The organism is Bartonella sp. CL436QHHD, assembly GCF_042195105.1.
In the GTDB taxonomy this organism is placed as follows: Bacteria; Pseudomonadota; Alphaproteobacteria; order Rhizobiales; family Rhizobiaceae; genus Bartonella.
In genome coordinates, this window is sequence record NZ_JBHINR010000019.1 from 15154 (window position 1) to 72824 (window position 57671).

The following is a 57671-nucleotide window of genomic DNA, read 5'->3' on the forward strand; positions in this document are numbered from 1 at the left end:
GGTAAAGGCTATCATTTTCACCAGAGAGGGTAAAAAAGTTAAAGTTTATGAACCTTTCAGATATTCATTGCCATCGCTTTTGCGTGCTCTGTTTTGTGAGGTTGAATATTTTCTTGTCTTTTAGGACTCTGATTGACGTTTTCTGTCATTTTTTGCACTTTAATTGATTCTTTATCGAGAGTGTTGGAACATTTTTTTTCATTATTTTTCTTTATAGATTGATGCTGGATAGATTGATACTGGTTTGGTGCTAAGCGCTCATCGAATTTATGGTTATAAAAATACATGGGTTGTATATGCTGTTCTATCTCTTTTATCTGCTTGATTATTTCCATAATCTCTTTTGCTTTAACGGTTGATGTACCAAGACTCTTCGCAAGTTTTTCAGGATTATTTTCCTTTATAGCTTCATGCTCGCTTGAGGATAAGCGCTCATTGATTTTTTTGATATAAGTCCTTATCTCCCCCCTTAATTCAGGAGAGTTTGATAAAGTTTCTTGCTGTTGTGCTTTTGACAAGGAAAAGAGATTTTTCATCCAAGCCTCAGGAATTTTTACCGACTGTTCACACCGCCTTTGTTTTACATGATGGGTATGGAGAATGTCTCTTTCTGTTTGTTTAAAAATATTGATATAACGATCAATGGCTCTACAGAGGGGCAAAATATTTGCTTCAGCATGGGCACGCGCGTTGTTTTTTATGCCAAATACATTGCTACCAGAAAGCTTAGAAATAGATTGGGGAGAGGTGGTAATTTGATAGGTGAGCTGTTCTCCTTCAGTATGATTTTCATGGATCATCTCAATTCTTTCCTGCAAAATATGACGATTGCCATAAATGATTTGACACAAAGTTTCGATTTCTTTTCTTCTTGCTTGAATGGATGCGTTGTTTTTTATCCTTGTGGCAATTTCATTGTTGGTAAGGGGGGCTATTGTTTCTGCGGGGATAAGCACTTCTTGCTGGTTTTGAACTTTTGGTGCTGTAAAGGAGAGGGCGTCACCGATTTTTAATGTCTGTATTTGATCTGGGGTGAGATCTTTTTTATTTCCCAAGATGAAAATCCCGTTGGCATCAAGCATGAAGCCATTGGGTCCACTGCCTCTGTAGAAGCCTTTATAGGTATGACCTTCTTTTGCTGTTATAATAAGATGATTATGAAGACTCTCAAATCCGATATGTTTCATATTGTCCATGAATTCTTTTAAAATAAGTATTTTTTCTGGATTTGAGATATCTTCAAGCAGATGCTTCATCTCTTCCTTATCGTTATGTTTTAGCGATGCAATGCTGGCAAGATTCATGCGTTTTTCTGTTACAAGAGAAAAGTCGAGTGTGTGGCCAGCAACTTGCCCAAGTTTTTCAAAAAACATTCGTTGTGTGCGTCCATTACCTTCTCTGAAGGGATGCGTATAGTTGAGCTGTATCAACATTTCAGTGACATGTTCAATAAATGTTTCGCGGGTTAAGCCTTTTAAACTATTCGTTTCAGCAAGTATTTTATCTAAATTTTCTAGTCCCTCTTGTATCTGTTTTGCTGAGGCAAAAGAAATCCCAGCTTTTTTCATCATTGGCATATAAGCAACGGTACCATCTTCAAATGTAAATGGTTTTTCGCGTGTTTGTCCGGCCCATTCAAAAGTATTTTTAAATAGGGTGTGATGAATATATTGGAGATATGTGGAAGTTAGTTTTTGCGGTGGCGCTTCTTGGCGTAGATGAATGATTGCTTTTGTTGTATCATGGGCACATTGCACTTTTAATTTTTTATAGTCGTTTATTCCATATTTATTTTTTAAGGTGATACTATTAGGGCAAAAGAAATTACGGTACATTGTCTTATTTTCTTCGGTTTGAGGCGATGAGGATAATTTCTCCTGTAAGGTGAGAGGGACGGTGTCCGTTTTTTTTGTACCAGTGTCCCAGTATGCCATTGCTTTTTTTGGGGGCTGTTTCATTCTTTCTTGATGATCAGAGCGTTTTTCCTTTGTCATTTGGACAGATATTGGATTATTTGTCGCTGTATTGCTGGTCTGTAAAATGTTTTTTTGGAAATCTTTTTGCATTTGCCTCATAGAGGAAGCAGATTGAGCAATTGGTTTGGTCATTTGTTCTTGTTCTTGCAAATTTTCGGGCATAACTTCAATGCTGTCATGTAAAGCATGAGGGGCACTCCATGGTGAAAAATGGGCTTTTTCTTTTTTCTTTGTTTGAATGGATGCGTTGTCTTTGCTCTTTTCAGTTATTTCATCGTTTGTGAGAACGGCTCTTTTTTTTCTGGAAGCAATGTTTTTTTCTGGGTTTTGAGTTTTGGGCGCTGTAAAGGAGAGGGCGTCACCGATTTTTAATGTCTGTATTTGCTCTGGGGTGAGATCTTTTTTATTTCCTAAGATGAAAGTCCCGTTGGCATCAAGCATGAAGCCATTGGGTCCACTGCCTCTGTAGGTACCATGATAGGTTTCTCCTTCTTTTGCGACGACAGTGAGATAATAATTTTTTTCATCCAATCCAAGCTCTCTCATAGAGTTGGTAAATTCTTGTAAAATGAGCAATTTTTCTGGATTTGAGATATCCTCAAGCAGATGCTTCATAGGCTCTGGATCGCCATGTTCCATGGCAGCGGCGCGGACAAAGTCTTTACGTTTTTTGCTCACAAGAGAAAAGTCTAGCTCATGTCCTGCTGCTTGAGCGAGTTTTTCAACAAACAGTCTCTTTGTGCGCCTATTGCCCTCTCTGAAAGGATGCAAGTGGTGCAAATCTATCATTATTCCAGCGGCTTGTTCAACGAATTCTTCGCGCGTTAAGCCTTGTAAATTATTCTTTTCAGAAAGCGTTTTATCTAACTTTTCTAGTCCCTTCTGTATTTTTCTGCCAATCGCAAAAGGTTTTGTAAATTCTTTTCTTTTCAAAATGGGCATAGAAGCAACAGTACCATCTTCAAATGTAAAAGGCTCTTCGCGTGTTTGTCCGGCCCATTCAAATGCACGGGAAAAGAGGCGTTGATGAAGGTATTTTAGATAAGAGGCATTAAACTGCTCTGGTAGAGGTTCTTGATGCAGTTTTATCATTTCTTTTTTTACATCATTAGAACAGCATTCTTTTAATATTTCTTTATCTTTGATGCGGTATTTATTTTTAAGCACTTTGCTATTGGGGTAGAAAAAATTTTGCGCTTCTTCATTGATTTGCTTTGAAATGGCTGCATTAATTACAGAGTGTTGTTCTTGCAATTCTTCCTGTGTAGAGGAGGCACAATGTTCTGTGTTTTCTTTCATGCATATTTCCTTTCAAATGGTAACATTATTTTTTGAAATCTTCTTTGTTTACATTTTTTGCCTTATGTTATTTTCATAGCGTTTTCTTCAAAGAAGAATGCCTATTTGAATGATTGAAAAAATTGACCTTATTCGCATGGAACAAAGTTAAAGTTTATAATTTTGAAGTATTATCGTGAAATTTTATCAATGAATTCTGTAAAATAATGGGGTGTCTTATTCAAAGTTTTCTGTATTTCACACACCGTCTTTGATGCAATCTTGGCAAGATAATTGCACCAAAGTTTTGGATAAAAAGCCAACAATTGTGAGATTTATCACGACAAAGCCATTGCTTTTGATGTTTCGGCTCTGCGCGGTCGAACTTGCGGCTGGTCTTCTTGTCTAGAAGTTTCTGTAACCTCTTTATGCCGCTTTGCTGTTGAGCGTTCAGGCAGCTTCAGGGGCTGCGATAAGCTTTGCTGCTTTTGTAATTTTTTATCGAGATCGGTAGGTGGTTGATAACGTTTTTGTTGTTCTGCCTGATGGTTTTGCACAATGGTTTCTCTTAACTGTTTTATTGTATCAGCATAGTCCTTAATGGCGGTACAAAGGGTAGGGATATTTTCTTCAGCGGCTTTGCGTGCTCCGTTTTTTATGCCAAGGGTTTTTCTACCAGCAAGTGGAGCAAAAGATGTAGAATCCTTTTTAATTTGAAATACAAGCTCTTCTCCCATCTCTGGAATTTTGTGCATATCTTCCATTCTATATTGTAAAATAAATGGATCATCATAAACAATTTGGCACCAATATTGGATCTCTCTTTGACCATATTGAACCGATGGATCTTGTTGAACTCTGCGGGCAATTTCCTGATTTGAGAGAGGCTTTATTTTCTTTTCTGAATTGAGCGAATTTTGTAAATGTTGATTTATTGGCTCTTTCTCTTGTGCTTGTCGCTGATGTTGTTGTTCCGTGTGAAAACCTTGTGAAATATTTTCACTTTTTGTATATTTTGAAGTATACATATAACCGTTAATAGCAGCACATAGGGTAGGAAGAGTTTCTTCAGCTTGTTTGCGCGCGTTATTTTTTATGCCGAGAACTTTTCTACCAGCAAGCTTAGAAATAGACTTAGGCTGTTCTGTAATATCCCATAAGAGCTGTTCTCCCATATTGGGGTTTTCTTTGATTGCTTCTATTCTTTCTTCTAAAATAAGCCTGTTGCCATAAACCTTTTCGCACAAAAATCGTATTTCTTCTTGATATGCTACGAGTAACAGCTCTCTTTCCATTGTATTAATAGATGATTTTTGTCCGTGAGACGGTTTTGGTTGTTCAATTGCTGTGTGTGGAGAGGCAGGTTTTGGGACGATAGTATCGCTTTGTTTTCTGTTTCCCATACGGTGCGGTTTTCTTGAAGGAGGGACGGCATATGTTCCACTGTCTTGTGATGATGAACTGCTTTGCTGTCTGACTTTCATATGTGATGGTGTTTTGGGTCTAACACTTGGGTCGTATGTTTCAGGATTTTGGATTTTTGTACCGTTTTGCACTCTGTCTCTCATGCGTGGCGATGTTTGCGAAGTAGGCGTTGCATAGAGGTGTTCTCTCTCTTGAACCGTTGTTTTGTTTTGTTCTCTATCTTTTGCACGTGGTGGTCTTTGTGGAGCTGCTTTTGTGTGCGGAGAGGAGTTTTCTTGGATTTGTGAGCTGGGGATTTTTGTGCCGGTTTGTGCTTTTTCCCTCATGCGTGGGGGTGTTTGCGAAGTAGGCGTTGCATAGAGGAGTTCTCTCTCTTGAGCTGTTGTTTTGTTTTGTTCTCTATCTTTTGCACGTGGTGGTCTTTGTGGAGGCGTTTTTGTGTGCGGAGAGGAGCGTTCTTGGATTTGTGAGCTGGGTTGTAGATTTTCTTTTGTGCGTGGGGGTTTGGGCGGAGCTACTTTTGTTTGTAGAGGAGGTATCTCTTGGGTTTTGGTGCTGGGGATTTTAGCGCTGGAGGGCATTGTGCTGGTTTGAGTGTTTGCTCTCATGCGGGGGGGGGGCGGTGGCGCAACCTTTGGGTGGGGGGATAAATTTTCTGGGCGTTTTTCTACAGTTGGTTTTGGCAAATTTTGAGAAACTTGGGAAGGAGGGGTTCTGGTGGGGGATTGTTCAGCCGGTTGTTGAAATTTTTCCATCATTTCGGTGATAAAAGGGGAGGGATTTCTTTTTTTCATGCATGTTCCTTTCAAACTCTTCCAATATTGTTTTTAAATACTATTTAAAAACGTACGTTGGTTTTTATTCTGTTTTATGCTTTTTTACTCGGTCTTTACGAGAGCAGATATGAAACTGAATGGTTTCACAAGATGGGGCTTTCTTGGCGCAAACACCCCTGTTCTGTGTTGCGCCAAGATGTTAGATTTAATGTGAAAACTTATGTCCTGTTTAGCTGGCAAAAGCCATCGCTTTTGGGGCGGTAGTTTTGCGAGGACGAATATCTGTTTCTCTTTGTTGCGTAGAGGTTGTTGCTTCTTCATGCGTTACTATTGAAGGCTCGGGGCGTTGAGCAGACTGTAAGACGCTTTGTTGTTGATGCAAGTTTTGCGATCTCTCAGAAGATGCTTCATTGTGTTCTTGTTTTGTCTGCTGAGTTTTTGAAAAGCTCTCTCTTACTTGTGCTACAGCTGTTGCATAATTGTCAGTGGCGTCAATGAGGTGAGAAAGACCAGCTTCAGCATGCCTGCGTGCTTGATTTTTAAAGCCACAAAAGTTACGACCAGCGTACTTGTGAAAAGATTGAGGATTTCCGACAAGTTGCTGTGCGAGTGCTTCTATTGTTTCAGGGTTTTGGAAAAGTGTTTCCACTTGTGATTGCAAAATGTTTTTGTTGCCAAAAACAACACCGCACCAATATTGGATTTGGGCATGGTGTCTTTTGACTTTTGAATGTTGGTGAATTTGGGTAGAAATTTCTACTTCTGAAAGCGTTGCTTTTTCACGTTGATCTGGTTTTTGTAGAAGTTTAGCGACGGCTTCCTTCCCCATAAAGCGTTCATAGTTTTTGAGTTCTTGCTCTGGAGATTGTAAGAGGTTCTCTCTTGCCTGTTTTACAGCTTCTGTATAACAATCAATGGTGATACTGAGAGTGGAATAACTCTCTTCCGCTTGTCTACGCACTCGATTTTTAAAGCCCAACATGCTGGTGCCTGGAAGTTTAGCAATACTTTCAGGATAGGCTGCCATGCGCCATGAGAGCTCTTCTCCAGCAGCTGGATTTCTTTGAATTTCTTGCATTTTTTCTTGCAAAATGTTTGGGTTGCCATAAGCACTTGCGGATAAACGTTGGATTTCTTCTTGATAGGTTCGAACCAATGAATGGTGTGGAAGCAATTGAATGATTTCTTCCTCTGAGAGAACTCTTGTTGTCCTTTGGGAAACTTGTGAAGGAATTGTTGCGTGTGTCGTTTCAGTTTTTTGCGGTCTTTTGGTCGAGCTGCCTCTTGTTAACGAAGCTGTTGGATTTGTTGATGTATATACAGTTTCTTCGTTTAAAAGAGATTGTCTTTCCTCATCTTCTTCCGGTATGGATGACAGTCTTTTGCTTTTTGAAGGCGTTTCTTTAGGAAGGGGGGCTGCGCCTGAGACCTCTGCCGCTGCTTGTTCATAGAGCTTTATAAGTTCTTGTATTGAAGAGGATGGAAAAGGATGAGGGTGGTTTTTTTTCATGCATGTTTCCTTTCAAAAATTGTTTTAGAAAACCTCTTTGGTGCATTTTTGCCTTTTATGCTTGGATCGCTTTGAGACAAAAGAAATATCGAGCTGAATGAGTTTCCAAAGATCTGCGCTATTTGCAATCAGCTTAATGGACATTTGTGTCTTTTATACAGTTTTTTTGTGAAATATTATCAATAAGTTATCAATAGTTGTCGTGAATTACAGGCGCCATTTTTAGGACTATCTTTTGTAACATTCTAAAACAATTCTTGGCGCAATCGCGATGAAACGATTTGCGCCAAGAAACTCACTGAAAAAAAATTACATGAAAAACAAAAACTATCTGTTTTTACGTCTATGCCTCCTTACATGGCATAAGAAAATCCTTTTTCTCCATGTCTTTGTCGTTGAGGGCTGTGCTCTAGACTATTGTGTTCTTGTCCTCTTGTGTGATGATGATGACGATGATGGTGTCTCTCAACTTGCTGAGAATTTTCTTGACGGCGTCTTTGTTCCGCTAGAGGGGTGTGCAATAGCTGTTCCGTTGCATTTTCTACAGCTTTCGTATAACCATCAATGGCATCAACGAGCAGTTTAAAACCGTCTTCAGCTGCTTTGCGTGCTTGATTTTTTAAGCCAAGTGTGGAGCGTCCAGCAAGCCTGTGCATAGATTCAGGATTTTCAGCAAGTTGATTTGAAAGCTCTTTTCCTTTAGTGGGATCTTTAAGTATGTCTTGCAAGTGCTGTTGGAAAAGCGTGTCACTGTTATAAACAGTTGTACCCCAATGCACGACCTCTTGTGCATATGCTTGAACTTGTGGACTTTTTAAAAGCATGACACTTATTTGATCAGCTGTGAGGGAAGATGAAGGTCTTCCTCTTTGTTGTGGAGCAACCTTTGTATAGTCGGTTTCAGATTCTGGTTGCCTTTGATTATGGTGTCTCCCTTTGGAAGGAGAAATACTGCTAACAGTTGCGTATGTAACTTCTTCTTCGCGTTTTGGGGGAGCAACCTCTGTGTAATCGGTTTCAGAACTTTCTCTTCCCCGATCATGATGTCTCCCTCTTGAAGGAGAAACACTGCTAACAGTTGCGTATGTAACTTCCTCTTCTGGGGTTGGACCGCGCTGGTTTCCTCTGGTTGGTTTCTTAACTTGTGCATAGAGGGCTTCTGGATTTGCAGAAGGATGTGGATGATGTTTTTTCATACATATTTCCTTTCAATATTTTTAGAAAACCTCTTTGGTGCATTCCCCACTTTTAGTTTTGATAACTTTTATATAAAGGAAGATATCCAACCGAATGACCGCCAAAGATTCTGCGCTATTCAATATTGATATGTAATGAACATTTATGTCTTTTATACAGTTTTTTTATGAAATTTTATCAATAAGTTACAATAAATTACAGGATCCACTTTTAGAACTATTTTTTGTAACATTCTAAAACAACTCTTGGCGCAATCGCTATGAAATGATTTGCGCCAAGAGATTCTATGAAAAAAAGATTAAATGAAAAACAAAAACTATCTGTTTTTACGTTTATGTCCACTTACATGGCAAAAGCCATTCCTTTTTCTCCATGTCTTTGTCTTTGTGGGCTGTGCTCTGGACTATTTTGTTCTTGTCCTCTTGCATGACGATGATGATGGTGGTGGTGGTGTCTGTGTTCTGCTTCTCTTTCTGGACTTTCTTGTCTTTGACCTCTTTCTCTTTCATGCTCCCGTGTAAACTGTTTATGGAGCTTTTGTGCCGTATGTATATGCCTCTCAAGAGCTGAGCAAAGGGGAGAAAAACCATCTTCAGCTTCTCTGCGGCTTGGAGACTTTACACCAAGTATTTTGCTCCCCGCAAGCTTGCCAGGACCTTCAGGATGTTCGGCAAGCTCCCATAAGATTTGCTCTGCACTTTGAGGGTTGTCAAGAATTTTAGCAAGGTGGTTATTCAAAGCATGTTCGTTACCATAAACAACTCTGCACCACTCTTGCGTTTCTCTTATACCATATTGAAAGTCTACGTTTTTTAAAAGCTTTGTTGTAATCACATCTTTTTGGGTTCTGGGAGGGGGTGTTGCTCCTCTGCCAACACCTTGGTAGATAGGATTTTCTAGTTGTTCAGACTCTTGCCCGCCTTCAGCCCCCATGCCAACCGTTGTATAGACAGATTCGAGTGGTCTTTGGGGAGAGGGCTCACCACGTTCATCAAAGTTAAGCTCTGCATAGAGATGTTCTTCTGATTTTGAGGAACGTTGCAAATCCTGAGTGCTTCTCCTCGATGTATCGTAGAGGGGATTTATTAGCTGTTCGGATTCTGTCTCACCCGTTGCCAGATTAACGACGGCATAGGGATCTGTGAGCTTTTGGGCACGCCGCCCATCACTTGGTCTTCCACCAAGTCTGTCATAGGGATTTCCTAGTGGCTGTTGGGGAGCATAGATCGTTTCTGCTGGTTGTTGAAGTGTGTATTGTTGTTGGTTGCGCTGTTCTTTGGGTGGTTTATTAACCTTTGCGTAGAGGTCTTCTACATTAGGAGATCCTAGGTTTTGTTGGTCAAGTGGCTTTTTGGGAGCAAAGACCGTTTCTGGTGGTTGTTGAAGTGTGTATTGTTGGTGGTTTCGCTGTTCTTTGGGTGGTTTATTAACCTTTGCGTAGAGGTCTTCTACATTAGGAGATCCTAGGTTTTGTTGGTCAAGTGGCTTTTTGGGAGCAAAGACCGTTTCTGGTGGTTGTTGAAGTGTGTATTGTTGGTGGTTTCGCTGTTCTTTGGGTGGTTTATTAACCTTTGCGTAGAGGTCTTCTACATTAGGAGATCCTAGGTTTTGTTGGTCAAGTGGCTTTTTGGGAGCAAAGACCGTTTCTGGTGGTTGTTGAAGTGTGTATTGTTGGTGGTTTCGCTGTTCTTTGGGTGGTTTATTAACCTTTGCGTAGAGGTCTTCTACATTAGGAGATCCTAGGTTTTGTTGGTCAAGTGGCTTTTTGGGAGCAAAGACCGTTTCTGGTGGTTGTTGAAGTGTATAGTGTTGTGGGTTGCGCTGTTCTTTGGGTGGTTTATTAACCTTGGCATAGAGGGGGTCTTGGCTCTGGGGTTGTGGGTTCTGGGGGGCTGGTTGTGGGTGACTTTTTTTCATGGCTGTTTCCTTTCAATATTTTTAGAAAACCTCTTTGGCGCATTCCTCACTTTTTTGATAACAACTTTAGGATAAGGTAAGATATCAAATTAAATGACCTCCAAAGATTTCGCGCTATTCATATTGATATATAGTGGACATTTATGTCTTTTATACAGTTTTTTTATGAAATATTATCAATAAGTTACATCAAATTAAAGGATTCATTTTTAGGACTATTTTTTGTACCATTTTAAAACAATTGGTGAGCGTAATGGAGATAAAATGATTGGCGCTAAGAGTTAGTTGGAAGGCAAAAGTTCACGCGTTTTTAGCCGGTAAGAGCAAGCGATGAAGAGCGACTAACTTTCAAGCTGCGGGCTTGACATTGTGCTTCTTGGGTGTTCTTTACAGTATTCGCAATTTCTTTTGCTTTGCTTTCCGATGTCCCAAGGAGGCACGCTAGTCTGGTATGATCTTTTTCTTGTATGGCTTTACGCTCTTCTGAGGATAGACGATTGTGTAGTTGGCGCGAAAAGTGATGGAGTTCTTGTCGTAGTGTTGGAGAATGCAATAAAGCTTCCTTTTGTTGTTCTCTTGGTAAGGCAAAAAGGTTTTGTAAATTTTTTCCAGGTGTTTCGACAGTGTGACTCAGGCGATTTTGTTCTCTTTGATGTTGCTCTAAAATTTCTTCTTTTGTTTGTTGTGTTATTGTGGCATAATTTTTAAGGGCTTGGCTGAGTTGTGGAGCAGTTTGTTCCGCCAGTCTGCGATTTGGGCTTTTCATGTCAAGTATTTTTCTCCCTGCAAGTTTAGAAATTGATTGAGGGTTTTGTAAAATTTCATCAGCAAATTGATTTCCTAAGCTTGGATCAGCCGTTAAGATATCTATTTTTGTATTTAAGGCGTGGATTTTACCATAAACAGTCTTTGATAAATTTTTGATTTCTTTTCGGCATGCTTCAACATAAGCGTCATTTGAAATCTTTGTGAATAACTCTTCATGGGTGAGAGATTCTAATGTTTCTTTTGGGATCAATATTTCTTTTACATTTTGAACGTTGGTTTTTTGAAAGCAGAGGCGAGTACCGTTTTGTAATGTTTTGACGAGTTCTGGGGGGAGATCATCTTTGTGGCCGACTACGAAAGCACCCTCTACTTCCATGACAAAACCTTCTGCTGAAAAACCTCTAAACACGCCTTCGTAGGTTACATCTTCTTTTGTTGCAACAACAACACGATTGTTAATTTCATCCAGTCCCGCGTTTCTCATTTGGGAGATGAATTCTTTTAAAACAAGGGATTTTTGCGGATGTGTGATATCTTCAAAAAGATCTTTCATCGGTTGGGGATTGCCATATTGCACGGCTTCAATACAAGCTGCTGTCATGCGTCCTTTTGTGATGAAAGAAAAGTCAATGGTATGTCCTGCGGCTTGTCCAAGTTTTTCCATAAACATTCGATTGACGCGCCCATTCCCTTTTCTGAAAGGATGTGCGTGCTCGAGCGCCATAAAAACTTCTGCGGCATTTTCAGCAAATTCTTGGCGCGATAAACCTTTTAAATTGTTCTTCTCATTAAGTGTTTTTGCGAGTTGTTTTAGTTCTTTTTGAATCTGCGGTCCGATAGCAAAAGGAACTTCATAACCTTTGGGACGCATCGCCGGCATATGGGCAGTGGTGCCGTCTTCAAATGTAAAGGATGTATCGCGGGTTTTTCCAGCCCATTCAAAAGTTTTGTGGAAGAGGCTCCAGTGGATTAGTTTTAGATAGGAAGCATCAAATTTTTGTGGAAGTGGTTCGTGGCGAAAATTGACGGCTTCTCTGGCGGCATCATGAGCACAGCGTTCATACAGTTTTTTGGGGTCTTTTATGCCATATTTATTTTTGAGTGTTGGGGTACCTTTATATAGATAATTTTGCTCTAACATATAATCTCTCCTAAGTAGGTAGGGTGGTGGTTGATGAGCGTCTTAAACGCTGCATGTGAAAAATTCCCCTTCGCGTATTCTTTTGAGATTTTGGTAGTTATGAGAGGAAGCACTTTTCCCTCCAGTGTATGGATAGTTGTAGCAATCGTTTTGTGATGCTTTTGAAAGGTTTTTGGTGTAAGAGGTGCAAAATGTTCTGTTATGATTGTTTTCATGCCTATTTTCTTTTTTCATTTATTTTTGAAAAGTTTTTCTGATGGTTCCTTTGTTTATTACCTTGTGCTGTAAAATACTGGTATTGAGGGCCTTGATATGAATCCCATGAGTAGTTAGAAAATGAATTTTCTACAAATTGACTTTGGGTAAAATCTTCGTTCTTTGAGGTGTAAGGAAGAGGTCAAAAAGAAAAATGTTGCTTAAAATTGTTGTTTTTTTCCTTTAACAAAGTTGTTTGCAAGAGCGCTTTGATGAGGGGCGTGGATATGGCGGGTGCGATCGCTCTTGGTTAGCGGATGGTGCTGGTACTTTTCATACACAGTACTCAGATTGGTGAATCTATGGGTAAAAGCAGTTATCAAGAATTTTTCTCCATTATGTTTTTCTTACTGCTCCATATGAATATCTTGCCATACGAACATCTTGTTTGTGTATTTTTGCAACAAAATGTTTTTTATTTTGTATTGTTGCTCTTATTGTATTGCGCTGTTCTAAGATCCATAAGAGAGAAAACTCTTTCTTTGGTTGGGAGAAAAGCCTTTTTCAGCGCTTTATCATTAAAATAGAACACTTTATGATATCGTAAAGGGGGAAAAGCTTGTATAAGAATGATTTATTCATTTTGGTGTATATCTTAAATGTTTTTTGCGAAAAAATCGATGTTCTTGAGTATGGGTGTTTTGAGAGTTCTTGTCTCAAAGATCAATCTTTTGTTTTTCTTAAGTCTTGATATTGGTGATTAGCGTTGTGAAATGTTTTTGGTTGTTTGTAGGGGATAAATTATACACAAAAAGCTTTGTAGGAATGTATTTGCAGACTTTCCCAAGTGGAGATGTTGGTTTAGTTATAGGTGATTTGAGGGGGTGGTATTTTTATAAAGATGATGGGCGTTGGTAAAACGATACACAAAATACAAAAAGGAAAAAACACGGATTTTTTTATCATGTTTTCCTTATATGTGTGAGGAAGCGTTCAAAAACTTTTTGTTAACGGGTTTTTAAAAAATAGAAATCTATGTTGTTTTTGTGGTTGTTCTTTTCATAGTCAAGATCTCATAATAGGAGGTTAGTTTTTCTTTTGTGGGGCAAAGCGGTTTTTTGCAGCTGCGGCTAACATTTCTTTTCTTCTGAAATAAATGGCGCGACCACATCGCAAAGGGGGGTGTCCTTGCATAAGAATAATTTGTTCATCTTGACGCATTTCTTGAATAACTTCATGGGGTAAAATCAGGGCTCTTTGTTGGTAATTGACGTTGTATGAACTCTTTCCTAAGGATAAGCCTCTTGATTTGCTTGTTCCGGTGACTTCAACGGTCATTTGGCCACAGCGTTCTGAAATGTCTTTGGCTGTTTGGAGGTCTTTAATGGCAGCATAGCTGACAAAAGAGCAGCTTTCAAACCATGAGCGTGCTCCGGCTTCTCCAAAGTGATTGACCAACTGACCAGAGGATTGATAAAAAAGCATTAAGGATGTACCGTATTTACGTCCACGATCGCGTGCTTCTTCTAAAATATTCATATAGCCTAGAAGATCAACTTCATCTAAGACAAATAAAACACGCTTTTTATAGTTACCGTCTGCTGTAACCATGGCATTGAGAAAGGCGCCAATAATTACACGTCCAATAGCTGGATAACTGTTTAAAATGCTTGCGGGGAGATTGAGAAAAACATCTGTATTGCCATTTGCAATATCTGAGGAAAAAAAATCATCTCCGCAGACAAGATCTGCGTAATTGGACAAAGAAAGCCATTGGGTATCTTTTGAGGCGGTTGTATAGACTCCTGAAAAGGTTTGTTCTGCCATTTCTGTAAAAATACCAACCATTTCACGAATAAAAGGAGAAGGTGTTGTTTCTTGAATCATGCGTAATTGATTAACAACAGCTGTTTCTGATTGAGAGAGAATGCCACGCAATGTTTTTAAATTGCGTTCGCTGTCTTCATATTCATCAGAAAATACAACGTGAGCAAGAAGAGCTGTTAATAAATTATGGGCTTGTGTCGAGAAATATTCTGCTGAAGAATTGTCTGATTTTTTATCTGTAAGGAGCAACTTGGAAAAGCTTACAATATTCGCTTCGCGTTGTGTGCGTGGTACGCTGTCGTCTAAAAGCCAATCGATGACATTAAAATTTTTTGTTAAAAATGAATTGGGATCGAGAACAATGACATTTCTATTCCCCATCTTTTGACGCGCAAATTTGACCATTGGGGCAACTTCTGTTGAAGGATCAAGACAAACAATAGACCCTGGATAGGTTAAACACGTAGGAACTACTGTACTTGTGGTTTTATAGCCACCAGAACCAGCAAAAAAGATCATATGAGTTGAACCAAAATCAAGATTAAAGGTTAGCAAAGGGGCTGTTCCACCCTTTCCCCATGTTGTTTTATTGCCAGGCGCAAAGGGAATTTTGCACACATTATCTTGATCAACACGGTATCTTTCACCCACAACAATTTGCCCATTGGCAGGAAAGATTTTTGCTGCCTCTCTTAAATTCATCCAAGAGGCCTCACCAAAAACACCTTTTTTTGCACGCTTGACCTTATTTTTAGGTGGAGAGGTTGTTATGAATTGAATGATGGAAAGAAAACCACCAATTATGATGCCAAAGACAACCATGGGGTCCATGAATTGAAGCGCATAGCTCCACGTTATTCCTTGTTGGCCAACATAGGGACTTAAACGTTTTATTTCACCACCAATATAGTAAAGAGCGGTTGTTCCAAAAAAAACAACGGAGACAAAAGTGATTGTTTTACGTAAGTGCAGTTTTTGCGACAGACTATACAACAATGAAACAGCAGCCGTTAGTGCTAAGACTAATAAAGGCTCAGAACGAAGAGTCCAATAAATTTGATCGCTCTTTAGTCCATTTGTTATTAACAGTAAAAAATGAGGGACAAGGAATATCGTTAAAGCACCTAAAGCGATTGGTGTTAAAATAAGTACCATTTGTGTTTTGGTATATTTCATTGTATTTTACTCTCAATTCTATCAGAATATGTTGCGAAATGCTCTTTTTCAGGTACGTGATATTAACTCTCATCTCTTTTTGCAAAGGTGCAGATAACGCCAAACAGTTTTCGTTTATGAGCCTTTCTCATCAAGGAGGAAGGTTTTATCCATTCTTAGCAGGCCATAGCGAATGCTTTGGAATGGCGCATTGTGCATATTTGTGCTTGCTGATGTACTTCTTTGGTTTGCTTAATAATTTGTGTAATTTGTTTGGCTTTATTTTCTGATACACCAATGCTTTGAGCCAGTGTTTCATAATCATTATTTTGAACTGCTTTATGTTCATTTGGTGAAAGACGGGTGTTGATCTTTTTTACAAAGTTGCTGAGCTCTTTTTGACATAAAGAATTTTTTGCTAAAGCTTCTTGCTGTAATTCTTTTGGCAAGGCGAGGAGATCTTGCAAGCTTTGACTTGGCATTTCTATTGTTTTTGCAAGGCGACTTTGTTCTGTTGCATGTTCTTGCGTGATTTCCTTTTCAGCATATTTTACAGCATACGCGAAATTTGCAACGGCAGTACAGAGCATACCAATATGATTTTTAGCGTTTGCACGTGCCTGATTTTGTAGTCCATATAAACTGAAACCTGCAAGACGAGAAACAGAGCTCGGTGCCCTTTCAATCTTGTTGGCGAGCTGTTGGCCTAAGCTTGGATTTTTGATGATTTCTACCATCTGTTTGTCTAATGTTTTTGTATTACCATAAACAATTTTTGACAGTTTCTGGACCTGTTTTAGGCTTACGTGGACACAGGCATCTTCTGCAACCATTTGGGCCGTTTCATTTTTTGTCAAAGGGGCTAATTTCTCTTCTGGAATGAGAATGCTTTCAAGCTCTTTTGTTTCGGGAACGGTAAAGGTAAATTTATCACCGGGTTTTAATGTTTTGAGTTGTTCTGGTGTGAGATGTTCTTTATTGCCGATAATGTAAGCTCCTTTTACATTGCAGGCAAAGCTGTTAAGACCAGCACCTCTATAGGTGCCCGTGTAGGTTTCACCTTCCTTTGTGACCATAACAGGGCGATCATTCACACTACGCCCAAGTTCTTTCGTGTTGCTCATGAATTCCTTTAAAAGAGGTATTTTATTGGGATTAGAGATATCGTCAAACAGATGTTGCATTGGTTCTAGATTGTCATTTTGTATTGCTGCAACACTAGCAACCAACATGCGTTCTTTTGTAACCAGTGAAAAATCAAGCTGATGCCCTGCGGCTTTGGCAAGATTTTCAAAAAAGATCCGTTGTGTACGTCCGTTGCCTTCTCTAAAGGGGTGTGTATAGTTGAGAGAGGCAAATATTTTGGCTGCTTCATAAGCAAATTCTTTGCATGATAAATCCTGCAAATTATTTTTTTCGGCAAGCGTTTGATCTAATTTTTGTAAACCTTCTTGTAATTCGCTACCGACTGCAAAATTTGTTATTTTTTTCATTACTGGAGCGACGGCAGTAGTACCATCTTCAAATGTAAAGGGAACATTGCGGGTTTGTCCAGCCCATTCAAAGGTATTTTCAAATAGACATTGATGAATAAGGCATAGATAGGAGCTATCAAACTTTTCTGGTAAGGGGGCTTCACGCAGATTAACCATCGCTTTTGCTGAATCATGCGCACATCTTGCCGTAAAAGCGTCAAGGTTTGTTATTCCATATTTATTTTTTAATGTTTTGCTTTTAGGATACATATAATATTCAGGGGAAGGCACTGTGGATGTCACATCTGTTTTTTTTAATTTTGCTTTTGGCATTGTAGCTTCCTTATAATGTCGTGTTGTCCATAAGAGTATTAAATTCTTCGAGTGAAATATTCCCCTTTGCGTATTCTTCTAAAATTTTCAACGTTTTGGAATGAAGCGCTATTCCCTCTATTGCATGGGTGCTGATGGCTGCTTCAACGGCTTCACGGCGTTTTTTCAATTCTTCTTCTGTCATCGATAAAAGATTTTCTCTGTTTTCTGTTTCTTTGGTTTTCACGCATTTTTCCTTTTATTTGCAATCGTTTCTTTAAAAGAGCCTTTGGCAGCCGGTGTGATCTTCCTTTAGTCCCCTCCAAAGATGTTTCGTTGTTTGAAGGGATCGTAATAAATTTCTGTGACTTTAAATTTTCCTTCAATCCGTTTGCATTGGATGATGATATCAATCATTGAAATCAACAGTCCTCGAATATCATCACGCTCTAAATCACCACCGCCTTCACTTTCTTTGACCAAAAGGGTCATCTGCTCAAAGGCTGCAAGGGCTGTTGAGGCATGAACCGTTGTAATGGAGCCTGGATGACCTGAATTGACATTGCGGATATAATAAAAGGCTGTACCATCTCGAAGTTCTTGCAAAAGAATACGATCAGGACGCATCCGTAAAGATGATTCAAGCAACTCTTTGGGGCCAACGGAGGCTAAGCCTTGTCCATCTTTTGAATAGAACATTGAGACATGGTTAGGGTGTGGTATCACCAATTCTTGTGTGTCTTCGATGGTGATAATACGCTCTTCTTGAGGGATTTTTGCGATTAATGCTTTTGATAATGTTGTTTTACCCGAACCGGTTTTTCCCGCAATTAAAATATTTTTTTGGCATTCTACAGCTTGATTTAAAAAGGAGACAAAGTCTTTATTACAGTAGGCATGAGCTAAGTTATGCTCGATGATTTTGAGTTCGTTAAAACGAGAATGATAGTCATGCAAGGGCGTGAAAGATACCCGTTCACATAGCGAGAAGAGGCCCTTATTTGCGAGCTCTTCGAGAGAAAAACTCTGCGATGACGGTTTACGAATTGTCATACTAATCGTGTCTTTTTCGACAGCGGGCGGAATGACAATTTGAATACGCTCATTGCCTGGTAGCGTTGCAGATAATATTGGGTTTTTGTCCGATATGTTTTGCTTGGAATAGGATGCGACAACTTTCGCAATCCCCATAAGCTCATTAAAAGAGAGAGCCGGAGCTTCTATTGTTTTCCATCCATCAAACCCTTCAGTCATTACTTGATAGGGACGATTGATAACAATTTCAAAGAGACTATCATCTTTCAAAAAAGTACTGATGGGTTCAAGTTTTGTGAGAACAATCGCAACGGTTTCATCGCTCATGGTATGTAAGTTTGAGTTCATTCTAAAGTTACCGCCGAATTTTTGTAAAAGTTTCTTGAAACAGCTCGATTGATAATCTGTTTTTTGTTTTCGATGACTTTCAATTTATAAACGCTGGAAAAATCTAAATCGCGGGCAACAAAGATATTCACCATTTCCCCTTGGTTTTTGGATAATGTTGGAGGAATATTGGCGTAATTTTCTACGAGAATGTTTGCGATGTTTTGTCCTGAAGAGACTGTTTCAGTTTCTTCTTTTTCCTGTTTTTTTGATAAACGTTTATTGGCATAGTGTGTTACATCTTTTATTAGTGATACAAGAAGCGCAGACCCAATCCTCTCAAGCCAATGGTTATCAATATCTCCATCCATACCAGAACGCCCTAAAGCATCCGTTGCCGGTGAAGCTAAGGATATAATGATACCATTGGGGGTTTTTGCTCTATTCCATAGTACAAAGAGACGTGTTTGGCCTTTTTTCAATCCGGCGCGATATTCACCAACAATTTGGGTGCCTTTATCAAGAAGGACAACACGACCATTGTCTGATAAGATATCTCTGGAAACAATACAACTGGCAAAACCTTGTTGATCACTGTTGATGGCTGTTTCTAAAATACAAGGGATAGACGTTCCCATCGCGATGATGTAGTTTCGATTGCCAAGGGTTGAAGCACGAATACCTTCAAGCACTGTGGGTTTAAGAAGATGATTAAAACGTTGTGTTATTTCATCAGGTTTGCTTTCAAGTTGGTGAGGCAAAACACCATTATTTGTTTGTGAATTTATTTTGCCTTGTTGTGTACTTGCATAAGCTAATACAGGAGCACGTTGTGCTGCTTCCAGCAGTGAGTTATCAGAATTTAATTGATTGATGTTTGGTGTTGGTAGCTCGACTTTTGGTAATAGAGCGTTATTTCGTTGAGGCTGTTCAAAGGGGGGAGGGGTAGGCTTTGCAGGGCGAAAAAGCTCTGTTTGTTTTATAACGTTTCCTTCTTTTGAAGATTCAATTGGTTGTTTTTTGTCTGTAACAAGTGTTGAATAGGCTAAATAAAGACAGACACTGAAAAGAATAATAAGAGCAATAGCTTTCCCCACATTGTTCTGTTGACTTTTCCCTTGAGCATTTTTTATTGTATCGCGATCATTAATGCTTTTTTCATCCACGGTGTTATTCATGGCTGCTTCCTAGGTTCATTTTACGTTGTACAGATGGTGATGTCGTACCTGTTTCAGGATTAATTCCTTCTGGTACGAACCTTTTATTAAAGATGCACAATACTTCATTCCCACGTCGTAACGTGAATTGTGCACCTGTTGCATGAACAATAACTTTGTTGCCTTTAATCGATTTGGGAATAAGCGCTTCTTGCCCATCAGGCGATACAATGTAAATGGCAGGGATTTCAATGTTGCCTAAAAAGATAAAGGTTGTTGTTTTCCCATTATCATAGACAGAAGCGGGTTCAATAAGGGAAGAGCCTTGGGCTTCATAAGCCCAATTGCGTGGTCCAAAATCTTCATGGATATTTAAAATATCATTGACAAAGTTTTCTTCACGTTGTTTTTCTTTTTCTGCTTCGGCTAATTTCTTACGTAATGCTTCATCTTCTGGGTAACGAAACTTTACCAAGAAATACGTCTCATTGCCGGCTGAAACATCACCTTCACGGACTTGTAGCTCGAATTGATAAGAGCGTTGTGTTCCATCTTGGCGGCTTGTGACAATTTGTAAATTGGTCACAGGTTGGACTTCACGTGGTTTGAGAAAAACAAAGTGTCCAGCCGGAGCAACTTGCCAAGCAACCGAATTTCCAATTCCTACATAGGTTACTTCTTCATCAACGGCAAATTCTAGTTGAACCGAAGAGCGAATGGAGCCAATGATTTGTACGACGTTGTAGGGGTCATAATTGACAAATCTGATGCGGTTATCTTTACGTGCACTGACAGGCGCTGTTTCTGCAAGTGAGAGAACTGTGTGAAAGCTGAAAGTGATCGTAAAAATTAAAGAGATTGTTTGTAAAAGTCTGATCATTTTATCACCTCTGGATCAGATCTATATTCCGATACTTGAAAACCAAGAGGGTTGATAAGACGATCAGACGTTGAAATGTGTGCGTTCACGTAGGAAAAATTTAAGATTGAAATCCAATGGGAAATATTTTCTTTTTCATTAAAGTCTCTGATCGTTTTATAGTAACGAACTTGGATAAGATCTTTGCTTATAAAAGAGATTGATTTGATTGTGACCGTAGCAATCATGTTATGATAAATATTTTGCGGACTTTCTGGATTATTGCCCGCGTACCATTTTGCAAAACGGTTTTGTTCTTTTGGAGAAGATAAAAGAGAAACTAAGCGAAAATTGTTTTCTGCTTCGGATGCTTGAAAACCTTCACGAGCACGAACATATTGGCTGGCAAAATAACGCGTTATCGCTTCATCATAGTCGTTAGGGGATTCTTTTAGGGCGCTTACAGTATCAATAATGCCTGTTGAGTTATCAACGCGGATAACAAAAGGCTCTACTGTTTTCAAAGGCGTCAAAGCTGCGACAGCTAAAGCCAGCGCAATCGTCATCAATCCCAAAAGCACTGTTAAAGCCATGGAAATTTTCATCCGCACGCGCATGCTATGCATGCGATCAATGTCAAATGAGCGCGCTTCTTTTATATATTCTTCAAGGGCATCACTTTTCACGCATAACCTCCACTTTTTTATCAGATCGTGCTTCATGAATAACCGGCTTTAATAAAGCTGAATTGAGTGCCAAATTGGCTGTTACCTTTTCACTTTCCAAAGTATTGAGAATGATGGGAGTGGTAACAGGCTTTACGCTCTTTTCTGAGTGGACAACGTTTTTATTGTCCCAATTCCACTTATCTTTATTTAAAGCACGTGTATGTTTGCCATTACAGCGTGGTGGTTTTTTAGGGCCACTCAAAGAGGCACAACCAGTAAGAGCGATTGTTAGGACCATAACAAAAGTTATTTTTCGTTTCATTTTTTGAACTCACAAATATCTTGGAATACAATGCATGAGAGCCTTTATTCTGAACATTTTTACAAATTTATATGATGCAAGATTTTGATTGGTTTTGTTGTAAGACCCAAGATGCTAGATCTTTCATGGAAAAAGATCATGGTGCGTGCGCCAAAGGGCGCACGCAAGGCAAAAACAAAAATGCTTATTCTTTTAAAGAGGTGCTTTATCTTAAAATCGACCACGACCACCTCCGGATCTTCCTGCTTTTGCCGCCGCACCTGCCGCACCTTTACCGGCAGCTCCTGAGATTTGTAAAGTGGCACTTTTTATTGCATTCCCACTCGCTCTTGCACTATTGGCAAGCATTGTGAAAACCTGTCCTCCTGAAGAGACAGCAGTGTTAAAGTATGGTCCGCCAGAGGCCAGCGCTGTTGCAATACCGGGAAGCGCACGGAAGATAATAACCCCTATGATCGAAATGACGATGACAGGGGGGAAAAGAACATAGATTGATTCATATGAAACTTTGAGAACCTGGAGGATAACTTGACATATAATGGTTCCAAGCATGATCACGAGAACTTGTAAAATGGTAAAATTGATCAAAGTTGTAATCCATGCATCGGAGTATTTTCGCGTTGCATTGAACAAATACAAACTAATGAATAGAGGACCAAGACCTATAATCATGACGAGTGCAACTTGTGCAAACATTTGCACAATAAAACCACCTATACAAAAAAGAATAACCGCGAGAAGCATGATAGAACCAAGAAGACCCACAATGATCTTTTCAAAAAACCAAGCATTGTATAAGACTTCTTGATAGCGCGAACTTGCCTTTAACAAAATATAATCAAAAACATTGGAGCTTGCAGGATTGCTGTTAAGCGCATTCCCAATAGCGTTGGATAAATCTTTGAAGAAAATATCCTTGACGTAAGTATTAAATGTATCCGCATTCGTTGCCATTGTTGTAACAACAACGATTTTAACAACATTATTGAGAAGACTATGCATGGAAAGCGCAACGCGACCTGTCATAACATTATAGCCATAAAGAAAGATAAAAATGATTGCAGCGAGATTTAAGGGCGCTGAAATAGCAGAAGATAGCCCACTCACCGTTGTGTCCATCACATTATCTAAGGGTTTTAAAATATACCCAGAAACGCTTTCAAAGGGAGAAAAACTAAAGTCTGACATTTGTATTCGTACTTTCAAGTTTTTCTTTTAATTGTTTTTCTTTTTCTTTTAATTGTGCCTCAAGATGTTTATGCTTTTGTTGTTCCTTTTCTTCACGTAATTCATCTTTTGTTTTCGTATCTCTTGCTTGAATCATATCGAGAGACTGAAGTTTTAAAGAACTTACTTGAAGATCTGCTTGAAGAAGAGAAAGCTTTACTTGAATCTCTTGTTGAAGGGCTTGCAATTCTTCTGGTTTTTTTTCTGGTTTTGATTTAATATTTTCAAGCTGTTGACTTATTTCTTTAATTTTTTTTGCAGTATCTGTTGCAGTCTTATAAATGGTTTCAGCTGTTTCTGATTTTGCAGTATTTAATTTTTGTGTGTTCTCGAGTGCTTGTTTATAATATTCCTCCGCATCGGGTGTCGTTTGTGATATTGCATGAGAAATAAAAGAAAAAGATAACAGTGTAACTAAGCCATATTTTTTCATTGATTTTTTCTCCTTTGATAAAATATGGGCAGCCATTTGTCAGGGTCAGCTCCATATTCGTTGATAATTTCATTCATGAGTTCAATGTTTTTTGTTGTGCCGCTTAAAACGGCGATCTCATCATTCATTCCACGTAAGTTAAGTTCTGCAACAACGGAACTTTGCCCCTGTTTGACGAGAAAACGACGGGATTCTCTGCTTAATTCTGACTGTATCAGTTCAAATTCACGCTCAGTAAGTTTGAAAGCTTCGACATAATCATTATAATTTGCTTTTTGATTTGGAAAAAATATTTGAGTGGGGCACTGCTCAATAATTGTGTGCGCGATTGTTGAGTTCAAAGCGTCTTTAGGGCTTTGTGTTGCAAAGAGCATCATGCCATTTTGTTTACGGATTGTTTTTAGCCGATCTTGAGCAAAAGCTTTGAATGAATCATCTTCCAAAGCTTTCCAGAATTCATCAACGACAATAATGATGCGCCGCCCATCAATCAAATCAAGAATGCGGTGAAAGAGATACATCATTAAGGGACGCCGAATTTCTTCATTGTCTAAGAAATCGGTCATGTCATATCCAATGAATTGCGCATTTAAATTGAGATCATCTTGATCATTATCAAAAACCCATCCTAAATCATTGCCTCTAATCCAGCGTTGCAGCCGTATGGCAATCCCTTCTTTGGATGTGTTGTCAAAAAACAGTTGAAGTGCACCAAGAGAGCGCTGGGTTGGGGGTAAGTTTTCTAAGGAATCAATAGCTTTGGCGATATCTTGTCGCTCTTCTTCTGTTACGATTTGCCCTTCAGCGCTTACCAGCTTTAAGATCCAATTACGAAGAAAGATTTTATTTTTTTCGGTGTATTCCATGCCCTTTAAGGGAGCAATACCCGTGGGCTGCCCATTTTTTAAAGGTTTGTATTTCCCTCCTCCAGCCCGTACAAAAATCTCTGCTCCTTGATCTTTATCAAAAAAAACCATTGTTGGATTGTGTTTTTGTAATTGTGCAAGAAGAAAATTAACAATCACTGTTTTACCGGATCCCGATGGACCACAAACAAACGTGTTTCCAAGATCGCCATAATGAAAATTAAAATAGTAAGGTGAACCAGCCTGTGTTTTTAGCAATGCGACAGCAGCTCCCCAAACATTATCTTTCAGTTTGCCAACGGGAAAAGAATGGAAAGGCGATAAAGCGGCAAAGTTTCTGCTAGTAATGGCGCCTGAACGCGCCCGATAGCTAAAGTTTCCAGGAAGCTGTGCCCACCATGCTGCTTCCAATCCTAAATCTTCTCTGGCAATCACCGCTCCTCCATTGGTTAAATGGGAACGTGCTTTTGATAAGTTTTCAGACAATATTTTGGGATGATCAGCAAAAACAGCTAAAGAAATGTGGTGTTCTCCCAAAACAAAACGGTTTGATTCTAAATCATCTAGCGCTTCATCTAGTGCATCGATTTGTGAGCTAGCACGGTCAGCTGCATTGATCATTTGATTTTGTTTGCGGCTCATAATTGCACTGGCGGCTGCCTTACTTTTAAAGACAAAGGATTGTGTTAAAATGAATTCAAATGGCACCGTAAGCAGACCATCAGTCATACCTGGGCGTGTTTTAGAAGGATACTCTTTCCATCCAAACATGCCCACAAAGCGTTCATTGCTTTCATGGCGAATTTCGATAATTTCTTTCCCAAAAATAACACGATCTGAGTAAATTGTTGAAGCAATAGTTCCAAATGTGAGAGGAATACGCTCACGTCTTCCCCCTACCAACTGGTGGAGAAATTCACTTTGTTCGGAAAATAAAAGTCCTTCATGTTCATAGATTGATAACAGACGGACTTCATATTCTTCCAAACCTTGCATAAGATCTTGACTTAACTCTTCGAGTTTACGAATAGCTTCCTCATCGGGTTCAGATTGTGTTTTCTTCGCTTTGCTCAAGCGCTGAAAAAATGAAACCAGCTTTTCTGTTTTATCCGCTGCCGGATTCCAAAGCAGTGAAATAAACAAATCATTTCTATACAGTTCTTGCGAAACCATTTTCTTTTTATATTTCTCATCTAATGTTGTTGCAAAAGATGAAAGAAAATGACCTTCTGGGTATATCGTTTCACGGCGGCGGATGATGTGAGAATATAAAGCAAGCCGTTCGTCTGCGATATTTTTTAAAAGGGTGTTTAATTGGTTGTGTAAAGAATTTAATTGATCAATATCCGCAGTGTCAAAATTTATACCCTCAACAGCCAACACAACCATTAAACAACGTGAATTTAAAGCAACGACATGTTGGTTGATGTAGCGTATATAGGGAATATATTCTTCAGGCAAAGTTTCCCGTTTCATTATTGACATCTGTTTCACCGGCTTCGTTCCTTCAGCTTAGTTCCTTATAAGTGCGGATAAGGCGTAAAGGGGAGGTCGAACCTCCTCCCCATCTGTTGAGGTTTTTTTGTTTTCCTCGGGTATTGAGCCATGCAAATAATACGCGAAATTGGTTGTGATCATACTTTGTCACTTCTCGCAAAATAAAGTGTATCCCAATCCCAAGACCAAACATGGTAAAATCACTGGTCAAAATGAAAAGAATGGATGTCGCCATGACATTAAGCGCCATCGCTTCCATTGTAACACCAGCAAACATGGCTGGGCGCGTACAGGCAAGGAAAAGAGTATCTTCGTTCATTTATGTTGTGCCCGCTAATTTACCAACGAGAGCAGGGGCACCAAAAACAATAGCAATCCCCAGAACACAGTAAGCTGCTTTGCGTAAGTCAATAAAGCCGTACATCCAACCAATCCCCACAGCAGCAACACATATAATTGCAATAAGCTTTGCCGTTGCACCCGTCATCATTGCGACAATGTTGCCTAAAACACCATCAAGATTCCCGAAACCACCTCCACTAGCAGCAGGAGCAGCATAAGAAAGATCAGATACAAAAACTGCCGTAAAAAGCAGCATGGTCACGATAAAAATGATGTTTTGGAATCTATTATCTGTCATTTTACCTCTCTTTAACAAATAATATTTGTTCATATGTCGACATTCCATTGCCTCTAACAAACTGGAGAGTGTTGTCATTTGATGACAGTTTAATTCTCCTCGTTTGTTTGTTTTAAAAGCCTTGATCGTGGATCTGTTCACTCTCAAGCTCTTCTTCTTAAAGAGACAGAAGTCTTTTCAAATTGAGATTGTGCTACATGAAAATGGCAATTTTAAGTTGTACTCGTTTGTAAAAACAACAATATTAAAACAATGCAAGAAGGAATATTATTCTTTACAAAGTGTAGTTAATATGCAACACAGATATTTGAATTTTTTCTTTAAAAACAAGGGGATTGCTGATAAATAATGTGAAAGGATAGAAAAACAATGAATTTTTTGAGCGAGCGTGTTAAGAAATGCTATTTAAATTGATTGTTATTGTTTACATTATGGGTTCCATAGTGTGGGGATTAAGCCAATATAAAGATAAAATGGATTTCAGCATTCTTAAAACATTTGAGACGCAAGATATACAAGATATTGTCGATCTCTATCGAGAAGAAAAAAAGTTGGGTAAATCTATCACCAAACAGCAATTAGAAAAAAATGAATCAGCTCTCGATTTGCAGAAGAGTGTTTCATTAAACGATGTTGCAAATAATGCTGTTGTTTTTCATGGTAAGGCCTCTGTTACAAGTGGGGTTACATTTAAATTACTGACGCCTTCTGCACAATCTTGGCGATCACATATCATCCGTGATATTCATCTTTATGGTGTAGACACATGTGCACCCCGTCAAAAAGCAAGATTAAATGATCAAGAATGGCCCTGTGGTGTGGTTACAATGGCTTGGCTTGTCACCAAAACACTTGGGCAGGATTTATCCTGTAAACAGGCTTTGATGCACAATGGTGTTTATTATGCGCAATGTTTTGTTCAAGGGGTTGATTTAGCTGAGGCAGGTCTTACAGAAGGTATGTTGGTACTCTCAAAAGAGGGAAAAAATCCTATTCCAGCCCAGTATCATCATGCGGAAGAAAAAGCACGTGGCAACAAGATTGGTCTTTGGTCAAGTGATTTCACTGAACCTTTAAAATGGCGGAGAGATAATGGATCTTACAACCCCTTTGCAAGTCCGTGATTGGTTTTAACGAACATATTTACTTAAATCTTTATAGAGAAAGCTTTATCAATAAAATTGTACCAAACCATAGAGCAAATTTGAATAAACCGTGAGATTATTTTCGTTTATGAAGTAAATGGATGATACTTCCTTTTTCAGGGAGGTTTGCTCTCAAAATCGCTCTTCTATTTTTACTTATGTGTTTTATACAAGCAGGAAAACTTCATTGTTGGTGGCAAAGCATTTTTGAGTATTTGTGTTTGAAGGAGAAAGTGAGACGATAAAAAACGCTCAAGAAACGGATTTCTAGAGCGAAGTTGAAAAAGTGAAAAATGAACAGCCCCCAAAATGGGATAACGTTTGATATAACTGATAGAATATTTTACAATGCCTTAAAAGAATTCCTAGCAAAAGTTTTCTTCATCAGAATTTTATCTTCAGGATTGGATCACGTTTTTTACTTCTTTAAAAGTGATCAATCTGTTGCATTCCTTGAAAAGCTTTCATAATTATCTGCTTCTAAATTCAGATTTCTAAAAGATGGATGGATTTCAAGTAGACTCTACACGAAGAAATCTTCGTAAAAATGATTTGCCTTGTTGATTGTTTTCTATGTACCGTAAAACGTTTCTATTTAAGCATTCGATGGGGGAACAATAATCAACATACAAATAGGTAAAAAGAGCTCATACTTTTTTGTTATGGCTTTGTCACCCATTGATCGTGAGACTTAAGTATTATAATGCTCATAGGCTTTCTATAGGGCTAGGGGCGATGCTTATTGCAATGTAACTATTTGAAATTAGTTGGACAAAAGCATTAATGCGCCTTCTGATTTCGTCATTTGTGTTTAGTTTGGGCTCTGTCCTTCTCATTGTATTTTATGACAAACTCATATGATAGCTATTGTGAGCTCTTCTTTGCGTTATTTTACTCAGAGTGTTCACTTTGAAAGCAAGTCAGTGATAGTGAGGCTGTATTCTCATACAGTGTGAAAATTCAACCATCATTTGGGGGGATGATATTAACAGATAAGATATTTAAAGAGGGATAAAATGAAAAAAAATTATTTTATTATGCACGGCTCTATTATTCGTCGTGGGGTGTGAAAAAAACTATAGCGTAGAAGATTTAAAAAAAGATGCAAAATTAAAAGAAGAATGGGGAATGAAGTGTTTTTTTTCAGGACAAGCTGTTAAGGAATCTAAAAACTGTCAAAATGTCTTACAAGCAGATACTGAAATGTTTTTCTCGCCAAAGCCTGATGTTACAGACTGTGGTCATGCATCTCAACAGTAAAGTGTGATATAAAAATTCTAAAATAAAGAAGTTACGGCTCAACGAATGCTCGCTTCTTCAATTGTTATAGCGGAATTTTTTATCATTTTTCATCTTTCAGATGAGCTCCCTAAATCATATTCGCAATCCTGTTGTTTGTTTCAACTTTATCAGATTGAGGATTATGATCATGAGAGAACTAGATACATTGTCTTATAGAAATATCTCTCAAGGTATCCAAGCCTATTTTGCGACGCTGTTCGTAAAGGGGTATAAGGGTAAATCCATTGAGCCCCCCATCTTTACGCTTCATAACGGAGTAAGCCTTGCACCATGACACAGTTTGTCAGCTTGTGGGTGTTGCTTACAGCTCTTGGTACTTGAGACGGTTCATTAGAGGCATTTTTAATTCTTACTTAATAGTTTTTATCCATACGCCTCTTCCCACTTGTAACCTGCAAGAGATATAGTTTTGGTTGATTCAACATGGAACAGATTTGAAATGAAAGAATCTTACGATATTCTGGATTCTCATTTAACATGTACAATAATGAATACTCATTATAAATCAACATGTTGCCTTATGATAGAGTTGCTGTAGCATTGAGATTTTAGAGGAAAAATATGCCTTTAAAACTTTATAACAGATACTAAGTCTTTATAGCAGGTATATTAAATGCACATCATCTAAAATAAAGAGAGCGTCCATAGCGAAAAGGTAGCCCCCTTTAAATACGGATAAATGCTTATTCTGTTGTGCTGTAAAACGCTATCGTTTGCGGGTGTGGTGATATAAGACATAAGACTTTATACATGGGGTGTTTTGATGAGAGAATGTGGTGAATATTCAAGGGAGGGCTTGCTTGTATAATTTTGTGAAAGGAACCATATGAAATGGGAATCTGAGAAGGAGCTATTTTTGAGAAGGCGGATTATTCATCAACCGGTTTAAGAAGGGGGTTGCATCCTTTGAAGGTGTGGGGAGAAAGCCAAGAATAGGGCGTGTAGTACCCTATAGCTATGCTTTTAAAGCGTTTTAATTTTGATCACAAATTAAGTTTAAAATCGCTTTCTGCTTGACAGATGTGAGGACTCTAAAACTTTTTAAAAGCAAATATTCCTTTTTGCTCGAGGCGATTTCATCATAATGGTACGGGGTGTTGTCTTTTTTGATGATATCAGTGTAAAAAAAAGGCAAGTGGAACATTCAAAATATTGGAAATTTCCTTTAAACGCCCTGCGCTCACGCGATTTAAGCCTTTTTCATATTTCTGGATTTGTTGGAAAGTGACACCTAAATAATGCCCTAATGTTTTTTGAGACATTTTTAGCATTTTTCGCCTAAAGCGAATCTTTTTGCCTACAAAAAGATCAATATTAAGATTTGGAGCTTGCATTTTTCCCCCACCGGTTGCGAGCGCCCTCGCATGAGTATTCCGGGAGTTAAAAGTACTGAACTCAAATCAGCATTTTGCTTTTAGTGCTGAGAAGAACTTGGACATAGCAAAATCTCCCGGAATTCCGGGATACCCGCAAAGCGGGGTCAATTCATGTTTGAGTTTTCAGGCTTTTAATCCCTATTGGTCGTTGCGTATGCGACCAAGACACTTTCTGACTCATAAAGTAATTTTAGGAGATTGGCAATAAAAATAGTTTTTCTTGAGACGGACAAGATTTTTCCAAATGAGAGGTTGTTTGCCTTTCAAACTTTTAAGGTTTGCTTACTAAACGCATGACATCAGATATGCATTTTACGAAGGTAAACCTTGGTTTTTAAGCTCAAGGCACCGCTTACGGTGTTGCTCTTAACCAATAACCAAAATGGCTTGTTTTGATGCGTCTGAGATATCATGATGATAGGGGAAAGCTTTTATGAGTAAAGAGCCCTCATGCAAAATAAACTCAAAACATTATAGATCTGATTGTTGTATATTCACACATTTTTTTAAGAAGATATTTCTCAATGTTAGCGCCTATTTTACAATGGTGCTTCGTAAAGTGTGTAGTGTAAAAGCCTCTATGAATGGGATAAAAGCTATATTGAAAAAAAGATGCTCGGACGGCATATACTCTCGGCCAGTTCAAAATATTACGACAGTTTTTGCCTTTGAAAGGGAGCATAAGAGCTATTTTTTCTTTCTTCACGTGTTTTTATCTGTACGCTCTCCGTTTATAATGTGTAAGTCAATAGTTTTGATTGATTCAATATAAACGGATTTGAAATGAGAAAATATATTGGGCTTTCTCATGATGCATGTTTTTAAGAGGGGGATACGTTTATTTTCTCAGTGAAGAATTTGAGTATTTTAGATAAAAAACTCTACCAACGTCGTTGTTGTTAGAATTAAAATTTTTATGAGAAAAATGAGCATTGGGGAATGATAAGCTTTTGCTATCAAGCATTTTAGAATTTTGCACAACTTAATAATAACTTAGTTATTTTATCATTTCTTATGATCTCTATAGACGATAAAAAGTTGGGATATGGTTTGAGAAAGCAGATGACACAAGTATTATCTTTCGGTAAGTAATTTTGAAGTAAAAGACAGCTTTAAATGACAAATAGAGATAGGTGCACCATGAATGAAGTTACCCATATTGAGACTATTATAGCGCATTATGATGCTGTTTTTTGTGATGTGTGGGGTGTTGTGCATAACGGTGTACATGCATTTGAACCAGCGTTGAAGGCGTTGTATAAAATCCGACAAATGGGAAAAACTGTCATTTTATTGACCAATTCTCCTCGGCTACGGGAAGATGTTGCTGCTCAATTACAAAGTATGAATGTTCATAGCGACTATTATGATGCCATTATCACTTCAGGGGATGTAACGCGCGATCTTATTCTGACTGCTCCGCGTAAAGTTTTTTTCATTGGTCCACAGCATGATTTGGTGCTGTTTGAAGGGTTAGAGTGTGAATTTGTTGAAGAATGGGAGGCTTCTGTTGTCGTCTGTAGCGGTTTTCTTGAAGATTTTGACGAAGAACCCTCTGCTTATGAGGAGATGTTTCGTCGCATGCGGTCGCGGAATTTACCTTTTATTTGTGCGAACCCAGATGTGATTGTCCATTATGGAAATAAAGAATTTTGGTGCGCTGGTGCATTGGCTCGTCTTTATCAACAATTAGGGGGGGAGGTGCGCATTGCTGGAAAACCTCACGCGCCTATTTATGAATGTGCCTTTGAAAAACTTCAAAAAGTACGGGGAACAGTAGAAAAAAGTCAAGTTTTAGCTATTGGTGATGGTCTTTTAACGGATATTAAGGGGGCGGCTCATTTTGGTCTTGATGCCCTTTATATTATGGGGGGGATTCATCATTATGATTATACGCAAAATGGTGTGGTTGATAAGCAAGCTTTGCATTCTTTTCTTGAACGTCATGGTTATAAACCACAAGCAATCATGTGGGCACTTCAGTAATGACTAATTTTTTGCGTCTTCAGGGAATTCATATGTTTCCCTCGGCTTGGCGGGGAGCAGTGTTGGCACTTGGAAATTTTGATGGTGTTCATTGCGGACATCAGGTGGTGTTGCAAAAAGCGCTTGATTTCGCCCGTATAAAAAAGAAACCAGCAGTTGTTTTAACCTTTGAACCCCATCCAAGAAGTTTTTTTCAACATTCAGCTCCTGTCTATCGTTTGACAGAGGCAGCTGAAAAAGCTGAAATTTTTAAAACCCTTGGCTTTGACTGCGTGATTGAACAGCCGTTTGATGCACAGTTTGCCGCTCTTTCAGCGGACGAATTTATCAAGTCGTTTTTAAAGGAAGTTTTTGATGTTTCAGTTGTGGTGACAGGCGAAAATTTTCAATTTGGTCATCAGAAAAGCGGAAATGTACATCTTCTTTGCCAAAGGGGAGAGAAATATGGATTTGAGGTTGTGCAAGTTTCTTGCGTTTCTCGTTCTCAAGATTCACAACCTTTGATCATTTCTTCTAGTTTTATTCGGCAACTTCTCTCACAAGGGGAAGTGGACAAAGCAGCCCATTTATTAGGGTATCACTATCGGATACGCTCCAATATTATTCAAGGTGAAAAACTTGGACGTCTTTTGGGATTTCCTACCGCTAATCAAATGTTGCCTCCCCAAGTTCGTTTGGCTCATGGTGTTTATGCGGTACGTTTGCGTCGTGCGAACGGTGTTTTGTATGATGGTGTTGCAAGCTTTGGTTGTCGTCCAACGGTTGTTAAAGATGGTGCGCCCCTTTTGGAAACCTATTTGTTTGACTTTAACGACGACCTTTATGGGGAAAGCTGTACCGTTTCTTTTTTCCAGTTTTTGCGAGGACAAGAAAAATTTGATGGGCTTGAACCTTTGATTGCGCAAATGCATCGTGATGAAAAAAAAGCAAAAGAAATTTTAAAGACAGTACAACCATTATCAACGTTGGATAGGCTGCTTACTTTTAAAAATATGTCCTAAACTGATCTGAAAAAGAGAGAATAGCCGTAAAAATAGCACTTAAAGTGATTATAATCACAAACATATATTCCAAAACATCGTGGAATATATGTTTTTTCCGTTGTTGAGAGGGAGAATCGAATATCTGAAGATCTGATTTTGGCATCATTTTTTTCAAAGTTAACTTTATGGTTTTTGTTGTCATTCAAAACTTTACTGCTTGTTTCTTTCTGATACGTTAAAACTCATCATAAAAGATGCAGTAAAGAATAAGCAACCAGCCTATTTAGCAATAATAGACGTGAAGAAGGAGAAAGGCTGTTTTTAAAATTTCTTGCGATTTTAAGCTTATAGTTTGATAAAATTTAATTGATGACTTTTTTTATTTTAAAAGTTTATTGTTTCTTTTTTCTAATTTGGCTTATTATGTCATTTATGCCGTATCATCGTTTATGATGAGAGTTGGTTCGTGTAACCTTACGCATGTGATATTTTGTATTATGTAATGAATATTTTTACAAAAGTTTTGTTTGTCGAGTCTTGTGAAGAAGATTTAGTGCTCAGCAGCAGTTTTCGTGCTAACCAATCACGTAAACGAGAATGAAGCTGCTGGAAAATGCTTTACGTTTCGTTTCTCTTGTATATTGTGATGGGGAATGCATATTAAGGAGACTGCGATTGATTGTAGATAAAAGAAATCATTGCGAGAAAGCAGGTGTATTTGTTTCAAAATTTCTAATGCTTTTGATGGATAAAGGCACAATTTTGTTGTCGTAACACGTCAATCTTTCAGATTTTCAAGTTAAAAACTATCCATATATTTCCTTTGTCTTTCACAAATGTAACGCCTATAATGAAAAGGAAAGACAGTCTTGTAAGGATATGAAAACACAAAGCCAATAATGTTTTGTTGTTTTTTGATAGAAATATTGGATAAAAGTTAGAACATCTTTCCAATCTATGTTCGGTCTATTCATGACTTTATGGTGTTGTTTTTCTTATAAAACTTTTTCTTTAGTGTTCCTCAACGCGAGCAGTATGTTTGAGACAAAGATTAAAGCGCTTTAATGCTCTCTCTACTGTTACAGCTTTTGTATGCTAGATGAGGAGAGCCCTATTGCATTATCCATTTGCGTAATCTCTGAAACCGGTTTACAGCTTTATTGGGGAAAATATGAAGTTATAAAGGGGAAAATCAGTCCAGATGACAGTCTTTTTTAAATTCGGCTTTGCTACTTTCAAAAGGGTCCAGAGCAATATCTCTTAAATCATGAAAATAACAGCTTCAGGCTTTTGTTGTTCTTTGAATAGGATATCACGCCCCACAGGTAAAATAAAATGCTGGAATATCCTTGTTTTGCTAATTTATGCGCTTCTTTTGAAGAAATATCTCTCAACGCTTCCCATATTCATTTTCATGATGGCTCTCATGAATGGTATCGTGCAAGCTTCGTTGAGCGCTATCATCTTTATGCCTAATAAAAGAGCAATCCGACACCATCCGTTATATTGACAAGCCTTCAGTTTTGTACAGTCTTGGCTATTTGAGAGCGTTTATGAGAGTTTGTTCTTAACTCGTTTTATTTCACACGAATACTTCCTGCTTGTGACATGCAAGAAACACGCTTTTGATTGCTTCACTATAAATAGACTTGAGAGAATCTTACGGTATTAGGATTTATCATTCAACGTGCAAAATAATTAATTGTTATAAATCAATATGTTGTAGTTAATCATAGATTATGGCTTACGGCTTTTTTTATAAAATACTCTGCACGCCTTTTATTCGGAATATGGGGTTTTCTTAGTGGTTTTACTGTCGTTTTAGGTGTCTGTGGCGTACGAATGAGCTCGTATTGGTAAAGGAAGAGAAAAAAAGGTGGAGCAGTGATAAAAAGTGAGGTGAAAATAATTTTCTTTGATCATCATATGAATTTTCACGCATTTTTATGGCGTCGGGTGTGCATGCTTGTTGTATATTGAGGAGCAAAGCTTGCTTGTAGAGTTTTATGAAGTGGCAAGCCAAGGGAAAGGCGCAAGACAAAGATTATTGACAGATTGTTTTTTACAAATCGATGTGTATTTAAGAATTTTCGTCTTTTAAGGCGAGGAGGAAGTGTGCGAAACCTCTGTTTAAAGACGCGCTAAACGATAAAGATGCAGCGAGCGTGATCCGTGATGACAATAGGCAAGAAGAGGCAGAGAGGCTGTTTTTAAAATTGTTTGCATGGCTTCAACAGCTGACTTTTCTATAGTTGGAGGAGAAATGGGAATGTGATAGGCTTTTATGCCATATTCATTTGCGACCGTTTTAATGCTAGAAAAGTCAGGTTGATGGAGCTCTTCGTGATCGGGGCGGTTACAGATAATTGTTTTAAAACCAGCTTGTGCCAATGTTTTGATATTTTCTATGCTAAGTTGGGCGCTGATAAAAATATCAGGTTCAATTTGTTGTAAATTCATTTTTGTTTATTCCCAATTGCATGATCTTCACGATACCCTCTGGTCTGGTATATAGAAAGAACATAATGAAGGTAAGTTTTTCAGTGGCATCTTAACAAAAATATTCTTTTTGTCGAGAAAATCTATTTGGGAAAAATGAGCTATAAGATGCAAAATATCTCACTCCGCAACATGTTCGTTATGCGATTTATGAAAGACGGATGTTTGGTCTTTGTGGATAATCTATAGTGTTTACTAAACATAGACATTTCATTGTGTTGCTTGTTTACGCGCTTGCTAGAGGCACCCTTATTTCTCTTAAGCCCATTTTACTCTGTCGAGCGTCAAAGAGTATAAAATTCATGGATCACCACCCTTTTTACGCTTATGAAGAAGGAAGTCGGCACCTATTATATTTGCCAGCCCCCAATATTGTAATAGTTCTTGGTACTGGAGATTCTGCATAAGAAGCATTTTAAATCCTTTTTTGTACAGTTCTTGCCCACACGCCAATCCCGCTTGTAACGTACAAGAGATATGATTTTGATTAATTTAATATAAGAGGCATGAAATGAGAGAATCTTCCTGATTTCAGCTCTCTCATTCAATGCGTAAAACAATGAATTCTCCTTATAGTTTGTTGTATATTCAGAGTGGAGCTTGTTTGTAGAGTTGTATTAAGTGGATAGCATGAAGGGAGAAGCCCAAATGGCAGGTGCAAAATAAGAAGCTGGATCATTTACAGCGCATTGTTTACAGATCGACATGGATTTAAGAATCTTCGTTTTAGGGAGGGGGAAGAAGAGCATGCCTCTTTTAAATTTATTTTGTTCTTTTCAAGAATATCATCTTCATAATGTTTTTGCTCATGCTAAAAGAATATTATAAAAAATTGCGGGCTATTGTTATTTATCCTAAAAATAGGAGAAATGGTTATTTTGCACGTATTGGATGCTTGTTTCTTTTATTACTTTCTGTATAATCGTAAAAACGATAATGCTGAAAGGCGTAATAAATGATTATTGGACTTTTGAATCAAAAGGGAGGTGTCGGAAAAACGACGTTGAGTGTTAATCTTGCGGCCAGTTTTGCCCGTACCGGTGCACGGGTATTGCTTATTGATGTTGATCCACAGGGAAGCGCATTGGATTGGGCTGCTGCGCGTGAAGATGCACCTTTGTTTTCGGTTATTGGTTTACCGCGTGCAACGGTTCACAAAGAGATTACACAGATTGGTCATGGTTATGATCATATTATTATCGATGGTCCTCCGCGTGTAACTGATCTTGCTCGTAGTGCTCTTATGGCTTCGGATTTGGTGCTTATACCTGTTTTGCCTAGTCCCTATGATATTTGGGCAGCGGATGGAATTGTAAAGCTGATTGACGAAGCACGTGTTTATAAAGAAAATCTCAAATCTGCTTTTGTCATTAATCGTAAAATAGTCAATACAGCGATAGGGCGTGATGTGAACGAAGCTCTTGGCATATACCCTGTGCATGTTCTTTCTTCTAGCGTTGCGCAGCGCGTGATTTTTGCAGAAGCAGCAGCACAGGGGAAGGCGGTTTATGAAGTTGATAAGCAAGGACCAGCAGCAGCAGAGATTGAAGCGGTTGCAGCCGAAATCAAGGAGTTAGCGCGATGAATAAAAAAATTAAAATCGGCACAAAACCAACGAATAAATCAATTCCTTTAACAGCGGATGCATGGGTAGGAAGCCACAAAGGGAGCATGAGTGGAGGTATGAAGCGCCTCACGATTGATATACCAGAAAGTTTGCATCGGTTGATTAAGGTCAGTTGTGCAAGTCGTGGAACTAAAATAGCTGATGAGGTCCGCGAATTGCTTTCACAAAAATACGGAAAAGTGTAAAAAATGATACGATAATTTCGTTGGTTTGAGTGCTTTTTCTAGAGATGATATCGATTGTTTTTATACGAAGTTAATAATAAAAGTGCTCTTCTTTTTTCACGATGGTTGCTTCATTCAAGTTGTTTTTCATAAGGTTCTGTATCATCGCATGAAAGAGCTATGAGTTTGCGAAAAATTCTCCGTTTCAAACTTTTCCCTATAAATGTGATAATCATCATACTACTTGTGATCTTATCCGCTAGATGAGTAGATAAGTTTATTCTTCCATAAAAATTATCTTGATAATGATTTTAAACATCAGGTTATTTTTTTGTTTATTGTACTTAATACATGCGTAAATAATGTAATTAAGAGTAGCGTTGATTATTTTTTTCTGTTATGCAGCAATCCGTTTTATTAAATTATATTCATTGTTTATAAAGGGGGGGCTAAAAATAAGTAAAATTTACTGATATTGACGCGCTATAAGTTTTCCTAATAAACAAAAGAAGTCATTGAGCATATTATAGACAATATTTCTTACATTTATATGATTTTATAGTCTTAAATAGTTAATGCCAGTCGTAATGGTACGCAAGGCAATAGGCTTTTTTCTTCAATTGGAATGTATAAGATCGCTTTTTTAGCATTTCTATTGGCTTTTAAAAAGTACAGGGGGGACTTAAAGCTTTCTTTCTTTTCCGGTGGTTTAGAAATGATAAGAGCGCAATCTGTTGATTAAAAGGTGTATTTTTTCGTTTGCAGGGAATTTGCAATGGATATAGGCATGACGAATTTTGGGTAAGATATCGTGCTGCTTCTCGTTACCAAGAGGTTCTTGAAGGAAAAGAAATGATTAAAAAGCTTTTTGAGAATGTCAAGATATCAGAATTTTTGCTGAAGTTTTAACACTTCAAATACAAAGAGCTGCCGTGCAGATAATGTTACAAATACAAGTCTGATAAATGAAAGGCAGTTTTCATGATTTAACATGTTTGCGTTGGAAGTGTACGTATTTGCAAAGGAAAATTAGACGCAAGGTTACAATATAGGAGGGGATGTGAATCCAAAGATATTGTTAATAAAATATAAAACAAAGAGAGGGGTTAAATCATGAACAAGATCATTATAACAGCGCTACTGCTTTGCGTGGGACTTGTCGTTTCTGGTTGTGAAAAAACTTATAGCGTAGCAGAATTTAAGAAAGATAAAAAATTGATGCAAGAATGGGGAAAGAAATGCGATAAAATGGGCCCCTCTGCTTTTGCAACCAAGAATTGTCAAAATGTCATGCAAGCCGATATGGAACTTTTTCAAGAGCATTATAGAAATCTTGCAAAGGAACTTCGTGAAAGTAGCAAAAAGGGGAATGAAACTGAAAAACAGCAGGACAATAATTAAATCATAAAAATATATTGATAGCGGTATTTTTCTTTGTACGCGATTTATCATCATAGATTGGGAAAAATCGCGCACAGAAGTGGATTTTAAAATTTTTGAAAATGCACAATGAACTGAATGTACAATTTTAATCGGGTGCTAAATTGTGTCCTAAACTTTGTAAATTTGAAAAAAAGGGGAATTTTATTGATGAATAAAGCCATTATTATAGCATTGCTGCTTTGTACTGGACTTGTCGTTGCTGGTTGTGAAAAACTTATAGCGTAGCAGAGTTTAAGAAAGATCCAAAATTACTCGAGCAATGGGCAATGAAATGCATGATATCAGGGGATTTAGATTCTCAAAATTGTAAAAACGCAGATAAAGCGTATCGTGAAGTTCATGCCCGAGATTGGCCTGGTTCGAGCTTTGTACATGACGACAAGGAAAACACTGAAGAGAAAAAGGAAGGGAATTAAATCATGAATAAAGCCATTATTATAGCATTGCTGGTTTGTACAGGACTTGTTGTTGCTGGTTGCGAAAAAACTTACAGCGTAGCGGAATTTAAGAAAGATAAAACACTACTCGAAGAGTGGGCAAAAAAATGTGAAAAGCTGGATCAATCTTCTATGGAGAAATCTAAAAATTGCCAACATGCCAGACAAGCATATATGGAACTTATGTTTGGCATTCATTAAAAACATACAGTTCAATAAGTAAGGAATTATTTAGTTCTTGATTCTATTGCGTTTTTTAGGCTCTCTCTAACTTTTAGAGAGTCTTTTTATGGCTTCAAGAATTAGTCGTTTACGATCTGTACTCTTTGTGTAAACGGATGCTATACTGTCATTTGTTCAGCCCAAAAGTGCTTTCAATTGTAGATAGTATTTCCTCCCAATGAGTTGTTATGTGTTACTGCTAATTTTTTAATGTTTTGGTTACATGTATTTAAAATATGAGATTAAATCTATCTTTGGGGTGTTTTTTTGCCTTTATCACAAATAAATGTTTCATCACACTAAGATCGTCTTTAAGCGTTGCGGCTAATTTCGGAAAAATTGGGAGGAAACATTTGTTTGGAAATTACTTTTCTCTGTTTTAATAAAGAGAAAAACATTCTGAATGTAATTATTATCGTTTCATACTCAAATGTTTTTCTCAAACTATTTTAAAAAATTGCTTTTGATTTGAGAATATTATAACATTAGTTAAGATGTGAGGCAGTTTTGCTAGGACGGTTTTGCCGGATTTGTGAGGAATTGAGCGCCTTCCACACCTTTTTATTTTTCCCCTCTCTTTTCTGAGTTTGCAAGGGTTTCCCTTGTTATTTTTTATCTTGATTGTGTCGTAATATTATCATGTTGAGCGGTGGAGCTCATATAAAACTTTACGTATGAGGTGTTTTTTGTTCTCGAGTGTGTGATGAATATTTTTTTTGAATAACACTTTTATTTATAAAAATAATTTAATTATTTTATACTGAATAAGGATCTCGAATATAGTAAGATTCTCTTATTCCAAATCTGTTCTAGGTTGAATCAATTAAAACCATCTGCTTGCACGTTACAAGCATGGAGAGCCGTGTGGATAAAAACTGTTGAAGAAAGAAGTAAAAATGCCTCTTATGAACGATCTCAAGTGCTAAAGATTGTTGCAACATTTGGGGCTGGAAAAGTGTGTGATGCTGCTGGTTTATTTTCTCATAAGGGTAAAGATGGTGTTCAATAGATTTATTATAAGCTTCATGAAATATTATCCTTTAAAATTGTGATATGCCCTGAAGGGGGGAAGCAAGAGGAACTTACTCAATAAGGAGACAAATTATTTACAGATCGGATCTGGTAGAAAATTTCGTTTTTTAAGGTGGGAATGAAGTTGAGATTCAAGATAGCGTGAAAAGACGGACACTGATGGTTAAAAATGCATACAAAAAGCAGAGTTTACACTCAAATAGTTGCAAGCGATGTTTGAAATTTTGTGTGTGGTTTATCTGTAGAATTAAAATTTTGCTTTGCTCTTATGTGAAATTAAGATGCTTATTTGCGCAAATTACAATAAGCCAAGAGAGTATGCTTAGTATATTTCTATTACGAGAACTAAAATAACAACAAAAGTATTGATGGTGATAATCAAGGTTGAATAAAGCATAGCGGCTTTTACGAGATCAGCCATAAAAACCTCTTTCTGTTCTTTTTGAGGTGATTTTATGAATAACAATATGTTACATATCTGTAATATATGCTGATACAATATATTCGGCAAGCTTAAAATAGCTCTTTTTTTATAAAGGCTTGAGGAGTGGGAGTATTGTGAATCCTAAAAAAGAAAGCTTTAAAAGGACTATTGATTGATTTTGTAGGTTTTGTGTTGCTGAAAACTTTTTTTATCCTGTTATGCTATAAAGCACTATCATTTATAACGATAATATAAGGCATATAAGTTTTTTTGGAATGTTTAAGTATTTTTTAGTGTGCGATGAATATTCGTAGGTTTATTTGTTGAGCCTTTCGTTTAAGTGAATCACAAGAGTGGAAGTCAAGAGAAGATCGTTTGACAAAAATTCGGACTGCGTACAGAGCCGATTGAGTTAAGATCTTGGTCCTTTAAAGTGAGCGGAGGAAGACAAAAATGTTTTTTGATCGTTTATCTCATAGCAAGATTGGTTAATGCTGTTCTAATGGGGCATGTTTTACACAAAAGTAAAGAACGTTCCAAACGAAATATACTTATGTTGTATATTAGTATATTAGTATTGCATATTTATGTACTTGTTTTAAAGAAACATCTCTCAACGCACACGACAGACATTTTACGATGACATTCGTAAATGGTATAACGGTAAATGTGACTAGTATAACAGTAAAGCTCTCGTGAAATAATATAAACTTTGAATAATATAAAAATCTGTAGAATGCTATCATCTTTATACTTATGAAAGAGCAAGTCACAATCATCGTACGCTTGCTTCCAATATTTATTATAGTTCTTGGCATTTGCTAAGGTTCATAAGAGGCATTTTTCTTTCAGCGTATTTTATCAACACATTAGGGCGTTGTTTGTGATGTGCAAGCAAGTGATGTTAATTTATTCAACATGGAATAGATTTGAAATGTGATGATTATGAAAGAGAAGAGCCGCATTTAGAAGGTTAAAAACGAGAGAAAGTTCGTAACAAAAATTGTACCTTGATTATAAAATGATTGTTTCTCTGTTTTTATACTAGTAGCGCATGTAAAGCCGCGATATTAAGAGCAAACTGTTTTATGGAGCGAAATAATCTATAGGAAGATACTGTGGAAATTCTGAAAATATCAATGTGGGGGAGCATTAAGCATTATGCATTGGATAATATTTTGATTTATAATGATAATCTATCGTTATTCAACTTGAATTAGAGCCCTGAATACTGGATTTTTTTCATTCCAAATTTGTTTCGTGGTGAATTAACCAAAACAATGTCTTTTGCAGTTACAAGCAGGGAGCTCCCATGCGCAGAGAAATTGTACAAGAAAGGCCACGCTTTTATGAACCATCTCAAGTGCCAAGGGTATCAGAACATAAGGGGTTAGAACAATATGTGATGATGCTGGCTTGCTTCTTTTATTAAGCGTAAAGATGGAAAGTGCTCAATGGATTTTATACATGTCATGGAAGATTTATCATTATACCATTTATGGGCCGCGGCGCGAAATAGGCTTGGGTGCACTTAAGAGATGTTTCTTTAAAACAAGCGCGTGAATATGCGATTGAAGACGTATCGAACTGATTGGCTAAGAAACTCTTGAAAAGGTTCAAAAAATCTTATATAGTCGTTCATTGCAAAGAAAAGCGAATGATAACTTAAAAAAGGAAGATTGATGGCTGTTTAGCTATTTTAAGATGTCTTTTTTTATATTGCTGTATGGCTGATCTGTTCAAAAGAGCATTCTTTTTGTGTTTTATGCGAAATACTGCATGTGTGCGGAAAGAGCATGGGAGAGGGGGTGTCTTTTTGAATGGGTGCAAACTGATCTTGTAGGGTGCCATCTTATGGGACGCCAGAAGGTATACAGGTTTAGGTGCAGAGAGAGCCATACGGTTATGGAGGGTAAAATGCTGCTATCGGTAAAATGCTGAAATTTTTAATGGGCTTACGTTTTTATATGCTGCAAGATAGGCTGCGGGTTTTTGTCGGCAGATAGTTTTTGTGGCCGAAGTTTTCGTGAGAGCATTGTTGTTTTCTGTTGAAGACGTACTGGTGATAAAATAGGCAAAGATAAAATCGGTAAAGCGAAATAGACAGAACAAATATGGAAGTTTCGATATTGTCGTAAGGTTTGAGTTTATAGCGTTTTGATGAATTAGTATAGCCGCAATGATGGTTTTGGAGCAAAGCAAGAAAAATATTTGAAGAGAATGCGTTGAAAGTTGAAGTGGTATACGCTTTGAAGGATTGTCGTGCTGTTGTTTGAGCAATGTTTGCACCACGAGCTTGGTTGAGTGTATCAGCATTGAAGAGAACCTGTTTAATCTCCCTCATTTGAAAGTAAGATTGAACAATAGTGTTGAAGGGGAAGTAAAAATGTCTGTAGTGCAATATGGTGATGATAGTTTTGCAGCAAAAGCAAAAGTTCTTGATAATAATCTTATTGATCGTGATTGGGCGATGACAAAATTTGTTGCTGCTGTTAAAGGATTAGCTCAAGTTGTTGATTATGAAAGCAATATGCTAGAGAGCAGTGGTGTTCCAGATTACGAAGAAATAAATTTGCGTAAAATACGTGGTTTGCGTGATCTTAATAAATCCATGAGTGATGTGAAGCGCTACATGAATCAAGATATTGAGCATGAGGTTGAAAGTTTGTTGTCTGATTTACAAGAAAAATTACAGCGTAATAGTGAATTACTTCAAACACATTTAAATGCAGTTAATGATCTTTCTAGAGCTATACAACTATCTGGACGTGCAAAAGAAATAGAGGAATGATCAAATCTGCTTAATACGGGCTGTTCTAAGTCATGACAATGATTAGGTAGGGCAGTTGATTTGGATAAATAGTGCGTTTAGTGAGTAGACTTGTTTTAAGTGCATTTGGGTATTTAAATTATTATCCTGTTGTACTGTAAAATGCTGTTCTTAAAACAGTGTCTTTTAAGGTGTAGTGATGTGAACCGCATGCTTTGGGAAACTGGCTGAAAGAGAACTCAGAGAAGGCGGATTATTTACAGAGAATTGTTTGCAGACTAAGTTAATAGGGGGCTTCATTTTTTAGTTTAGGGAGAGGCCGATCAAGAGGATATTTAGACCAGCCTGTGATGCCTTAAAAACAGCTTCCTTGGGGCTGTGGTAATGTAAGGTTCATACATTAGAGTCTTTTGCATGCATTTAGCAGATCTGGCAGCGACTTACTCTCCCGTGCCTTAAGGCAAAGTACCATCAGCGCTGGAGCGTTTCACGGCCGAGTTCGGGATGGGATCTGGTGCATTCACTCCGCCATAACCACCAAGTCAGCAAAAAGCATGAATGATGAAGAGTATGTGATGAGTATTGCCTATAAGCCTCATGGAGTATTGTCCTTTGAAGTGTGGTGATATGAAGCGGTTCGTTGTTTAAATCTATATGTTTGAGATAAAAATTAAAGCGGTTTAGTATTTTCTTTCTGCTGTTTTTAGTTTTTGTATGTCAGATTGGAGAGAGCATCCAGATTTGAGTGGATATATTGCGTATATCTTTGTTGGCGTAATATTTGAAATGGGGCGGCAATCTCATTGGGAAAGAATAAAGGGGGAGAAATCAGCTTCCCTCTGTCCTGCCGTCTTTTAATTTAGCTTTATGTCTTTCAAAAATATCTAAAGCACTATCTGTTAAATAATGAAGATTACGTATTGTTTCACGCTTTTTTTATTGTGTTTTTTACTGGGGGCACGTCCTTCATGCACGACAAAATGCTCAAAATAGAATGGATTTGTTATTCCTAATTCACGGCCTTGTTTTAAAGAGATATCTAAGCTCTCAAGTCTATTTCGTGATGGTGGTTGTGGGGCGCAACGACATCTTTGATGCAACGGCGCTTGTGAATGGTATAATAAAAAGTCCCCATGGAAATAATATAAAATCTATAGGGTACGACCATCTTTATGCTTAATAAAAGAGCAATTTGATATTGTTATATTCTTTGCTTTCTTCCAATGTTGCTACAGCCCTTGGCACTTGAGATAGTTCATTAGAGGCATTTTTAATCCTTTCTTAATAGTTTTTTATCCCTATGGCTCTTCCCCCTTGTCACTTGCAAGAGATATGGTTTTTGTTGATTCAACATGGAACAGGTCTAAAATGAAAGAATCTTACGATATTCTGGATTCTCATTTAACATGCAAAACAATTAATTGTCTTTATAAATCAAATGCTTGTCTTATGATGGAGTTGCTGTAGCATTGAGATTTTAGAGGAAAAACATGCCTTTAAGAATTTATACCAGATACTAAGTCTTTATAGCAGGTATATTAAATGCACATCATCTAAAATAAATAGAGCGTCCACAGCGAAGAAGGGGCTGACTTTTTTTAAAAATATGCATGAATGCTTATTCTGTTGTGCTGTAAAAACATCATCGCTTGAGGTGTGGTGATATAAGACATAAAACTTTATGGGGTATTTTGATGAGAGAATGCTAAGATATTCAGTTTTTTATTCAATATGCAAAAGAAATATTATAAGTCAAAATCTTCTTTGATGTGATAATGATTTTTGAGAATTTAAAAATATATATAAATTTAAATAAAAAAGCAGCACTTTGTGCTGCTTTTTTATTTAAGTTAAAATTAACTTCTGCTTTAGAAACGATAACGTATTCCGCCAGACAAATTGGTGCCAGATACACCGGCTTTTTGCAGTTTTTGCCGATAGCTGATATCGGCGTTTAGTACGATATTTTGAGAAAGATATGCGTTCACCCCCATGCCTCCCTCAACTGAAGAGCCGGTAGGATCAACATGAAAGGTATCAGCAATTTTTATTGTTTTACCATCGCCAAAAGTTCTGATAACATTCATTTTACCATAGAAGGAAACAGCCTTGTTTTCTTCAACAGCCATTATCGTTTTTGTTAAACGTCCACCAAAACGGATCAACCATTGATGTGGATTGCCCATGTCTACTTTTAAGCCATTGGTATCTGAGAAAATATCAAACATGAGATTTTGATAAATGAATTGAGCTTGTGGTTCAAAGACCAGCCCTTTTGTATTGGTTGCTAATTTCTGACCAATGGTTGCAGATATATTAAGCATCTCGGTACCATCCAATTTTGCGGCATTCCCAACAAGAGCCGTGGTAATATTTCCTTTTAAGGTTCCGTAAGAAAGAAGTGTGTTTAGATATATACCATTGCTATGTTGGAAGCTGCTGTAAGCGGCAAGAGACCATTTATCAAGAGTTGTCTTTTCAGAATCTTGCATCTCTTTGGGCGTAAAGGCAAGTTTTCCGTATGTTCCTAAAAGACCAAAATGTGTGCTTATGTCTTTACCTTCCAAGGCGGCTAATATGACACCTATTTGTAAAGCAGTATAGTTTACATCAGCACCATAGCCATAATGTAATGGATCGCGGTTGGAAGATAAGGTGACTTTCTCGCCGTAGGAAGAGAAAAAGATACCATTTTTTTTATTGTCTTTTGCCCCAAATACTGTTGTGCGCATATTGTCTAACAACGTGTTTTGATTGTTTACATCAGTAAATCCAGCAGAAAACAAAGTATTAGATATGGTTAAATAGTTTGCTACCTGTGGTAAAAGGGCTCGAACCTTTTTATCCTTATCAATGTAGGCATTCTGTAAGCGAAAATCCCAGAAATTACTGTTTTTACCAAAAAGATTTTGGCTCTCATGAGATGTTCCAGGTTTATAGCCTGTAAGTACATACTTATAAGGTTGTTTCCCTATTGTCATATAGTTTCCTGCTAACGTGAAGGAATTTTCATTTGCTTGTCCGGAAACTTGAATGATTGAAATCCCATGTGTCCCTAAAGGAAGTGACGCCATGCGTTCTTCCCAAACAGCAGAGCTATCGGTTATTTTTTTATCTGTTTCTTGGAGATTGATGTGAACAACAGTACTCCCTGAGACATCACCATTAATCACAATGCGATCAGTCTGTTGCTCCGTGATAGGAGAATGTTTATTCCATTGAGTATTTACATAAATTTCTGCAACACCTGTTGCACTGTAAACCGCTGCTGTGTGGGTCGTTTCGTCTTCTTGCGAAAGATTAGGTCCTATAAACAGAGTTTGATAATGTCCCTCCATTGGCTTGTCAAACATAATGACACTGTCTGTAAGGTGCAATTCAGAAAGATTAGAGTATGATTTTTCATCAACATCAAACTGTCTATAGTCATTTAAAATATTATCATTATTTGTGGCATTTTTATTCGCCTTTAAAAGCCATTTCGTCCCCTCTTTTAGATCAAAAACTGTTCTATTATCTTTAGAAGTTCTTACCCGACCTTCTAAAGAAGAGTGGTCTGCAACTAATGTAATAGTGTTTGTGGAGGCACTTTCGTTCTTTATATTTTTTAATAAAATATCGGCATGGACTTCTGAATTTTTAAGGTTGACTTCTCCGTCTACGCCTGTTCCATAAAGGTTGATACCGCTACCATGTTCAACAAAAAGCTTTGTATTCTCTAGAGTTACTTTATCTTTATTAGGAATAGCTTGTTCTTGAACGACATTGTTATTCCTTTCAGCATTGCGTGTATATTGTTTTCTAGGGGTATAGTATTGATTATTGCGGAAAATAATACCGTCTGCTTCATAATTTCCCGTGACATGTACGCTTGAATCCTTAAGTTTGATTGTGCCCCTCATGTTTAGCAAACCAGCTGTTTCTGCTGTTGCAGTAATACCTGTAGCATCAATTTCTCCACCATCTGATACGCTTAGTGCAACAAAACGTGCATCAACTGTTCCCCCTATCATGTTGACTTTTGAATTATTTCCATCTGCATGTACAGCAAAACCATTGTCTTGAATTTTTTTGTTATGTAGCGTTATGGTCTTACCGTTTGTAGCCTCAACTCCAGAGCTTATATCCTCAGTTTGTGCAGGCTTTTCAGGTTGTTTTGTTGGTGATATTGGTTTTTCAAGCTCTGATTTTGCAGATACCTTTTGTGTTGAGGCAGATTGCACGGGCGCTGGTTTTATGAATTTTGGCGGTACCGGTAATGCTGATTGTCCAGTTTCTACTTTTAAAGATATTGGCTGTGCGAGTTCTGGTTCTTTAGGCGTTGGCGATAGCTCTGTTGTTAGTCTTGTAGCTTCCGTGCTTGTAGGTTCTGACTGTGAGGATACAGCAGAATTTTCGGGCGTTTTTTTTCTGGAAGAGTTTGTAGAAGAGGATGGCGCCCCTGAACGTCTTCTAGATTTTGCTTCCATTCCTGTCGTTGAAGCTGTTCCTATCGCTGGAGATTGTGTAATAGTGTCTTGTGTGGCTGTAGGGGTAGATTGTACATCTTCTGTATTTCCTTCAAGTTGCGTTTTGGGAGGTAGAGTGCTCGTGGAAGTAGGCGTTGTAGATTCACTCCCTGTAGGAGAAGAGCTTCTGGTCGTTCTTGTAGACCTAGATGTTGAAGGTGGATACGAAGATGATGCATTTGAATAGGGATTAGAAGGTCTGGATGCACCTATTTGATGAGTGGGTTGCAGAGAAGAGAGAGCTATCGTAGGTTGTGTATTCGTATCATGAAGAGCATTAGACAAGCTGGTGGAAGAACAAAACAGAACTCCAGAAACTGTGTATAGTAAAAAACTTTTTTTCATATGGATGTATTCCTAAATGTTTCCCCTCTCTTAATAGAAGATAAAACCTTGGCCTCATTATGTTTATTTTGTAAGAGACAAAACGAAACATAATGAGAGCACGTTATATTTCAAGATAGGAATATAAGTATTTTTAAAAGTGATAGCGCATTCCAGCGGAAATATTTATTGCAGAGATGCCATCTTTTTTGAGTTTATGTTGATAGCTGAGATCACTATGAAGCTCGATATTTTGCGATAAGTGCGCCTGAATACCAAAACCACCTTCGATTAAAGATTCCATAGCAGCAAACGGAAAGTTTTCACTAAAAGTGTTGATCATGTTCAGTTTGCCGTAGAAGGAAAGGGCATGGCCTTTGTTTTGTGTCAAACGTCCACCAATACGGATCAACCATTGATGAGGTTTGCTTATGTCTATTTTAGAGTTATCGCCATCTGATTTAGAGTTATCGTCATCTGAGAAAGAACTCCTATCTGATAAAGAACCAAGCATGAGACGTTGATACACAAGTTGTGCTTGCGGTTCTAGGATTACACCTTCCAAACTGGTTGACAGTTTTTGACCAATAGTTGCTGCGGCTCCTAATGTTTTACTATTCTTCACTTTTGAGGTATGTTTGATGAGAGCTGTGGCGTTATCTTCTTTGAAAATTCCATAAGAGAGAAATGCACTTGCATAGATGCCACTGTCATGCTGAATATTTCCATATGCGGTGAGTGACCATTTATCAAACATATTTTTTTGAAAGCTCTCCTTGTTTTTAGGAGTAAAAGATAATTTTCCGTATGTTCCGAAAAGGCCAAAGTTGCTGCTGATATTTTTATCTTTTAGCGCTATTAATGTTGCTCCTGCTTGCAATGCAGCATAGCGAATATCTGCTTGGACACCATCTTGTTCTGCTTGAACCTTGGAAGAAAACGTGCTCTTATTGCCATAAGAGGATAAGAAAACGCTTCTTTCTGGATGATCTTTGGGTTCAAACATTGTTATTTGCATATTGTCTAACAAGATATTTTGATTGTTGACATCACTAAACCCAACAGCAAACATCGCGATAGGCATGACTAAAGAGCTTTCTTCTTGTGGTGTAAGAATTGTTCTTTTTGCTGTCCCTTCAAGAGAAGTAGAAGTTGCGGTTGCTTTATCATCATCTGTAAGTTTAGAGGTGCTCTCTGTAGCCGCGGTAGCGGTATTTCCAACTTTTGGGAGCAAATTCATATGCGCTTTTTCGGATGGAAGAGTCGTTTTCGATTCCGAGGAAGTGGTGTTTGTTTGGGGATCAATATCAGATTGCGAATTTTCATTTATTTTAGGCTGTCTCATTCCATGATCTGTTCTTGTGAATGAATTGTCCTTTGAATTATCCTTGTGTTGGGCAGCAACATGAGCGGGTGGTAATTTATCACTAGAGCGTCTTTGTCTTGTACTGGAGACAATAAGAGGTTGTCTATTCTCTTCAGATGAAGGAGAGGTTATATCTCCTTTTCTCTCCACGTTGGTTATTTCATTATTGTTCAAAGCTTCTAATACCGCTTTGCGTAAAGTATTGGAAAGTTCCTTGTTGTGTTCTTGTAAAGCACTATCTATTTGTACTGCTTTATTTTGCAGTTCAAACCAATTATGATTGTCTTGGCTCACCCATTGTTGGCGCGCGGTATTAAAACGCTGTTGATTATCAGCATCAAGAATTTTTTCTGCTTGCACGGCATCGGAAACTACTTTGTCGTAGCCACGTAATAAATTTTCTCTTGTTTTTAATCGGTTCTGACGTAATTGTTCAAGGTATGCTATGGCTTTCATCATATGTTGCATATCCAGATGGTGTTTGTTTGCCATGGCTTGGGTACGTATATTATCCATTTCGTGGTTCACCACGTTCATATGTGCATCAGAACCGTAACGACTTTCACCTGCAAAAGAGTTGTTAATCGTATCTCTTACACGATCCATATGATTTTCAAGTGCTTGGTTGAAGTGCGAATTATCTTCCATCATGGCGCCAGAGGCTATCTTCTCAAGATTTTTTTCTGCTTGTGTTGGTGTGTTTATTGAATCAATGGCATGGCGATATTGTTCAGGTAATTTCATGATCCCTTCAAGAGCATGGCGTTCCTGGTGGCTTAGACCAGAGTCGGTGCTGGTAGATGTGAAATTAAAAGAAGAAAAAAATAAAGCACAAGCGGCTGTACATAACAAAATATTCTTATGCATAGAGATGTTCCTTAAGATATTTTCTTTGTTTTGCTAAAAATGAACCACTTTTTGACACATTGCGTTTTTTTGTAATGTAGCAAAATATAAGCAGCACTGTTTTTCATCTCAGCGCTGCTTACGCGTCAAAATAGAGAGCTAAGATTTCTAAAAGCGATAACGCATTCCACCGGAAAAATTAATTCCAGAGAACCCAGCTTTTTGAAGTTTATGTTGGTAATTAACGTCAGCATGAAGTGCGATATTTTTAGAAAGCTGCGCGTTAATGCCAAGCCCACCTTCAAGGGACGAGCCCATAGAATCGAGATGGAAAGATTCCATAACATCGATAGTGCGCTTCTCACCAAAAGCTTTGATGACATTCAATTTACCATAAAAAGAAAGAACACGATCTTTTTCAATAGGAAGCATTGTTTTTGTTAAACGCCCTCCAATACGGACCAACCATTGATGAGGGGGCTTTATATTAACTTGGAAGCCATCAATATCTGAAAGAGTGCCAAAGGCAATATGTTGATAAATAAGTTGTGCTTGTGGTTCAAATGACACTCCTTCAACACCAGTTGCTAGTTTTTGCCCAACGGTAGCTGATATATTTAATGTATCCGTATTGTTTAATTCTGTGGTGTTGCCGATAAGGGCTGTTGTAATATGTCCGTTTAAAATGCCGTAAGAGAAAAGTGCATTAACATAGATACCACTGTCATGGTGGAGGTTCCCATAGGCCGTAAAGGACCATTTATCCAGTATGCTTTTGTCAGAACCTTCCATATCCTTTGGCGCAAAAGCGAGCTTTCCATATGTGCCTAAAAGACCAAGATTCGCGGTCATATTTTGATTTTCTAACGTTGCTAATGTCATGCCTGCTTGTATAGCAGCATAGTGAACATTAGCACCATAACCATATTCCAATGGACTACGGCTGGAAGATAACGTCATCTTGTTGCCATAAGTCGATAAAAATATCCCTTTCTGTTTATGACCTTCTAATCCGAAAACTGTTGAGTGCATATTATCTAACAGTATATTTTGATTATTTATATCAGCCAAGCCAGAGGAGAATATTGCATTATGCATAACCAAATAGCTTGCCATTTGAGGAACAAGAGCTTTGATCTTTCCTTCATCATCGAGAGTAGCACTTTGCAAGCGGAAATCCCAGAAATTCTCATTTTCTTCCAAGGGAGCTTGTCCGTTGTTTTCTTTTCCAAGAGATGATGCATTGGTATTTTGCGCATCTTGCTTTTTTGATTCTTGTGGTATTGCGCTTAAATGACTTTGTGCCCTATCAGCTTTCCCACGGCTGGATGTTGGTCCATAGCCATTGAGTATGTATTTATAGGGTAATCCATCCATTGTGGTGTAGCCATTTGCCAGCGTGAAGGCGGTTTCTTCTGCTTTTCCAGACACTTGAACAAGTGAGAGACCACGCGCATTCAAAGGAATTGAATCTTCTTCATCATCGAATGGTTCTGCATGCTTTGAAAGATTGTTGAAATAGATCGTTGTGGTGCCTGAGACATCACCATGAACAAGAACACGGTCAGTTTTTTGTTGTTCTTTTGTAAGACCATTACTCCATTCGGTATTAAAGTAAATCCTTGCGTTGCCCAATGCATTGTAAACCGTTGTTGCATCGGCGCTTCTGTTTTGCTCTGCTTTTTGTGGATGTCTTCCTACATGCAAGGTTTGATAATGATTGTCTGCTAGTTTATGCGGCGCATTAAATATGATAGAGCTATTATTAAGGTTTAGGACTGAAACGATTGATTGTGCTCGTTGCTTAAGATCAAGGAGCTTGTAATCAAATAGACTAAAACTATCTTCCAATTCAAATAGACTAATTTTTAAATGCCACTTGCTGTTATTGTTTAGGGTGAAAACCGTTGTATTTTGAGGAAACGTTTTGGCTCTTCCTTCCATAATCGAATTATCAGCGTCTAATGTAAAAGTAGTAGGTTGAATCTTGAAGAAGGGTAAAACGTCATTCTTTAATAACATATCAGAACGAATTTCTGAGTTTTTAAGGTACACTGCATTAGCAACAGCTTTGGAATAATAAGGTCCGAAAATACCTACACCGTCGTTTACAAGAAGTTTTGTATTATTAAGGATTGCTTTGTTTACAACTTCTTCTCCTTCTTTTATTGTAGAGCTTGCAATATAACCAAAGTTGATACCATAGGCTTTGCCGTGGCCTATGACGTTTAATGTTGAATCTTCAATATGGATTGTGCCGTTTGTGAGTGACAAACCATGCTCTTTTGCCTCTCCCACAATTCCTTTGGCATTAATTTGACCACCTGATGTTGCAGAAAGCAAAGTAAAGCCTGAGTGCATTACTGAGTTTGTAATGGCAATATGACCTTTCTTAGCAACCACGGCATCATACTTACCACGAACAAAAACATTATGAAGGCTCTTCTCTTCTCCATTAGCTACTTGGACCGTAGGAATTTCAAGAGGTTGTTTATTTGCATAAGTTGGAGCAAAATGAGAAAAAATGAAAGTTCCAGCAATTGTACATAACAAAAAATTTTTCTTATAAATATATTTCTTATACATAGATATGCCTTTAGTATTTGGTATGCTTTGATGCTTACTTCATTCCCCTGATGGCGCAAGTACCCGATCAGTTTTTTATATCATTACGTTTTTATTGTAAATAACAAAACGAATTATATTTATGGTGTTCTCTATGATTTAAAGTTTTTTAAAGAAAAGCGTTTTTCATGGTCATAAAAAGTCGGGAAAAATGGACTTCATAAAATCGAGCTTGATAAGTATTTTTGTTTTAAAGTGCTAAAAATCAAAATATTTTGTATTTTTTATCGATATACAATAATTTTTATTGAATCCATTCGATTTTTATAAATCAAAAAGGCTGCTCTCTAAAGACTTCAACAGTCATTAAGAGATAAAGAGTTTTATTGCATTTGGTTTGAATGAAATTAATCCTTTCAAGAAAGCTGTATAGAAAGAACCATCATTGATGCCTCTTTCCGAAAGATTGAAAAAAGCAGCACATTCGTACTGCTTTTTTATTAAAAATGAATAGACTATAAATTGTTTTTTGCTTTTTCTTAAAACTGGTAGCGTATTCCACCTGAAAAGCTTGCTCCTGATATACCAGTTTTTTGAAGCTTATGTTGATAGTTAACATCAGCATGAAGGGCGATATTTTGTGATAATTGTGCATTTATACCAAGTCCACCTTCAAGGGCAGCTCCCATAGAATCAAGGTGGAATGGTTCACCAATCTGTATGGTGCCATTGTTAGAAAAAGCTTTAACAATATTTAATTTACCATAGAAAGAAAGCATACTGCCTTTTTCAATAGAAATCGTCGTTTGTGTTAAGCGCCCACCAACACGCACTAACCATTGATAAGGATTTCCCATATCTACATCAAACCCATCGACATCTGAGAGTGTGCCAAGCATGAGACGCTGATAAACAACTTGTGCTTGTGGTTCAAAGACCAATCCTTTCGTACTGGTTTCAAACTTTTGTCCAATGGTCGCCGATGCACTGAATGTATCAGCGTTTTTCAATTCTGCAGTCTTTCCTATGAGAGCTGTGGTGATATCTCCCTTGAGCATTCCATAGGAAAAGAGAGCATGGATATATGTACCATTATTATGGTGCAGTCCACTATATGCAGCAATTGACCATTTATTGAGTGTACTCTTGTCAGCACCTTCCATGTCTTTTGGGGTGAAAGCTAATTTCCCATATGTCCCGAAAAGCCCCACATTGGTGGTCATGTTTTGATCTTCTAGAGCTACTAATGTAAAGCCTGCTTGTAAAGAAGCATAGTGAATATCGGCACCATAGCCATATTGTAATGGCGTACGGTGAGAGGATAATGTCATTTTATTGCCATAAGTCGAGAAGAAGATCCCTTTGTTTTTATGATTTTTTTTCTCAAAGCCTGTTTCTTGTATCGTGTTCAGTAAAGTGTTTTGATTGTTTACATCAGCCAGTCCAGCTGAGAATAGTGCGTTAGGCATGGACAAATAGCTTGCCACTTGAGGAACGAGAGCTCTGATCTTTCCTTCATCATCGAGCGTTGCACTTTGCAAGCGAAAATCCCAAGAATTCTGATTTTTCCTCAAATGGTTTTGTATGCTCCCTATTTGCTCAGAATTTGGTGTTGATTCAGCTTTTATATTATTCTCATCCCTTAAAGCTATTCCGCCAAATGCAGCGAAGGTCATGTCGGTTTTTGAGTCCTTTTCTTGTGATTGTTGACTTACTTCTCCTAAATGGCTTTGTGTGCTCTCTGCTTTTCCAAGACGTGATGTCGGTCCATAGGCATTTAAGACATATTTATAAGGCAAGCCGCCCATTGTGACATAGCCATTTGCTAGTTTGAAGGCATTTTCATCTGTTTTTCCAGATACTTGAATGAGCGACAGTCCACGCATATTCGCGGGAATAGAAGCTTCTTCTTTTGATGACACACCTTTTGAAAGGCTATTGAAACTAATTGTTGTGGTGCCTGATACATCTCCATGGATAAGAAGGCGGTCCGTTTTTTGTTGTTCTCTTTCTAAACCATCACTCCATTCTGTATTGAAATAAATCCTTGCATTGCCTACTGCATTATAAACGGTTTCTATAGCAGATTCCCTGTTTTCGCGTGGATTAGGGAACTCAATTGTTCGTCCTACACTCAAGGTTTGATATTGACTCTTTGCCAGCCTATGTGGCGCATTAAACACAATAGAGCTATTACTAAAGTTCAGTACTGAAACGGTAGATAGAGCTCGTTGCTTAATGTCATGGAGTGCATAATTATATGGACTAAAATCACGATTTATGTCGTATTGACTTACATTTAAATACCATTTGCTATTGTTGTTTAAATTAAAAACAGTCGTATTTACTGCTAAGGTTCTTGCTCTTCCTTCTATAATCGAATTATCGGCAGTTAACACAAAAGTCACAGGATGAGGATCTGAATCTGTTTTCTTTTTTACATTGTTTTTTAATAATACATCAGAACGAATTTCTGAATTTCTAAGTTGAACTTCGGCAACAGACTTTGAAGATGACGGTCCTAAAATACCGATACCATTTCTCACAAGAAGTTTTGTATTGTTAAGAATTGCCTTATTGATAACTTCTTCACCATCTTTCAGATAATTTATGCTATGAAAAACAATACCGGATTTTCTTTTGGTTTCTATGAATGAATCTTCAATGTTAATGATACCGTTTTCAATTGATAGACCAGTATCCAAGGCATTGACTTTCACTTCTTTAGCATTAATACGTCCACCTTGTGATGCAGCAAAAGCAAACGAAGCTGAATGTATTGTTGAGTTTGTAATTGTGGCAATTGCTTTTTCTTTGGCATACACTGCGCTCGGTCCATTGCGGATAAAAACATTATTAAGAGTTTTTTCTTCTCCTTTCTCCAGCTTAAACTCACTAATAATTTCAGGAGGTTGTCTATTTGCATAAGTTGGAGCAAAATGAGAAAAAATGAAAGTTCCAGCAATTGTACATAACAAAAAATTTTTCTTATAAATATATTTCTTACACATAGATATGCCTTTAGTATTTGGTATGCTTTGATGCTTACTTCATTCCCCTGATGGCGCAAGTACCCGATCAGTTTTTATATCATTACGTTTTTATTGTAAATAACAAAACGAATTATATTTATGGTGTTCTCTATGATTTGAAGTTTTGCTTCAGAAAAATTTGTTCATGATCATAAAAAGTCGAGAAAAGTGGATTTCATAAAACCTAGCTTGGTTAAGCTTATGCTAAAAGCACTATGAAGTATGATATTTAAAAACTGTCTATTAAAGATAATCGCTATAAAAGCTCTATCGCATTGAGATGTATTATTTGATGTACTCACCAAGACGATCAGAAAATTTTCTCTGCTAGAAGAAGTGATGAGGGGGCTATTCACAGGCTTTCTTTAAAGAAGCTTTTCCTTAAGGGTAGCAAAGTCCATTTTTCTAAGGTCGCACAGCCCATTTCGCGATGGTTTTCATGAATTCTATAACGCTAAAGCTATAGAGTCCCATCATCTTTATGCTTACGAAGGAGCAAGCCGATACCTTTACGGCTTAATAAAAGAGCAACCCCATTACATACTTTGCTAGCTCCCAATGTTGTGTGGATAGCCTTTGGCACTTGAGGCGGTGCATGAGAGGAATTCTTAGGCTTTTCTTATATAACTTTGCTTCACACGCCAGTCCCGCTTGTAATGTGTAAGTGAATGATTTTGATTAGTTCAACATGGAACAGATTTTAAATGAGAGAAATTTACGATATTCAGAACTCTAACTCAATGAAAGTAACGCTAAATTATCATTATAAATCAATATTTTGAATATTTCATTTAAAACATCTTTTATTGATACAAAAAGAACTTTATTGAGTTATTTCATTTTATAAATGAAATAATTAGCTTTCTTGAGCGTTTTGTATGTGAAAGATAAAGCGCTTGTTGTTAGATTTTCTTTTCATGCATTAATTTTCTCAAAACTGTTTGTTTAGAAGAACCAGCAATGGAAGTGTAAATAAATCTTTATAGATAGCGACAACACATCGTAAAGAAAGAATTTATTTTATTGCTATAATAGATTGTAAATAACAAAAAAATACACTCCGTTTTTTTGTTAATAGTAAACGGATCAATATGCTTATTTTTTTATAATTTTATATTAAAATTGGTAGTGTATTCTATCAGAAAAACTTGTCTCGGCTATACGTCTTTTAAAATTTTTTCTGATAGTTTACATCAATATAGAAGGTTAAATTGTGAGATAACTGTGTATTGTGCTAAACGCACCTTTAATGGCAGGATCTATCGGATTAAGGTAAAAATGAATACCAATCTGTTTAGTATCATCAATATCAAAGTTTTTTAAGGAAGTTCACTTTCTCATACAAGGATGGGGTACAATCTTCTACGGTCCTAACAATAGTTTTTGTTAGATACCTACCTATCCGGACTAACTGGGGAGGCTGTCTGATTTAATTTTAAGATCATCAATATGTTAAAAGTTGGTAAAAATCAAATCCTTAGCACACAAATTATGTTCGTGGTTCAAAAGGTTAGTTCTCTGATTATTCTTTGCAAATTTTTGACAAATAATTGTTGAGGCAATTAACATTTTTACAGCATAACTTTAATAGTATTTTTTATAGAAGTTTTAGAGATATCTGCTGTACAGATATCACA

Annotated in this window: 37 protein-coding genes, 1 rRNA gene and 2 pseudogenes; 13 read left to right on the forward strand and 27 right to left on the reverse strand. The window is 37.6% G+C overall.

Translation table 11 applies throughout. From position 1 onward, the window contains the following. Positions 1-56: 56 nt before the first annotated feature. The 20 genes from ACFIKN_RS02100 to ACFIKN_RS02195 form a co-directional block, all read right to left on the reverse strand. Positions 57-3275: a BID domain-containing T4SS effector gene (locus tag ACFIKN_RS02100; protein ID WP_375657841.1), complete on the reverse strand. Its 3219-nt coding sequence runs from the start codon at positions 3273-3275 to the stop codon at positions 57-59. Between the two features lie 317 nt (positions 3276-3592). Beyond that, entirely contained in the window at positions 3593-5473 is a 1881-nt protein-coding gene (locus ACFIKN_RS02105; RefSeq protein WP_375657842.1) for a BID domain-containing T4SS effector, read from the reverse strand. Positions 5474-5684: 211 nt separating this feature from the next. Then, positions 5685-6965, reverse strand: a complete 1281-nt coding sequence (locus tag ACFIKN_RS02110) for a BID domain-containing T4SS effector (RefSeq protein WP_375657843.1) — start codon at positions 6963-6965, stop codon at positions 5685-5687. 353 nt (positions 6966-7318) lie between these two features. Then, on the reverse strand, positions 7319-8161 hold the full coding sequence (locus ACFIKN_RS02115; RefSeq protein WP_375657844.1) for a BID domain-containing T4SS effector: 843 nt from the start codon (positions 8159-8161) through the stop codon (positions 7319-7321). 343 nt (positions 8162-8504) lie between these two features. Then, positions 8505-10079, reverse strand: coding sequence for a BID domain-containing T4SS effector (locus tag ACFIKN_RS02120; RefSeq protein WP_375657845.1), 1575 nt, complete (start codon positions 10077-10079; stop codon positions 8505-8507). A 310-nt stretch (positions 10080-10389) separates the two neighbouring features. After that, positions 10390-11988: a BID domain-containing T4SS effector gene (locus ACFIKN_RS02125; RefSeq protein WP_375657846.1), complete on the reverse strand. Its 1599-nt coding sequence runs from the start codon at positions 11986-11988 to the stop codon at positions 10390-10392. Next, the gene (locus tag ACFIKN_RS02130; RefSeq protein ID WP_375643570.1) at positions 11982-12203 is read right to left on the reverse strand and encodes a hypothetical protein; all 222 of its coding nucleotides are present in this window, start codon (positions 12201-12203) and stop codon (positions 11982-11984) included. The genes ACFIKN_RS02125 and ACFIKN_RS02130 overlap by 7 nt, the downstream gene beginning before the upstream one ends. 1066 nt (positions 12204-13269) lie before the next feature. Beyond that, the gene (traG, locus tag ACFIKN_RS02135; protein WP_375657847.1) at positions 13270-15186 is read right to left on the reverse strand and encodes a Ti-type conjugative transfer system protein TraG; all 1917 of its coding nucleotides are present in this window, start codon (positions 15184-15186) and stop codon (positions 13270-13272) included. Between the two features lie 155 nt (positions 15187-15341). Beyond that, positions 15342-16973, reverse strand: coding sequence for a BID domain-containing T4SS effector (locus ACFIKN_RS02140; protein WP_375657848.1), 1632 nt, complete (start codon positions 16971-16973; stop codon positions 15342-15344). A 10-nt stretch (positions 16974-16983) separates the two neighbouring features. Beyond that, positions 16984-17157, reverse strand: coding sequence for an antitoxin VbhA family protein (locus ACFIKN_RS02145; RefSeq protein WP_275065231.1), 174 nt, complete (start codon positions 17155-17157; stop codon positions 16984-16986). 107 nt (positions 17158-17264) lie between these two features. Beyond that, positions 17265-18335 (reverse strand): P-type DNA transfer ATPase VirB11, encoded by a 1071-nt coding sequence (gene virB11 / locus ACFIKN_RS02150; protein ID WP_273790955.1) that lies wholly within the window; start codon positions 18333-18335, stop codon positions 17265-17267. Beyond that, complete coding sequence (virB10, locus tag ACFIKN_RS02155) at positions 18332-19492, reverse strand: type IV secretion system protein VirB10 (protein ID WP_375631334.1); 1161 nt, start codon at positions 19490-19492, stop codon at positions 18332-18334. The genes virB11 and virB10 overlap by 4 nt, the downstream gene beginning before the upstream one ends. Beyond that, entirely contained in the window at positions 19485-20351 is an 867-nt protein-coding gene (gene virB9, locus ACFIKN_RS02160) for a P-type conjugative transfer protein VirB9 (RefSeq protein WP_273790957.1), read from the reverse strand. The genes virB10 and virB9 overlap by 8 nt, the downstream gene beginning before the upstream one ends. Beyond that, positions 20348-21052 carry a virB8 family protein gene (locus tag ACFIKN_RS02165; RefSeq protein ID WP_273790958.1) on the reverse strand — a complete coding sequence of 235 codons (705 nt, stop codon included), beginning with the start codon at positions 21050-21052 and terminating at the stop codon, positions 20348-20350. The genes virB9 and ACFIKN_RS02165 overlap by 4 nt, the downstream gene beginning before the upstream one ends. Then, positions 21006-21320: a type IV secretion system protein VirB7 gene (locus ACFIKN_RS02170; protein ID WP_273790959.1), complete on the reverse strand. Its 315-nt coding sequence runs from the start codon at positions 21318-21320 to the stop codon at positions 21006-21008. The genes ACFIKN_RS02165 and ACFIKN_RS02170 overlap by 47 nt, the downstream gene beginning before the upstream one ends. 210 nt (positions 21321-21530) lie before the next feature. Then, entirely contained in the window at positions 21531-22508 is a 978-nt protein-coding gene (locus ACFIKN_RS02175; protein WP_273790982.1) for a type IV secretion system protein, read from the reverse strand. Further along, complete coding sequence (locus tag ACFIKN_RS02180) at positions 22495-22980, reverse strand: type IV secretion system protein VirB5 (protein ID WP_375657849.1); 486 nt, start codon at positions 22978-22980, stop codon at positions 22495-22497. The genes ACFIKN_RS02175 and ACFIKN_RS02180 overlap by 14 nt, the downstream gene beginning before the upstream one ends. After that, positions 22977-25331, reverse strand: a complete 2355-nt coding sequence (locus ACFIKN_RS02185) for a VirB4 family type IV secretion/conjugal transfer ATPase (RefSeq protein ID WP_273790961.1) — start codon at positions 25329-25331, stop codon at positions 22977-22979. The genes ACFIKN_RS02180 and ACFIKN_RS02185 overlap by 4 nt, the downstream gene beginning before the upstream one ends. 22 nt (positions 25332-25353) lie before the next feature. Continuing rightward, complete coding sequence (locus ACFIKN_RS02190) at positions 25354-25662, reverse strand: type IV secretion system protein VirB3 (RefSeq protein ID WP_273723684.1); 309 nt, start codon at positions 25660-25662, stop codon at positions 25354-25356. Further along, complete coding sequence (locus ACFIKN_RS02195; RefSeq protein WP_273790962.1) at positions 25663-25983, reverse strand: TrbC/VirB2 family protein; 321 nt, start codon at positions 25981-25983, stop codon at positions 25663-25665. A gap of 398 nt (positions 25984-26381) precedes the next feature. Between ACFIKN_RS02195 and ACFIKN_RS02200 the strand changes: the two genes are divergently transcribed. The 3 genes from ACFIKN_RS02200 (at position 26382) to ACFIKN_RS02210 (ending at position 28704) form a co-directional block, all read left to right on the forward strand. Further along, complete coding sequence (locus ACFIKN_RS02200; protein WP_375654523.1) at positions 26382-27107, forward strand: hypothetical protein; 726 nt, start codon at positions 26382-26384, stop codon at positions 27105-27107. A 1050-nt stretch (positions 27108-28157) separates the two neighbouring features. Then, positions 28158-28388 (forward strand): EexN family lipoprotein, encoded by a 231-nt coding sequence (locus ACFIKN_RS02205; protein WP_375657856.1) that lies wholly within the window; start codon positions 28158-28160, stop codon positions 28386-28388. Between the two features lie 169 nt (positions 28389-28557). Then, positions 28558-28704 (forward strand): hypothetical protein, encoded by a 147-nt coding sequence (locus tag ACFIKN_RS02210; protein WP_375657850.1) that lies wholly within the window; start codon positions 28558-28560, stop codon positions 28702-28704. Positions 28705-29403: 699 nt separating this feature from the next. On the opposite strand, the pseudogene ACFIKN_RS02215 reads toward ACFIKN_RS02210, so the two are convergent. Continuing rightward, positions 29404-29764: pseudogene (locus ACFIKN_RS02215) on the reverse strand (helix-turn-helix domain-containing protein). 1182 nt (positions 29765-30946) lie between these two features. Between ACFIKN_RS02215 and ACFIKN_RS02220 the strand changes: the two are divergent. The 3 genes from ACFIKN_RS02220 to ACFIKN_RS02230 all read left to right on the forward strand — a co-directional run bounded on the left by ACFIKN_RS02220 (position 30947) and on the right by ACFIKN_RS02230 (position 34251). Further along, positions 30947-31792, forward strand: coding sequence for a TIGR01459 family HAD-type hydrolase (locus ACFIKN_RS02220; RefSeq protein WP_273790965.1), 846 nt, complete (start codon positions 30947-30949; stop codon positions 31790-31792). Next, positions 31792-32793 carry a bifunctional riboflavin kinase/FAD synthetase gene (locus ACFIKN_RS02225; RefSeq protein ID WP_273790966.1) on the forward strand — a complete coding sequence of 334 codons (1002 nt, stop codon included), beginning with the start codon at positions 31792-31794 and terminating at the stop codon, positions 32791-32793. Before ACFIKN_RS02220 ends, ACFIKN_RS02225 begins: the two co-directional genes overlap by 1 nt. A gap of 1317 nt (positions 32794-34110) precedes the next feature. After that, positions 34111-34251, forward strand: coding sequence for a hypothetical protein (locus ACFIKN_RS02230; RefSeq protein WP_375637739.1), 141 nt, complete (start codon positions 34111-34113; stop codon positions 34249-34251). A gap of 654 nt (positions 34252-34905) precedes the next feature. On the opposite strand, the gene ACFIKN_RS02235 is transcribed toward ACFIKN_RS02230, so the two are convergent. Then, complete coding sequence (locus tag ACFIKN_RS02235; RefSeq protein WP_375610590.1) at positions 34906-35235, reverse strand: TIGR01244 family sulfur transferase; 330 nt, start codon at positions 35233-35235, stop codon at positions 34906-34908. A gap of 994 nt (positions 35236-36229) precedes the next feature. Between ACFIKN_RS02235 and parA the strand changes: the two genes are divergently transcribed. From parA to ACFIKN_RS02270, 7 genes and pseudogenes are all read left to right on the forward strand, one after another. Further along, a complete protein-coding gene (parA, locus tag ACFIKN_RS02240) occupies positions 36230-36859 on the forward strand; it encodes a ParA family partition ATPase (protein WP_273790968.1) in 630 nt (209 codons plus the stop codon). Continuing rightward, the gene (locus tag ACFIKN_RS02245) at positions 36856-37086 is read left to right on the forward strand and encodes a plasmid partition protein ParG (protein ID WP_273790969.1); all 231 of its coding nucleotides are present in this window, start codon (positions 36856-36858) and stop codon (positions 37084-37086) included. The genes parA and ACFIKN_RS02245 overlap by 4 nt, the downstream gene beginning before the upstream one ends. 1092 nt (positions 37087-38178) lie before the next feature. Beyond that, positions 38179-38466: an EexN family lipoprotein gene (locus ACFIKN_RS02250; protein WP_273790970.1), complete on the forward strand. Its 288-nt coding sequence runs from the start codon at positions 38179-38181 to the stop codon at positions 38464-38466. Positions 38467-38655: 189 nt separating this feature from the next. Beyond that, a pseudogene (locus ACFIKN_RS02255) lies at positions 38656-38924 on the forward strand (EexN family lipoprotein). A 3-nt stretch (positions 38925-38927) separates the two neighbouring features. Then, complete coding sequence (locus ACFIKN_RS02260) at positions 38928-39146, forward strand: EexN family lipoprotein (RefSeq protein ID WP_273790972.1); 219 nt, start codon at positions 38928-38930, stop codon at positions 39144-39146. 883 nt (positions 39147-40029) lie between these two features. After that, positions 40030-40176 carry a hypothetical protein gene (locus ACFIKN_RS02265; protein ID WP_375653175.1) on the forward strand — a complete coding sequence of 49 codons (147 nt, stop codon included), beginning with the start codon at positions 40030-40032 and terminating at the stop codon, positions 40174-40176. A gap of 2833 nt (positions 40177-43009) precedes the next feature. Further along, positions 43010-43414 carry a flagellar protein FlgN gene (locus ACFIKN_RS02270; protein WP_273790974.1) on the forward strand — a complete coding sequence of 135 codons (405 nt, stop codon included), beginning with the start codon at positions 43010-43012 and terminating at the stop codon, positions 43412-43414. 406 nt (positions 43415-43820) lie between these two features. Here the strand turns inward: ACFIKN_RS02270 and rrf are convergent. The 5 genes from rrf to ACFIKN_RS02300 all read right to left on the reverse strand — a co-directional run bounded on the left by rrf (position 43821) and on the right by ACFIKN_RS02300 (position 56013). Next, positions 43821-43935, reverse strand: a 5S ribosomal RNA gene (gene rrf, locus ACFIKN_RS02275). Positions 43936-45261: 1326 nt separating this feature from the next. Continuing rightward, on the reverse strand, positions 45262-48246 hold the full coding sequence (locus ACFIKN_RS02280) for an autotransporter outer membrane beta-barrel domain-containing protein (protein WP_404977333.1): 2985 nt from the start codon (positions 48244-48246) through the stop codon (positions 45262-45264). Between the two features lie 133 nt (positions 48247-48379). Further along, a complete protein-coding gene (locus ACFIKN_RS02290; protein WP_375657852.1) occupies positions 48380-50458 on the reverse strand; it encodes an autotransporter outer membrane beta-barrel domain-containing protein in 2079 nt (692 codons plus the stop codon). Between the two features lie 147 nt (positions 50459-50605). Beyond that, on the reverse strand, positions 50606-53023 hold the full coding sequence (locus ACFIKN_RS02295; RefSeq protein WP_375657853.1) for an autotransporter outer membrane beta-barrel domain-containing protein: 2418 nt from the start codon (positions 53021-53023) through the stop codon (positions 50606-50608). Between the two features lie 518 nt (positions 53024-53541). After that, positions 53542-56013, reverse strand: coding sequence for an autotransporter outer membrane beta-barrel domain-containing protein (locus tag ACFIKN_RS02300; RefSeq protein WP_375657854.1), 2472 nt, complete (start codon positions 56011-56013; stop codon positions 53542-53544). Positions 56014-57671 lie beyond the last annotated feature (1658 nt).

Coding starts and splice junctions, on each gene's coding strand:
- ACFIKN_RS02100 (WP_375657841.1), bottom strand. CDS start 3,275: ATGAAAGAAAACACAGAACATTGTGCCTCCTCTACACAGGAAGAATTG.
- ACFIKN_RS02105 (WP_375657842.1), bottom strand. CDS start 5,473: ATGAAAAAAAGAAATCCCTCCCCTTTTATCACCGAAATGATGGAAAAA.
- ACFIKN_RS02110 (WP_375657843.1), bottom strand. CDS start 6,965: ATGAAAAAAAACCACCCTCATCCTTTTCCATCCTCTTCAATACAAGAA.
- ACFIKN_RS02115 (WP_375657844.1), bottom strand. CDS start 8,161: ATGAAAAAACATCATCCACATCCTTCTGCAAATCCAGAAGCCCTCTAT.
- ACFIKN_RS02120 (WP_375657845.1), bottom strand. CDS start 10,079: ATGAAAAAAAGTCACCCACAACCAGCCCCCCAGAACCCACAACCCCAG.
- ACFIKN_RS02125 (WP_375657846.1), bottom strand. CDS start 11,988: ATGTTAGAGCAAAATTATCTATATAAAGGTACCCCAACACTCAAAAAT.
- ACFIKN_RS02130 (WP_375643570.1), bottom strand. CDS start 12,203: ATGAAAACAATCATAACAGAACATTTTGCACCTCTTACACCAAAAACC.
- traG (WP_375657847.1), bottom strand. CDS start 15,186: ATGAAATATACCAAAACACAAATGGTACTTATTTTAACACCAATCGCT.
- ACFIKN_RS02140 (WP_375657848.1), bottom strand. CDS start 16,973: ATGCCAAAAGCAAAATTAAAAAAAACAGATGTGACATCCACAGTGCCT.
- ACFIKN_RS02145 (WP_275065231.1), bottom strand. CDS start 17,157: ATGACAGAAGAAGAATTGAAAAAACGCCGTGAAGCCGTTGAAGCAGCC.
- virB11 (WP_273790955.1), bottom strand. CDS start 18,335: ATGAACTCAAACTTACATACCATGAGCGATGAAACCGTTGCGATTGTT.
- virB10 (WP_375631334.1), bottom strand. CDS start 19,492: ATGAATAACACCGTGGATGAAAAAAGCATTAATGATCGCGATACAATA.
- virB9 (WP_273790957.1), bottom strand. CDS start 20,351: ATGATCAGACTTTTACAAACAATCTCTTTAATTTTTACGATCACTTTC.
- ACFIKN_RS02165 (WP_273790958.1), bottom strand. CDS start 21,052: ATGAAGCACGATCTGATAAAAAAGTGGAGGTTATGCGTGAAAAGTGAT.
- ACFIKN_RS02170 (WP_273790959.1), bottom strand. CDS start 21,320: ATGAAACGAAAAATAACTTTTGTTATGGTCCTAACAATCGCTCTTACT.
- ACFIKN_RS02175 (WP_273790982.1), bottom strand. CDS start 22,508: ATGTCAGACTTTAGTTTTTCTCCCTTTGAAAGCGTTTCTGGGTATATT.
- ACFIKN_RS02180 (WP_375657849.1), bottom strand. CDS start 22,980: ATGAAAAAATATGGCTTAGTTACACTGTTATCTTTTTCTTTTATTTCT.
- ACFIKN_RS02185 (WP_273790961.1), bottom strand. CDS start 25,331: ATGTCAATAATGAAACGGGAAACTTTGCCTGAAGAATATATTCCCTAT.
- ACFIKN_RS02190 (WP_273723684.1), bottom strand. CDS start 25,662: ATGAACGAAGATACTCTTTTCCTTGCCTGTACGCGCCCAGCCATGTTT.
- ACFIKN_RS02195 (WP_273790962.1), bottom strand. CDS start 25,983: ATGACAGATAATAGATTCCAAAACATCATTTTTATCGTGACCATGCTG.
- ACFIKN_RS02200 (WP_375654523.1), top strand. CDS start 26,382: ATGCTATTTAAATTGATTGTTATTGTTTACATTATGGGTTCCATAGTG.
- ACFIKN_RS02210 (WP_375657850.1), top strand. CDS start 28,558: ATGAGAGAACTAGATACATTGTCTTATAGAAATATCTCTCAAGGTATC.
- ACFIKN_RS02220 (WP_273790965.1), top strand. CDS start 30,947: ATGAATGAAGTTACCCATATTGAGACTATTATAGCGCATTATGATGCT.
- ACFIKN_RS02225 (WP_273790966.1), top strand. CDS start 31,792: ATGACTAATTTTTTGCGTCTTCAGGGAATTCATATGTTTCCCTCGGCT.
- ACFIKN_RS02230 (WP_375637739.1), top strand. CDS start 34,111: ATGCTGGAATATCCTTGTTTTGCTAATTTATGCGCTTCTTTTGAAGAA.
- ACFIKN_RS02235 (WP_375610590.1), bottom strand. CDS start 35,235: ATGAATTTACAACAAATTGAACCTGATATTTTTATCAGCGCCCAACTT.
- parA (WP_273790968.1), top strand. CDS start 36,230: ATGATTATTGGACTTTTGAATCAAAAGGGAGGTGTCGGAAAAACGACG.
- ACFIKN_RS02245 (WP_273790969.1), top strand. CDS start 36,856: ATGAATAAAAAAATTAAAATCGGCACAAAACCAACGAATAAATCAATT.
- ACFIKN_RS02250 (WP_273790970.1), top strand. CDS start 38,179: ATGAACAAGATCATTATAACAGCGCTACTGCTTTGCGTGGGACTTGTC.
- ACFIKN_RS02260 (WP_273790972.1), top strand. CDS start 38,928: ATGAATAAAGCCATTATTATAGCATTGCTGGTTTGTACAGGACTTGTT.
- ACFIKN_RS02270 (WP_273790974.1), top strand. CDS start 43,010: ATGTCTGTAGTGCAATATGGTGATGATAGTTTTGCAGCAAAAGCAAAA.
- ACFIKN_RS02280 (WP_404977333.1), bottom strand. CDS start 48,246: ATGAAAAAAAGTTTTTTACTATACACAGTTTCTGGAGTTCTGTTTTGT.
- ACFIKN_RS02290 (WP_375657852.1), bottom strand. CDS start 50,458: ATGCATAAGAATATTTTGTTATGTACAGCCGCTTGTGCTTTATTTTTT.
- ACFIKN_RS02295 (WP_375657853.1), bottom strand. CDS start 53,023: ATGTATAAGAAATATATTTATAAGAAAAATTTTTTGTTATGTACAATT.
- ACFIKN_RS02300 (WP_375657854.1), bottom strand. CDS start 56,013: ATGTGTAAGAAATATATTTATAAGAAAAATTTTTTGTTATGTACAATT.